Here is a 55,123-nt window from a genome sequence, read left to right on the forward strand (position 1 = left end):
TGGCCGGGTGGACAAAGGCCTTCAAGAGACGGCCCCCCGTGTCCGTCAGGATCTGCCGCTTTCGCTTTGGGGCCCCTACCCCAAATGAACTGCCCTTTGACCTTCTTCGCCCCGTCGTGTCCCCGGGGCCCCCCTTTTCCCCTGTCTTCACCGATTGGCTGTCCATCACCAAGGCGCTGGGGGAAGCATACCGCCCTTCCCGTTCCCGGTCACGGCGGACCAGGGCCTGGGCTACCCTCTCCCAAACCCCCTCCTTCTGCCACTTGCGGAAGGGGTGGTAGACCGTGGACCAATGGGGCAGGTCATGGGGCATGGCCCGCCACTTGATGCCGCCCTCCAGAACGTAGAGGATAGCGTTAACAATCTCCCTCCTGGGCACCTTAGCGGGTCGGCCGCCGGGCTTGGGGGCGGGGATCAACGGCTCCAGGATGGCCCACTCCTCGTCCGTAAGGTCGCTGGGGTAAAATCTGCGTGTAGGGTTCATGTGCAGAGTATAGCAGACTTTTACAACAGTCTCTTACACCAACACCCTCCCCCCAGGGGCCCTACAAACCAACCTCGGGGCCAATCAGGAAGCGGCCAGCGCCACCCTGGAAGTAATAGGGTATACCCTGTCCGGCTCCGTCTACCACGACGGGGAGCCGGATGGGCTGAAAGGGCCCAGCGAGGACTGGTCCACGGGAACCACGGTCTACGTCAACCTGGTGCAGGGGAACACCGTGGTGGCCTCGGCCACCGTGGCCCCCGGCACCGGGGCCTTCTCCTTCCCGGGCGTGCCCCCGGGCTCCTACTCCCTGGTGGTGGCCACCTCGCCCAGTAGCCCCACCCCGCAGGCTCCCCCGGGTTGGATCTTCATCAACCCCGGGAATGGAAAACGGGACATTGTGGTCACCGCCCACCTGCAGGGCCTGGACTTTGGCCTCTTCCATGGAGGGGTGATCCAGGGGCAAGTCTTCTACGACGACGGCCTCGGGGGAGGCACCGCCAACAACGCCCTGCGGGATGGCGGGGAAAGGGGCGCAGGAGGGGTAACGGTCACCGCCACCGACGGCACCCACACCCGCACCGCCCTCACCGACGGAAATGGGTTCTACCGCCTGTACATCCCCTACTCCTGGGGGAATGTAACCCTCTCCCACCCCCTTCGCCCGGCCACCGGCCATAACGATGGCCAAGGTGGGGTCTCCCTGGTGGGAAGCTGGGCAGATGCCATGGGCCCAGGCTCCTCAGGGGCTACGGTTTCTTTAGGCTCCGCCTCCAACTTGGCAGGCAACATCTGGGAGCGAAACTTCGGCGTGGTGCGGGATAGCCGCTTCTACCCCGATGGCTCCGGCCAGACCACCTCCCCAGGGGTGTACACCTTCTCCCACTGGTACCGCCCAGGCACCCTGGGAAGCGTGACCTTAAGCCTCCTCTCGCCCCCCAACCCCCGTTACGCCTACCAGGTACGGCTGGACCTGGACTGCGATGGCGCCTTTGGCCCCGGGGAAGACTGGGCCTCCTTCCCCTACACCTTCACCGTGACGGGCAACTGGCCCAGGGAGGCCGAGGGTAGCCTCAGGGCCTGCCTGGTGGAGGTCCGAACCCTGGTGCCCGCTGGGGAACCCGTGGGCGCCACGGACATCGCCCTCCTGGAAGCGAGGCTTACCTGGGCCAACAACGCCAACGTCCAGGAACCCGACACCCTCACCGACACCCTGCAGGTGACAGGTGGGGAGGTGCGCCTGGATAAGCAGGTGCGCAACGTCTCCCAAAACACCCCTTTCTCCACCACCGCCCAGGGCAAACCCCTTGAGGTCTTGGAGTACTGCATCGCCTACCGCAACCTGGGCACCCAACCGGTAACGGACTTTGTCCTTTCCGACCCCGTCCCCTTCTTCACCGAGGCCCTTACCTCCGTGGCTGACTACGGGGGCAAGGCCATCCGGTGGACCCACGGGGGGTCCACCCAGTACCTCACCGCCCAAACTGGGGACGATGCCGGAGAAATCGCCAGCGGCCTAGTAAGGGTGGCCGTGGGCACCGTGGGGCCAGGGGAGATGGGAGAGGTATGTTACCGGGTGAAAATCCGCTAGGCCCCTTCCCCGGGACTCTTCCCTTGGGGAAGAGAAACCCCAGGATGGCTCCGGGGAAGGAGCCTCCTCTCCCAGGCCACCTTTAGGAGCTCCTCCCGGAAATCGGGGTGGGCGATGTGGATGAGGGCCATGGCCCTTTCCCCTAGGGAGCGGCCAAAGAGCTCGGCGATGCCCCACTCGGTGACCACGTAGTGCACATCGGCCCGGGTGGTAACCACCCCTGCACCCGGTTTCAGGTAGGGGACGATGCGGCTATGCCCCTTGGCGGTGGAGGGGAGGGCGATGATGGGCTTGCCCCCCTCGCTTCTCGCCGCCCCCCGGATGAAATCCAGCTGGCCGCCAAAGCCCGAGTAGATGCGGGTACCGATGGAGTCCGCCACCACCTGGCCGGTGAGGTCCACCTCGATGGCGGAGTTGATGGCCACCATCTTGCGGTTTTGGGCCACCACGAAGGGGTCGTTCACGTAATCGGCGGGGTGGAGCTCAAAGAGGGGGTTGTCGTGGACGAAACGGTAAAGCCGTTCCGAGCCCAGGACAAAGGTGCCGATCACCTTGCCGGGGTGAAGGGTTTTCCGGGCCCCGGTGATAAGGCCCTTTTCAAAGGCCTCCAACACCCCATCCGAGATCATCTCCGTGTGGACCCCAAGGTCGCGCCGGCCCTCGAGGCTGGCCAAAACGGCATCGGGGATGGCCCCGATGCCCATCTGCAAGGTGGCCCCGTCCTCTATGAGGCTCGCCACGTGCTCCCCTATCCTCCGCTCCACCTCGCCAAACCCCTCCCGCCTAAGCTCGGGCAAGGGCCAGTCCAGCTCCACGATGGCGGTGAAGCGGGAAACGTGCACGAAGGTATCCCCCAGGGTTCTGGGCATCCTGGGGTTCACCATGGCGATAACCAGGGGGGCGGCCTCGAGGGCCGCCTTGGTGGCGATCACCTCCACCCCCAAGGAGCAAAACCCGTGCTCGTCGGGAGGGGATACCTGGACGATGGCGGCATCCAGGGGCAGGATGCGCCTCTTGAAAAGCCAAGGCACCTGGTGGAGCATGACGGGCACGTAGTCGGCCCGGCCCTGGTTCACCGCCTCCCGGTCGGCAGGGCCCACAAAGAGGGAGCGGCGGCGGAAATGGCCCTCCATCTCTGGCGGGGCGAAGGGATCCTCCCCCATCTGCAGAAGGTGAACAAGCTCCACATTCTCCAGCTCGTCCTTGCGGGCGGCCAGGGCCTCCAGGATGGGGGTGGGGGTAGCGGCGTTTCCGGAAACGAAGACCCGCATGCCGGATCGGATGAGGGTGACGGCGTCCTCGGGGGAAGTCAACTTCTTGCGGTAGCTCATTCCAGGTGGCCTCCTTTCTGGCCCAGGAGGAGGTAAGCCCCCTGCCGGAGCTCGGGAAGCGCCAAGGGGTCCTCCTCCACCTTTAGGAGAAAGGGCAAAAGGGTGGCGGTAAGGGCATGGCTGCTGGTACGGGGCACCAGGGCGGGAACGTTGGGGAGGCAGAAGTGGGTGATGCCCAGCTCCTGGTAAACCCCCACCCGGCTGGTCTCGGCGATCCCCCCTTGGTCAATGGCGAAGTCCAGGAGCACGGCCCCCGGGCGCATGCGGGAAAGCAGGGCCCGGCTCAGGAGGAGGGGGGCCCTTTCCCCCGGCACCGCCACCGCCCCCACTAGGACGTCGGCGAAGGCCACGTACCGCTCCAGGCGGGTCTGGGTGATGAGGGCGGTCACCGCCCCTTGGGCCTCCCTCGAGGCTTCCTCCAGAGCGGAAAGCTCCTTGTCCAGGAGGTAGACCGAGGCCCCCGTCCCCAAAAAGGAACGGGCCGCCGCCCTCCCCAAAACCCCCGCCCCCAGGATGACCACATCCGCAGGGGGAATCCCGGGCAGGCCCGAAAGGAGCACCCCGGGGCCGAAGGGGGCCTCCAAAAGCCTCCCCGCAATCTGGGGGGCCAGGCGGCCGGCGATCTCGCTCATGGCCTTGAGCACGGGGCGCCTTCCCTCCGCCCCGATGAGTTCGTACCCGATGGCGGTTAGGCCCTTTTCCGCCATGGCCTCCACCAAGGTGGACTCCGCCACCGCCAGGTGCAAAAAGGCCATCACCGTGGCCCCAGGGCGGAGGAGGGCGACCTCCTCGAGGGTGGGCCTTCCCACCTTCAAGACCACCTCCCCCCGGCCAAAGGCCTCCTCCCGGCTCACCAGCCGGGCTCCGGCCTCCTCATACAGGGCGTCGGGAAACCCGGCCCGCTCCCCTGCCCCCCGCTCCACATAGACCCGGTGGCCCCGGTTCACCAGCTCCCGCACCCCCTGGGGGGTGAGGGCCACCCGGCCCTCCCGCACCTCCCCAAAGGGGGGTTGGGTCTTGACCACGCCCTGTTCCTTGGGTAGGCCAAACTCCATACCCGCCTCCTCGCCTTGAGCTTAAAGGGGAAGGGGAGGGCGGATGTCCCTTTTCCTTCTCATGGAATCCCACCCTAGGCTTTTCCTGTGGATGCCTTCGCCGATTGGCTCTTCGTGGTCCTGTGGGGAGCGGGGGTGCTCTTAACCCTCGTGCCCTTTGTCCCCGCCACCCTTTTGATCCTGGCCGCCGCCCTCCTCCACGAGGCCCTGGTGGGCTTCCGGGAACTTTCCTTGGGCCTGTGGCTGGCCCTAGGGGTTCTGGCCCTCCTGGCCATGAGCCTGGACAACCTGGCCACCCTCTTGGGAGCCAGGAGGTACGGAGCCGGACGGGCAGGGCTTTGGGGAGCGTTTTTGGGAGGACTCCTGGGCCTCTTCCTGGGGGTGGTGGGGGTTTTGCTCCTCCCCTTTTTGCTGGCCTGGCTCTTTGAGTACCTTTCGGGGCGCAAACCCCAGGAGGCCCTTCGGGCGGCCTGGGGCACCCTGGTGGGCCTCATGGGGGGTGTGGTGGCCAAGGCGATCCTCCACGTGGCCATGGGGCTTCTAGTGATCCGGACCATCTTTCAGGGCTAGGGTATGCTTTTTCCCATGGACCTGGTCCTCGTCACCCGGGAAGGATGTGGCCTGTGCGAAAAGGCAGAAAGGGCCCTTTGGACTTTGGGAATACCCTATGTGCGCCGGGATGTGGACCAAGACCCCGAGCTCTTCCGCCTCTACACCTTCCGGGTACCCGTGCTCCTTCTGGGGGATAGGGTGCTTTTGGAGGGCATCTTTGACGAGAGGTCGCTGATGGAGCTGGTGTCAAAGCTCCAAGGAGGGGGTGAGGCATGAACCCCACCATGATCCAGATCGGCCCCTTGCGCATCCAGTGGTATGGCTTTCTCCTTACCCTGGCCATCTTCATCGGCTTTGAACTGGCCAAGCGCAGGCTTAGGGCCTGGGGGTTGGATGCGGAGCGGTTTGAGGCGGTGGCCTTCTGGGCGGTGGTTTTCGGGGTGGTGGGGGCCAGGCTGGGCTATGTCCTCACCTCCCCCGGCTACTTTCTGCAGAACCCGGTGGAGGTCTTATACATCTGGCACGGGGGGCTTTCCTTCCACGGGGCCATCCTGGGCGGGGCCCTGGTCTTCCTCTACTTTCATAAGCGCAAGGGCTACCCCCTCTGGCCCTACCTGGACGCCGCCACCCCGGGGGTGGCCTTGGGCATCATCGCCGGGAGGGTCGGGAACCTGATGAACGGCTCCGACACCGTGGGCCGCCTCACCTCCTTGCCCATCGGCTTCACCTGGCCGGAGTGGGCCAAGGGGTTTCCCGGAATCTGCCCCGGCATTGAGGATATCTCCCAGGTCTATCGGTGTGACGAGCTCCTCCGGGGACCCGTGCACCTCACCCAGATCTACGGGGCCCTGGTGGGCCTCATCCTCCTGCCCCTTTCCTACTACTGGCTTCGCAAGAAGCCCTTCTACGGGTATGCCTTTTGGAACTTTATCCTCTGGTACAGCGTGCTCCGCTCGGTTTTGGAGGAGCCCTTCCGGCTGAACCCTTTGTGGCTTCCCGTGTACCGCAATGACGAGCTGGGCATTGGCCTCTTCACCGCCACCCAGGTGGTGAGCCTGCCCCTCATCCTCCTTTCCTGGTACATGCTGCGGCGCCTGGGCCGGTAAGATAAGCCCATGGTGCTTCCCCCCCGCAAGGACTCCCTCAAGTGGGGCACCTACCCTGAGGACGTCCTGCCCCTTTGGGTAGCGGACATGGACTTCCCCGTGGCCGAGCCCATCCAGAGGGCCATACGGGAAAGGGCCGAGGGGTTTTTGGGCTACCCCCCCCGGGAGGGGGACCTGGAGCTTAGGGCCCTCATCCTGGAAAGGACGGGCCTAGAGGGCGAACTGGCCTTCATGCCCGGGGTGGTGGTGGGGCTCTACGGGGCGGTGGCCGCCTTCACCGCCCCTGGCCAGGGGGTCCTGACCCAGGTCCCCGTATACCCCCCGTTTCTGGCCGCCATCCGCCAGCAAAAACGCACGGTTCTGGCCAATCCTTTGCGGGAAACCGAGGAGGGGTACCGGCTGGACCTCGAGGGCCTGGAGCGCCTGGCCTACGCCAGCCGGCTCCTCCTCTTCTGCCACCCGCAAAACCCCACGGGCAGGGTCTTTGGGGAGGAGGAGCTTGCCGCTTTGGCCGCCATCGCCCGCAAGCACGACCTCATCGTGGTTTCCGACGAGCTCCATGCCCCTCTGACCTACGAAAAGACCCACATGCCCCTGGCCCGCTTCCTCCCCGAGCGCACCCTCACCCTGCTGGGACCGGGAAAGGCTTACAACCTGGCGGGGCTTCCCATTGGGGCGGCGGTGGGGCCTAAGCCCCTGGTGGAGGCCTTGAGGCGCCACCTGCCCCACACCTTCCCCAACGTGCTGGCCATGGCCGCCTGGAAGGCGGCCCTGAGGGAAGGGGAGGCCTGGCTTGGGGAAACCCTGGCCCGGCTTAGGGCCAACCGCCACCGGGTGGCGGCCTGGGCCAAGGAGGTGGGCCTCGGCCACGTTCCCCCGGAGGGCACCTACCTGGCCTGGTTCAAAACCCCCATTCCCCAGGCGGCCTCCTTTTTCCTCAAGGAGGCCCGGGTGGCCCTGAACCCTGGGGAAAACTTCGGGGAAGGGTACGATCGCTACGTGCGCCTCAACTTCGCCACCTACCCCGAGGTCCTGGACGAGGCCCTAAAGCGCCTTGCCGAAGCCCTAAGAAAAGCCTAATACCCTTTCCTCTTGTTTCCTTCGCTAAGCCCCAACGAGATGACGCCTACCGGAGGCCCTTTCCGGGGCCCCCACCCTGGCGCAAGCCAGGGTGGGGTGGTATAAGCTCCCCAGGGGTTCCCCGGGGGGCAAGGGCGCTCGGGCTTACTGGACCACCTCGATGGGGATCCGCTTGGCCCGGGCCTCGGCCACCTTGGGCAGGGTGAGATGCAGGATCCCGTGGCGGAACTCCGCCTTGGCCTGGGAGGCATCCACCTCCACGGGAAGGGTGAAGGTGCGCACGAAGGAGCCATGGGGGATTTCCTGCAGGTAGTAACGGCGCACCTTGGCCTCCTCCGCAGGCCTCACCTGGCCCCTGATGGTGAGCTTGCTGCCCTCGAGGCTCACCTCGAGGTCCTCAGGCGCCAGGCCCGGCACCGCCATCTCCAGGACCAAGGCCTCGTCGGTCTCGTAGAGGTCAGCAGGAGCCACATAGGTGGCCACGGGCCGGGCAAAGTCGCCCAAAACCTCCTCAAAGAGCCGGTTGGCCTCCTCCAGGAGGGAGAGAGGACCCCAAGTGCGGAAGGGGGTAATCTCCATGGGCCGCGCATCCCTGCGAACCAGGGCCATACCTATCACCTCCGGTTTCACTTATATCACTTGCGCCTTGTTTTGTCAAGTATCCTTATCCTCTAGCGCCTACCCATGCGCCCCCTATAATCAGGGGCATGGAGATCCCTCCCGAAGCCGTCCTGGTGGACACCCGTCCCCGGGCCGCCTACGAGGCAGGCCACCTGCCCGGCGCCCGGCACCTGGACCTTTCCGCCCCCCGGCTTCGCCTGCGGGAAGAGGCGGAGCTTAAGGCCCTGGAAGCCGGCCTCACCGAGCTTTTCCGGGAACTGGGGCTCAAAAGCCCCGTGATCCTTTACGACGAGGGCCTAACCAGCCGCCTCTGCCGTACCGCCTTCTTCCTGGGGCTTGGGGGGCTGGAGGTGGCGCTTTGGACCGAGGGCTGGGAAGCCCACGCCACCGAGCGGGAAGAGCCCAAACCCGAGCGCTCGGACACGATAGCCCGCCTCCGGCGGGACTGGCTCCTCACCGCAGACGAGGCGGCCAGGCACCCCCTTCTTTTGGACGTGCGGAGCCCCGAGGAATACCAGGGCAAGGTCCACCCCCCATGCTGCCCCAGAGGCGGGCGTATCCCGGGAAGCCAAAACGCCCCCCTGGAGATCTTTCTGGAGCCGGATAAGGTGCTAAAGGGGCTCGGCCTGGAGCCGGGGCAGGAGGTGGGGGTCTACTGCCACTCCGGGGCCCGGAGCGCCGTGGCCTTCTTCGTGCTGAGGAGCCTGGGGGTGAGGGCCAGGAACTACCTGGGCTCCATGCACGAGTGGCTGGCAGAAGGGCTTCCCACCGAGCCATGAGGGTCTACCGCCTGAGCGTGGGCCCCCTCCAGGAAAACACCTACCTGGTGGAGGGCGAAGAAGGGACGGTGCTCATCGACCCCGGGGACGAGGCGGAACGGATTCTGGCCCTCCTGGAGTCCACGGGGTTAACCCCCGAGGCCATCCTGCTCACCCACGCCCACTTTGACCACGTGGGGGCGGTGGCCCCCTTGGTGGAGGCCCTGTCCCTACCCGTCTTCCTCCATCCCCTGGACCTCCCCCTTTACCGGCATGCGGCGGAGGTGGCCCGCATTTGGGGCCTTGCCATCCCCGCTCCCCCCTTGCCGGTGGAACCCTTGGAGGAAGGGCAGGTCCTTTTCGGCCTCACCGTATGGCACCTTCCCGGCCATAGCCCCGGCCATGTGGCCTTCCTTCACCCCGGCGGGGACGAAGAACCCCCCCGCCTCCTTTCCGGGGACCTCCTTTTTAAGGGGAGCATCGGCCGCTACGACCTTCCGGGGGCAAGCCGGGAGGAGCTTTTCCGCTCCCTAAAGCGCCTCCTCACCCTGCCCCAAGGTACGGAGGTCTACCCGGGGCACGGGCCCCCCACCACCCTGGCCCTCGAGGCCCAGACCAACCCCTTCCTCCTGGGGTTAGAATGGGAAGCGTGAACGGGGCGGATGCTCCCCACAGGGGACAGCTTGAGGCGCTTAAGGCTCTTTATGACCTGCAGGAAAAGGACCTGGAGATAGACCGATTGCAAAAGGAGGCGGAAACCCTCCCCCAGGACCTGGTTTCGGTGAAGGCCCAGGTGGAGGCCCTGGAGGACCGGCTTTCTGACCTCCTGGAGCGCCAGGCGGAGCTCCGCAAGGAGTACAACCGCCACAGCCTGGACATCGAGGACCTCACCGCCAAGGAAAAGCAGGCGGAAGCCGAGCAGCGCCAAGCCCAAAGCGCCCGCGAGCAGACCCAGTACGAAAACCGCATCCAGCAGATCAAGGACCGCATCAAGGAACTCCTGGAGCTTTCCACCCCCATCATGGAGGCCATGGAGAACCTGGAAAACGAGATCCAGGAGGTGGAAGCCGAGCTCGCCGCCCTAAAGCCCCGCCTGGAAGAACTCCTGGAGGCCAACCGGGTAAGGGTGGAGGCCCTTAGGGCGGAGATCGCCCTCAGGCTTGAGGAACGCTCCCTCATGGCCCAGGCCATCCCTGCCCCTGTCCTGAAGGAGTACGAGGCCATCCGCCGGGCCCGCAAGGGCACCGGCATCGCCCGCATGCACCGCCAGGGCCAGGTCTTCCGCTGCGAAGGGTGCAACGTGGTCCTGCCCACCCACGTGGCCCAGAAGGTGGTGCAGGGGCAGCTGGTGCGCTGCCCCTCCTGTGGCCGGCTCCTGTGGAAAGGGGAGGGCTAGGCCAGGCGGGCCTCGAGGGTGATGGCCTTCACCGCCCCCAGGGCCCGGGAAACCGGGCAGCCCTCCTTGGCTGCCTGGGCGATTTCCTGGAACCTATCCGGGGTTATCCCCGGCACCTCCGCCTCGGTAACGAGGTCAATGCGGGTGATGGTGGCCTTTCCCTCCACCATCTCCAGGTGCACTCGGGCCTCCGTGGAAACCCGCTTGGGGGTGAATCCTTCCCGCTCCAAGGAGGCCGCCAAGGCCATGGAGAAGCACCCCGCATGGGCAGCGGCGATGAGCTCCTCGGGGTTGGTCCCCGGCCCCTCCTCAAACCGGGAGGGGAAGGAATAGGGCCCCTCAAAGGCCTGGCTTTGCAGCTTCATTAGACCCTGACCGTTACGCAAACCGCCTTCCCATATCGCACTGGCCCTTCTTACCGGCATAGCTTTACCTCCAGTTCCAGGATACCCATAACCCGCACAACCGCCTGGTGAGGCAAGGCACCTTCTACCCCTATCCCTTGCGGTTTGACGAAGGGGCTTAAGCGGAAGCACACTAAAGGCGTGCTCTTCCTCTTCGTGGACGGTCTAGGCCTGGGGGAGGCCTTGGGGGAGCTCTTTCCCCTTCTTTGGGAGCTTTCCCCCAGGGCCTTGGACGCCACCTTGGGGGTGGAGGGCCTGCCCCAGTCGGGCACAGGCCAGACCACCCTCCTTACCGGGGTCAATGCCGCAAGGCTATTGGGCCACCACCAGGGACCCTTCCCCAGCCCCCGGCTCAGGCCCCTTCTCCAGAAAAGCCTGTACGCCTGGGCGAAGGAAAGGGGCCTACGCATCCTCCACGCCAACGCTTACCGCCCGGAATACCTAAAGCGGGCCACGGGGGGAAGAAGGCTCCTCCTCTCCGCCTTCGCCCAGGCGGCCCTTTTGGCGGGCCTTCCCCTTTTGCCCCTAGGACATCCCAAGGCCCTTTCCCCTGGGTTTTGGGAGGACCCCTATGGCCTAGGCGCCCAGGCCGCGGCCCTGGCCCGGGGCTTTGACCTGGTGGTCCTGGAGTATTGGGCCCTGGACCTCTTCGCCCACCGCTTCCCAGAGGCGCTACCCGAACGCTTCCTGGAGCTTTCCCTTTTCCTGAAGGGCTTCTTGGAGGAGGGGGGCACCCTCCTCCTCACCTCCGACCACGGCAATGCCGAGGAGCCCTGGCACACACAGCACACCCGAAACCCTGTACCCTTGGTCTATACGGGAGAGAAAACCTCCTTCTGGCCGAAGGATCTCGCGGGCTTTTTCCCTTGGTTGCAAGTGATTATCACTTCTAAACTTACAAAATCCGACCGGAATACTTGACTTTAGCCCCCCCTTCCGGTAAAGTCCCCGGGTAGAGGGCGCCCTCGCCCCAAGGAACCCTGGGGAAGCATGAAGGAGGCGAGATGCAGCTTGGAAGGTTCCTTACCCTGATCGGCATTGTGGCTTTAGGATTGGCTTCCGCCCAGCAACAGACCCTAACCCTCTACTCCGGGCGGGGGCAGAGCCTGGTGGAACCCCTAGTAAAGCAGTTTCAGGCGGAAACGGGTATCCGGGTCCAGGTGCGCTACGGTACCGACGCCCAGATCCTGGCAGCCCTGCAGGAGGAGGGAAGCCGGTCGCCGGCCGATATCTTCTGGGCCAACACCGCCGGTGCCCTGGGCCAGGCGGCCAGCAAAGGGCTCCTACGGCCTTTGGGAGACACCCTCCTGAAGCAGCCCTTGGCCTTCGTGCCCGAGTCCAAAGCCTGGGTACCGGTGACCCTGCGCCTAAGGGCTTTAGCCTATAACCCCCAGAAGTTCAAGCCGGAAGAGCTTCCCGGAAGCATCCTGGACCTCCCCCGCTTCGCCCAGGAAAAGGGCCTGGCGGGCAGGATTGGCTGGACCCCCACCTACTCCAGCTTCCAGGACATGGTGGCAGGGATGATCGCCCTCTATGGGGAAAGCAGAACTCGGGAATGGCTTTCCGCCATGAAGGCCCTCAACCCCAAGAGCTACGCCTCCAACTCGGCCATGCTGGACGCCATCCGCGCCGGGGAGATCGAGCTCGGCTCCACCAACCACTACTACGTGGTGCGCTTCCGCCGGGCTGGGTACAACCTGGGCCTTCACTACTTCAAGGACGGGGATGTGGGCAACCTGGCCCTGGTCACCGGGGCAGGCATCCTGAAGACCTCCAAGAACCTGGTGGCCGCCAACCGCTTCCTCACCTACCTCCTCTCCCCCAAGGGGCAGCAGTATTTTACGGGGACTGTGGGGGAATACCCCTTGGTGAAGGGGGTGGTGGCCGACGCCCACCTCCTGCCCTTGGAAGAAGCGCTGAAGAAAAGCCCGAAGCTGGACTTTGAGAAGCTTCCCCTGGACCAGGCCCTGAGGCTCCTAAGGGAGCTGGGCATCCTCTAATACCACCCCACCCTGGTTTGGGCCAGGGTGGGGACCCCGGAAAGGGCCTTCGGCAGGCGTCATCTCGTTGGGGTCCAGAGAGCGAAACGAGAGGAAATGGTATAAGTAGGCGCAGGTTCTAAACCCAACCATGACCAGCGCAAGAAGGTTTCCCCAACTTCCCGGGCTCCTGCCCTTCCTGGTGCCCGCCCTCCTCACGGGGGGCGGGGTGGCCCTCCCCCTCCTTTACCTGGTCCTGAGGGCCCTGGAAGCCGACCCCCAAACCCTTTGGGATATCCTCCTCCGCCCCAAGAACCTGGAGCTGGTCAGGAACACCCTTTCCCTCCTCCTGGGGGTTCTCCTCCTCACCACCCTCCTCGCCCTGCCCCTGGCCTTTCTCACCACCCGCACCCGCCTAAAGGGAAAGCGTCTTTTCTCCGTCCTCCTCACCCTGCCCCTGGCCATCCCCGGCTACGTGGGCGCCTACGTGCTCCTTTCCGCCACCGGGCCTGGGGGAATCCTGCCCCTGCCCCGCCTCGAGGGGTACTGGGGGGCGCTTCTGGTCCTCTCCCTCATCACCTACCCCTACCTCTTCCTGGGCTTGCGGGCCGCCTTTTTGGGGCTGGACCCCAGCCAGGAGGAGGCCGCCCGGACCCTAGGCATGGGGCCTTTAAGGGCTTTTTTCCGGGTGGTCTTCCCCCAGCTCCTCCCCGCCCTCCTTGCGGGGTATCTGGTGGTGGGCCTTCACGTCCTGGGGGATTTCGGCACCGTGAGCCTTCTGCGCTATGAAACCTTTTCCTACGCCATCTACCTGCAGTACAGCGCCGCCTTTGACCGGGTCTATGCCGCTTGGCTGGCCCTCTTCCTCCTCCTCTTCACCGGGGGGCTCCTCCTCCTGGAAGGGCTCCTCCTCCGCCGCCTCAGCCTGGCCCGCACGGGTAAGGGAAGCGGGAAAGGGGCCAGGCCCCTAAGCCTGGGGCGGTTTACCCCTTGGGCTTACCTTTTGCTCCTTTTGCCCGTCCTCCTGGCCCTGGTCCTACCCCTCTATGCCCTTTTCCACCTGGCCAGCCGCTTTCCCCGGGAAAACCTGGAAGGCCTTTGGGAGGCCCTCCTCCACTCGGCCACGGCCGCCATGCCCGCTTCCCTCCTGGCCGTGGGCATGGCCCTGCCCATCGCCTACCTGGCGGTGCGCCACCCCTCCCCCACCTCCCGCTTCCTGGAAAGGCTGGCCTACATGGGTTACACCATCCCCCCCTTGGCCTTTGCCCTGGCCTGGATCTTCTTCAGCTTGAAAAGCCTTCCCCTCCTCTACGGCACCCTGCCCCTCCTCATCCTGGTCCTGGCCTTCCACTTCCTGGCCGAGGGCCTGGGGCCGGTGCGGGGGGCGCTTTACCAGGTTCCCAGGCGCCTCGAGGAGGCGGCCAGGACCCTGGGGGACACCCCTACCCGGGCCTTTTTCCGCGTCACCTTTCCCCTCCTTTGGCGAGGGGCCGTGGCCGGGGGAGCCTTGGCCTTTATCGGGGCGGTGAAGGAGCTGCCCATCACCCTCCTCCTCGCCCCCATGGGCTATAGCACCCTCTCCACCCGGGTTTTCAGCTACACTCAGGAAGCCATGTTTGCCGAGGCCGCCCCCTTTGCCCTGCTCATCGTCCTCCTTTCGGCGGCCTTCGTGGGGGTGTTGCTTTGGAGCGAGCGCCGCTTCTAAAACTGGAAGGCATCGGCAAGCGCTTCGGGGAGCACGAGGTGCTGAAGGGGATTGACCTCGAGGTCTTTCCCGGGGAGATCCTGGCCCTTCTGGGGCCGTCGGGATGCGGCAAGACCACCCTCCTAAGGGTGGTGGCCGGGTTGGAAAGCCCCGATAGGGGGCGGGTCCTCCTGGAGGGCAAGGACATCACCCTCCTGCCCCCGGAAAGGCGGGGCATCGGCTTCGTCTTCCAGGACTACGCCCTCTTCCCCCACCTCAGCGCCTTGGGCAACGTGGCCTTCGGCCTCAAGGGAAAGGATCGCCTGGAGAGGGCCAAAAGGGCCTTGGAGCGGGTGGGCATGACCCTCTTCCAGGACCGCAAGCCCGGGGAGCTTTCCGGAGGACAGCAACAGCGCATCGCCCTGGCCCGGGCCTTGGCCCCGGGGCCGAAGCTGGTTCTTCTGGACGAGCCCTTCTCCAGCCTGGACGCCAGCCTTCGGACCAGCACCCGGGAGGAGGTGCGCAAGATCCTTAAGGAAACGGGCACCACCGCCCTTTTGGTCACCCACGACCAGGAGGAGGCCCTTTCCTTCGCCGACCGGCTTGGGGTGATGCGGGGAGGGAGGCTAGAGCAGGTGGGCACCCCGGAGGAGGTCTACCTCAAGCCCAAGACCCCCTTCGTGGCCCAGTTTTTGGGCCGCACCAACCTTCTTTCCGGGGAAGGGTTTGGCCCCTATGCGGAAACCTGCCTAGGCCCGGTGCCCCTGGCCGAACCCGCCCACGGGCCCCTTCTCCTCTCCCTGCGCCCCGAGGCCTTAAGGCTTCTGCGGGCAGAAGCCCAGGAGGGCCCCCTGGGCCAGGTGGTGGCCCGGGAGTTTAAAGGGCACGACCTCACCTACCGGGTGCGCCTCTTCTCCCCGGAGAAGGAGATCCTGGTGCAGGAGGGGCCGGAAAGCCCTTTCCGGGAGGGGGACCGGGTGCGGCTTATGGTGGTGGGGAAAGGGGTGGCCCTCGAGGGGCATCCCGCCAAGGCCCCGGTGGGTGCGGACTAAGCTTAAAGCGTGCGCCGCATCCTGATCCTCACCGAATACGACGGCACCCACTTCGCCGGGCTTCAGCGCCAACGGCCTGGCCTGCGCACGGTGCAAGGCGAGCTGGAAAGGGTCTTGCCGGAGATCGGCGCCCTTCCCCAGGCGGTGGCCGCCGGCCGCACGGATGCCGGGGTGCACGCCCTGGCCATGCCCTTCCACTTTGACCTACCCGGTAAAATCCCCACGGAGAAGATCCCCGAGGCCTTGAACCGGCTTCTCCCTGAGGACCTCAAGGTGGTGGCCGCAAGGGAGGTGGCCCCGGGCTTCCACGCCCGCAAGGACGCCCTCTGGCGGGCGTACCGCTACCGCATCCTCCTAAGGCCCCACCCCTCCCCCCTCCTCCGCCACCGGGCCCTTTGGGTCCGCCATCCCCTGGACCAGGCGGCCATGCAGGAGGCCCTCTTCCTCCTTAGGGGGCGGCACAACTTCCTGGGCTTTGCCAAGGCGGAGGTGCGGGAAGGGGAAAGGGAGCTCTACGAGGCCAGGCTGGAGGAGGTGGAGGGGGAAGGGGGCAGGGAGCTTCGCTTGTACTTCCGGGGCCAGAGCTTCCTAAGGGGCCAGGTGCGGGGCATGGTGGGAACCCTTTTGGAGGTGGGTCTGGGCAAGCGCAACCCGGATAGCCTCCGGCTCATTCTGCAAACCCAGGACCGAAGCCAAGCAGGCCCCTCGGCGCCCCCTCAGGGGCTCTATTTCCTCGAGGCCGCCTACCCCCCGGAAAAGCTAACCCCCGGGTAAGCCCTAGTCACCAGAGGGGAGAGTTCCCGGGGTCCCCGTCGTGGCGTTAGCCACGACGGGGTGGGATTAGAGCCGGCTTCTTGGGTCTAAGGCATCCCGAAGCCCATCCCCCAGGTAGTTGAAGGCCAAAACGGTGATGAAGATCATGAACCCCGGGGGCAGGGCCAGCCAAGGCGCGGTGAAGATGTACTCCTGGGCATTGGTGAGCATGTTTCCCCAAGTGGCCACCGGGGGCTGGATGCCAAAGCCCAGGAAGGAAAGGGCCGCCTCCACCAAAATGGCCCCCCCGATCTGCAAGGTGGCCTGCACGATTAAGGGCGCCAAGGTGTTGGGCACCAGATGCCGGAACATGATGCGGGCATCGCTGGCCCCCAAAGCCTGGGCGGCGGTGGCGTAATCCTGCTCCCTCAAGGAGAGGATATTCCCCCGCACCAGCCGGGCCGTGCCCAGCCAGCCAAAGAGCACCAATATGGTGATGATGATGAAGACGCTGGCGGCATCGCCAAAGACCCCTTGGGCCCACTGGCCCACCTTCACCCCCGGGTCCCGCAGCAAAGCGGAAAGCACCAAGAGGAGGGGAAGGGTGGGGATGGTGAGCATAAAGTCAATGAGTCGGCTTATGGCCACGTCCAAGTCCAGGCGGATCTGGCCCTTAAGCCCGTACCACGCCGCCCAAAGCACCGGGGCCAGGACCAGGCCAAAACCCAGGTAGCTCCCTACCCTGCCAGCACGAATCCCATCCTCGGCCAGCGTCCAGGCGATGGAAAGCGCCAGGTACAAAACCCCGTAGTAGAGAAACCAGGAAAAGACCCGCCAAAGGGCAAAGCTAAAGGGATAAAACCCCTCCCGCTCCCGTCTTAGGGGCCCCAGGTAAAAGCGCAAGGGGCGGCCGGAAAAATACCCCGCCAGGGTGCCCATGATGGTACCCAGGATCACGCTGGAAAAGGCCACGGCAAAGCCCACCAAAAGGGAGATGCGGGAGCCGTAGATGATGCGGGAGAGCACATCCCGGCCCAGGTCATCGGTGCCCAAAAGGTGCTCCCGGGAAGGAGGGTTGAAGTAGTACTGGCCCACGTCCTCCCCTGTGGGCTGGGCGGTGGGATCGTATGGGGCAATCCAGGGGGCGAAGATGGCCATGAGGATCAGGAGGATGATGACCACCAACCCGGCCATGGCCATCTTGTGCCGCCTTAAGCGGCGCCAGAAAAGACCGAAGAAGGTACGGGGCTTGGCTTTTAACGCTTGCGTCGCCATGATCCACCTCTAGCTGTAGCGGATGCGGGGGTCCACCACCGCATAGGCCAGGTCCGCCAACAGGTTGAAAAGCGCTGTCATCAAGGCCAAGAAGGCCAAGGCCGCCATGGCCACGTTGTAGTCCTTCTCCACCAGGGCGTCAAAGATGGCCCGCCCCATGCCAGGGTAGCTGAAGATGGTCTCGGTGATGGTGGCCCCACCCAACACCCCCGGAATGGCCAGGCCCACCAGGGTCACGATGGGAATGAGGGCGTTCCTGAGGGCGTGCTTGTAGAGCACCACCCGCTCCGCCAAGCCCTTGGCCCGGGCGGTGCGGATGTAATCCTGGGAAAGCACCTCCAGCAAGGAAGCCCGCATGAACCGGGTCCATTCCGCCATTTGCAAGGAGGAAAGGGCGATGACCGGCAGGATCAGGTGCCAGGCCCACTGCCCCAGGAAATACCCGAAGCTCACGGCTCCCGAACGCACATCCTCCCAAAGCACCCCGGGCACCCCCCCGGTGGGGAAGCGGGGGAAACCCGGGATATGGTCGGGAAACCAGATGGCAAAGAGGTAAAGGAGCAGGATGCCCAGGAAAAAGACCGGCATGGAAAACCCCACGAAGGAGAAAAAGGTGATGACGTAATCCGCCAGGGAGTACTGGCGCACAGCGGAGAAGATGCCCACGGGGATGGCCACCACCAGGGCCAGGGTCAGGGCCAAGCCCGAGAGGATCAGGGTCTTGGGCAGGCGCTGCACGAAGATGTACTCCGCCGCAGGGATGCCGTAGGTGCGGCTGTAGCCAAGGTCCCCCTGTACCGCCCGGGAAAGCCACTTGAAGTAGCGGATATGAAGGGGCTGGTCCAGGCCATAGGCCCGCTTCAAGGCCTCAAACTGCTCCGCGGTCATCCGCGGGTTTTGCCGCTTGAGCTCCTCCAAGGGGTCCCCCGGCTGCAAGGCCAGCAGGGCATAGATGACCACACTGGCGGCGAGGAGCAAGGGGACCATCTGCAAAAGCCGGCGCACCGTGTACGCAAACACCTTTGTACCTCCTGTTTTTTAGCCTCCAAATAGCCTATCGGCTGACCAAAAAGCCCGCTGGGCTAGACGCCCAGCGGGCCCCACTATACCACGGCTACTTGATGGAAAGGGCGTACTTCGCCTGGTCCCACTTCTTCACGGCGCCGCGGCTTTCCCAACCGATCTCCCAGGCGTTCCAGCCGGGGTAGCCGAAGCCGCCCGCGTAGGCGCTGGCCACGTAGTTGACCAAGCCCTTGCGCACCACGTAGGGATTGGCGCGGAAGTAGAGGGGCAGGGCGGGAAGCTCCTCCGCCCAGATCTCCTGAGCCTTAGAGAAGAGCTGCTTCCGCTTGGCCTCGTCAAACTCCAAGACCCCCTGGCTGGTGAGGCGGTCAAACTCGTCGTTCCGCCAGCCGCCGATGTTCCGGCCCTGGTAGTTGTTCTCCTTGGTGGGCACCATGATGGCCCCGGTGTTCAGGTTCTTGTACTGGAAGAGGGAGCCATCCTCGGCCAGGCTGGAAATCCAGGCGAACTCGAACATTCCGGTCCACTTGCACTCGCTGGCCCGCTGGATGTAGTCGTCGGAGAAGACCACGGCGCTGGGGGCGTTATTGATCTTGACGGCGATGCCGATCTTCTTGAGGTCCTCAGCAAAGAACTGCTGGGTGCGCTCGCGGATGGCGTTGCCGGCAGTGGTCACGTACTCGATCTCAAAGCGCACGGTACGGCCACCCACGGTGCGCTGGAGGATGCCATCCGGACCCTTCTTCCAGCCCATCTGGGCCAGGAGGGCCTCGGCCTTCTTCAGGTCAAACTCGTACTTCTTGACGTTGGGGTTGAAGAGGGGGTTGACGGGGGCGATCCAGGTGTGGGCCACGGGCTGGAGGCCATCAAAGAAGGCCTTCACCAACCCTTCCCGGTTCAGGGCGTGGAGGAGGGCCTGACGGGTGCGGACGTCGTCCAGGCCCAGGTCCTTGACCTGCTGGCAGTTGCTGAACTTGTTGATGTCGATGTGCTCCCAGATGGCCCCGGGCACGAACCAGATGTCAAAGCGGCCGGGGGCGCGGGAGGTGAGCTGCCGGCTGCGGCCCTGGTCAAAGGTGAGGGAGACGCTGGAGGTGGCGTCAATGGAGCCCCCGATCACCGCCACCAGGAGGGAGTTGGTGTTTTGGATGAAGCGGTAGACCACCTTCTGCACGTACTTGCTCTCCCCGCCTTCCGGCTTGATGGGGAAGTTGGGGTTCCGCTCCATCTCAATGGAGTTCCCCGGCACCCAGCGCTTCAGCTTGAAGGCCCCCGAGTACACCATGGCCCCCCGGTTCAGGGCCTGAGGGGTAGAGAACTTGAGGAAGAAGTTGCGGTAGAGCTCGTTGAGCTTCTCCGCATCCTTATCGGGGTCCAGGTTGCGGGCCGCCGCCTTCACCTTCTCCCACTCCGCCCCCATGATGTGCTTGGGCGCATAGCCCATGGGGGAGCCGTAGGTGTCGTAGTAGTAGGCGGGTTCAAAGGTCACGGTGAAGTTGCGGGCATCCTTGACCTTCAGGCTCACCCGCTCCCAGTAGTCGGGGTTCAGGAGGGGCATGCCCTTGGCCTTGCCCACCTCAAAGTAGAACTGCACGTCCTCGGTGGTGATGGGCTTGCCGTCGGACCAGCGGGCATCGGGGCGGATGGTGAGGTCCATCTCCAGCCGCTTCTTGCCCCCACCGATGTCCGTCACCCGCAGGCGCCCGTTCTTCTCCGTGGGCACCTCGGTGGCCAGAACGGGGAAGTTCTGGCTATCGGCGTTGAAGCCAATGAAGGGGGCAAAGAGATAGCCTTCGATCTCGCTCTTGATGGCCTGGTTGGAGATGATGCTAAGGAAGTCCCCCGCCAGCACCCTAGGCTCCTGGGAAGCCCCTATGACCAGGCTGTTGTCCTGAGGCCCTGCCAGGGCCAGGCCCAGGGCGGTTAAACCGAGTACAGCCAGCTTGCCTACTTTTCTCATACGGCCTCCTTTCTCCATCGCGGCACTACCCTTAGTGGCCGAGGTTATTATACGGCTCCCTTTCTTAGGGTCAATGGGAGAAGGGTAAAGGGGGCCTGAAACCAGGCCCCCTTGCTCAAAAAGCCCTTAGTGGCCGCAGGTGCGGGCCTCTCCCTCCTGGTCCTTGGTGCGGAAGGAGTGGCCGCAACCGCAGGTGCTGGCGGCGTTGGGGTTATGCACGGTAAATCCCCCGCCCATGAGGCTTTCCACCCAGTCGATCTCCGAGCCCACCAGGTAGGGCAAGGACATGGGGTCCACCACCAGGCGCACCCCATGCATCTCCACGAAGGTGTCCCCTTCAAGCTCCCTTTCATCCACGGCCATGCCGTACTGGAAGCCCGAGCACCCACCAGACTTGATGTAGACCCGGATGGCGGCATGCTCCTTGCCATAACGGGCCAGGATCTCCTTGGCCTTCTCCGCCGCCAAGGGGGTGATGCGGATGACCGCCTCCTGCGTCTCGACCATCTCCCAAACCTCCCTACCCCCTAACGTAGCACGTCGGGGGTAAGGAAAGGTGAGGTGGGTTCCAAGGGGTAGCATGGGAACGTGGAGCTCACCCGCGTGCAGGACATCCTCAGGGAAGAGAGGCTGGACGCCTGGCTCCTCCTCTCCTTCGGCCGGAGCAACCCCTTGGCCCTCGAGGTCCTCGCCCTCACCCCCCTTCACCTCACCCGGCGCTTCGCCTACCTCATCCCCCGGGAAGGGGAACCCGTCCTCCTCTGCCACGCCATAGAGGAAAGCCTCTTCCCCCCCCTGCCTGGGCAAAGGCGCACCTACCACACCTGGCGGGGCTACCTGGAAACCCTTACAGGGCTTACGGAAGGGAAAAGGCGGATTGCCCTTGAATACGTGCCCGGGGGGCTGATCCCTTACCTCTCCCGGGTGGACGGGGGCAGCCTGGACCTCCTTAGGGGGATGGGCCTCGAGCTGGTGTCCTCCTGGCCCCTGCTCCTCCTCTTCCAAACCTGGGGAGAGGAAAGGCTAAAGAGCCACCGCCGGGCGGTGGAGGGCTTGGTGGCCGCCAGGGACCGGGCGCTGGCCTTCCTGCAGCAAAGCCTTAGGCCCACGGAAAAAGCCGTGCAGGCCGTTTTGGTCCAGGCCCTGGAGGAACGGGGGCTGGTCTTTGACCATCCCCCCATGGTGGCCTTTGGCCGAAACGCCGCCAACCCTCACCACGCCCCCACGGACAAGGTCCTGGAGGAGGGCGAGGTGGTGCTCTTAGACCTTTGGGCCAAGGAAAAAGGGGGGGTCTACGCCGACATCACCTGGATGGCGGGCCTAAGGCCTCCTGAAGGGGCCCACCGGGCCTTCCAAGCGGTGGCACGGGCCCGGGATGAGGCCATCCGCTTCCTGGCCGAGGCCTACGGAAAAGGGCACTACCCCAAGGGCTTTGAGGTGGACCGGGTGGCCCGGGGCCTTTTGGAAGGGGAGGGCTACGGCGACCACATCCGCCACCGCACGGGGCACAACCTGGGGGAGGAGGTCCACGGCTTTGGCCCCCACCTGGACGACCTGGAAACCCACGACTTCCGCCCCCTGGTGCCGGGGCTGGCCTTCACCGTGGAGCCCGGGGTTTACCTACCCGATTTTGGGGTGCGCACCGAGGTGAACGTCTACCTACACCCCACGGGTCCGGAGGTCACCACCCCCTTGCAGGAGGGCCTCACCCTCCTCTAGGTAGCCCCTTCGGGGCTGACCTAGGTAGCCCCCACACGCTAGCCCTTGGGGAGCGAAGCGGGAAGCATACCCCTGGGGCGTGGTATCTTGGGGAACGGCATGGACCGCCCCCTGCTGATCTTCTCTGGTCAGTCCAATAAGCCCCTAGCCCAAGCCATCGCTGAGGCCCTCGGCCTCCCCTTGGGCAAAAGCACCACCCAGCGCTTCGCCAACGACAACCTCTTCGTGCGCTTTGAGGAAAGCCTAAGGGAAGGGGATGTCTTCATCGTCCAGTCCCTAACCCCCCCCGTACAGGACCACCTCATGGAGCTCCTCATGATGATTGACGCCGCCAAGGGGGCCAGCGCCGCCCGGGTCACGGCGGTCATCCCCTACTTCTCCTATGCCCGTAGCGACAAGAAGGACGCCCCCCGCATCTCCATCGCCGCCCGGCTGGTGGCCGATCTTCTCCAGACCGCCGGGGCCGACCGGGTCCTCACCATGACCCTGCACTCCCCCCAGGTGCACGGGTTCTTCAAGGTGCCCGTGGACCACCTCTCCGCCGAGCCCGTCATCGCCAACCACTTCGCTACCCGGGTGGACCTGGAAAATGCCGTGGTGGTGGCCCCGGATGCCGGCGACCTCAAAAGGGCCAGCTCCCTGGCCCGGCGCCTCCGCCTCCCCCTGGCCTTCATTGACAAGGAACGGGTTTCCGACACCGAGGTACGGGTGCGGATGCTGGTGGGGGAGGTGAAGGGGAAGACCGCCCTGATCGTGGACGACGAGATCTCCACCGCAGGAAGCCTGGTGGAGGCGGTGGAGGCCCTGTTGCAGGCCGGGGCCAAGGAAGTCTACGCCGCCGCCACCCACGGGGTCTACGTGGGGCCGGCCCTGGAACGCATCGCCCAAAGCCCGGTGCAGGAGGTGGCCGCCACCGACACCTGCCTCCCCAAGGAGGGTCCCAAGCTCAAGACCCTCCCTGTGGCCCCCATCTTCGCCGAGGCCATATGGCGCATCCATCGGGGGGAGTCGGTGTCCAGCCTTTTCACCTGAGGGGAGCCGGATGCGGAAAGAGGCGTTTACCCTGGCGGGGCAGAGGGTGCTGGCCCATATCCCCGAACGCCCCAGGGCCCTCCTCCTCGCCCTCCACGGGCTTCAGGGGTCTAAGGAGCACATCCTTTCCCTGCTCCCGGGGTATGCGGAAGGGGGCCTTCTCCTCCTGGCCATAGATGCCCCAAGGCATGGAAACCGGGAAGGCCCACCCCCCTCCTCCAAAAGCCCTAGGTATGTGGAGGAGGTGTACCAGATAGCCCTGGCCTTCGCCGAGGAGGCCCAGGCGGTAGCCCAGGAGGCCAGGGAGCGCTTCCGCCTTCCCCTTTTTTTGGCGGGAGGAAGCATGGGGGCCTTTGTGGTCCATCTGCTCCTTTCCCAGGGGTTCCGGGCGGAAGGGGCCTTGGCCTTCATCGGCAGCGGTTTCCCCATGAAGCTCCCCCAAGGGCAGGAGGTGGCGGACGCCAAGGTTTTGGCCCTTTACGAAACCCCCCCCGCCCTGAGGGGAGAAGCCTATGGGGGTGTACCCCTTCTTCACCTCCACGGCACCAAGGACCTGATCGTGCCCCTTTCCCGCATGGAGAAAACCGTGGAGGCCTTGAGGCCCCATTACCCCGAGGGGCGGCTCGCCCGTTTCGTGGAGGAGGGAGCTGGGCACACCATCACCCCCTTGATGGCCCGGATGGGGCTGGCCTTTTTGGAGGCGTGGCTTGATCCTGGAAGGGCTTAAGGGGTATAGGGGCTACCCCGGGGGTTTTAAGGCCTACGCCAAGGCCTTCCCCACGGTGGAGCTTTCCTGGTGGCAGCGGGTTGGGGACAGGAGGACCATTAGCCGGTTAAGGGCCTTGGCCCCCGAAGGGTTTCGCTTCAGCGTCTATGGCCACAAGCACCTCACCTTTAGGCCCTCGGGGGAGGAAAGGCGTACCTTAAGGCGCTTTCTCAGGCGCTTCCGGCTTTTTGGCGACAAGCGGGGAGCGGTGCGGCTTTTGGTGCCCGCGGGCGTGGAGCCTGCCCAACTGGCCCGCTGGCTGGATCTTCTGGAGGAAGTCCAGAAGGAAGTGGGGCCTGTCCCCCTTGCCTTCCAGGCGGAGGAGGCCCCGCATCCCCTCTTGCAAATGAGGGGTTATGCCCTGGTAAACCGGCTGGAAGGTCCCTTTCTTTACCTGGTGGACCCGGATGCCTTCCAAAGGGCACGGCTTGGGGAAATCCCCCAAGAAGGCGAGGGTTACCTCTACGTAAGTCCAGCCTCTTCCCAAGCCGCCCCTTCCGTCCTACACTTGGGGGCGGAGGTTGACCAGGATGGGTCAGCCCCGGAGGGCTAGCTTGAAGACCGCCAGGCGCTTTTCCCCCAAAGAAGCGGAGGAGATCTACCTGGTGCCCTACTGGGGAGCGGGGTTTTTCCGGGTAGGGCGGGACGGAGAGTTGGAGGTAACCCCCTTGGGCCCGGAAGGCCCTTCCGCCTCCCTTTTGGAAATCGTGGAAGCCCTTAGGGACGAGGGGCGGCCTTTACCTTTGGCGCTTCGGTTTCCCCAGATCCTCGAGGCCCGGGTAAAGGAGCTCAACGAGGCCTTTCATAGGGCCATGGAAAAGTATGGCTACAAAGGGGGCTACCGCGGGGTCTATCCCGTGAAGGTGAACCAGCGCCGCTTGGTGCTGGAAACCGTGGCCAAGGCGGGAAGGCCCTACCACTATGGCCTCGAGGCGGGGAGCAAGGCCGAGCTGGCCCTAATCCTGGCCCAGGACCTCTCCCCGGAAGCCCTCATCACCACCAATGGCTTCAAGGACGACGACTTCATCCGCCTGGCCCTAACCGGGAGGAAGCTTTCCCGGAACGTGATCATCACCCTGGAGAAGTTCGCTGAGCTTCCCCGGGTGATCCGAATCTCCAAGGAACTTGGCGTACGCCCAAAGCTAGGCATCCGCTACAAACTAAAGGCCAAGGGGGCCGGGCAGTGGGAGGCCAGCGGGGGGGAAAACGCCAAGTTCGGCCTCACCACCCCGGAGATCATCCGGGCGGTGGAGATTCTGAAGGAGGAAGGGCTTCTGGATGCCCTGGTCATGGTCCACGCCCACATTGGCAGCCAGGTGACGGACATCCGCAAGATCAAGGCGGCGGTGCGGGAGGCGGCCCAGACCTATGTGCAGCTCAGGAAGCTGGGTGCCCCGCTCCAGTACCTCAACCTGGGCGGGGGCTTGGCCGTGGACTACGACGGCTCCAAGACCAACTTCTACGCCTCCGCCAACTACACGCTTCCCGAGTACGCCGAGGACCTGGTCTACGTGACCAAGGAGGTGGTGGAGGCCCAGGGGGAACCCCACCCCATCCTGGTCACGGAGTCGGGCCGGGCGGTGACCGCCTACCACGAGGTCTTGGTCCTCGAGGTCATCGACGTCATCACCCCCCCGGGGGAGATCCGGCCCAATCCCCCGCCCAAAGAGGCCCATCCCCTGGTCAAGGAGCTTTGGGAGAGCCTGGAAACCCTCTCCCCCAAAAACTTCCGCGAGGTCTACCACGACGCCTTCGCCGACAAGGAAACCCTGCAGACCCTTTACGACTTGGGGCTGGTGTCCCTAAGGGACCGCGCCCTGGCGGAGGAGATCTTTTACCATATCGCCCGGCGGGTGTACGCCATCGTGCGGGATCTGCCCTACGCTCCCGATGAGTTTGAGGACCTGGAAAAGCTCCTGGCCGACAAGCTAGTTTGTAACTTTTCCATCTTTCAAAGCCTTCCCGACGCCTGGGCCATCCACCAACTCTTCCCCATCGTCCCCCTAAGCCGCCTCCACGAGCCTCCCACCCGCCAGGCCACCCTGGTGGATATCTCCTGCGACTCCGACGGCAAGATCGACCGCTTCATCGACCTGCACGATGTGCGCCAGAGCCTGCCCGTCCACCCCATCCGCCCGGGGGAGGACTACTACCTGGGGGTCTTCCTGGTGGGAGGCTACCAGGACGTGTTGGGCAGCAACCACAACCTCTTCGGCCAGGTGGGGGAGGCCCACGTGGTGGTGGACGAGGAAGGGTTTGCCATCGAGCGCTTTGTCCCCGGGGAGACCGCGGAGAAGGTGATCGAGAAGATGGGCTTCACCGCCCGGGAGCTTTTCCTGGGCGTGGAGCGGCTGGTGCGGCAAAGCCGCCTCTCCCCCGTGGAAAAAGGGGCCTTCCTGGAACGGTATATGCGGGAGCTCCAGGGCTACACCTACCTGGAGGACTAAAGACCCGTTAAGGCTCCGTTAAGGGGGTATGGGCCACCCTATAGGCATGGCCTGGGTGAAACCCTCCTATACTGAAGGCAACTTGCGCCCCACCCTCGAGCTCCTAGACCCCCTCAATCCCCTAAGGCGCAGGATGGCCCTTGGGCTCTTGCCCATGGGGACCCTGTTGGCCCTGGTGGCCCTGGCCGCCTCCTGGCGCGGCGGGGTGGACCCCGTGGACCGGGTCTTCCTCCCCCTTCTCGCCCTGGGTTTTTCCCTCTTGGCCCTCATCCTCTGGCGCTTCCCCCGTACGGCACCCTGGGTCCTAACCTCGGCCCATGTCCTGGTGGCCTCCTACCTCCTGGCCACCCTGGCCTACCAACTCCTTATTAGGCCCAACCCCATGGGCCTATCCCCCGCCGCTTACTGGGTGCCCTTTGTGTACTTCAGCAGCTTTCTCTTTTTTCAGACGCAGCAGGCGGTGCGCCTAGCCCTCCTCTACCTCCTGACCCTCTTCTTTCTTTCCCTCCTGGGAGGCATCCGCGGCCACTTCCGTGCGGAACATCTCAACGCCCTGGCCCAGTTCTTCGGGGCCAACCTGGCCTATGTGGGCCTTCTCTACATGCTGGTGCGGGTTAAGGAAGGGTACCTGGAGGCCCAAGTGGAAGCCTATACCGACCCCCTAACTGGGCTTAGGAACCGGCGTTATCTGGATCTGGTGCTTGAGCGGGAGCTCTTCCGCGTCCAGCGGTATAACCGACCCCTTTCCCTTATGATCTTGGACCTGGACGACTTCAAGAGGGTGAACGATACCTACGGCCACCCCGTGGGCGACCGGGTGCTAAGGGCCCTCGCCCGCTGCTTGGAAGAGCACCTCCGGCAAAGCGACCGGCCCGTACGCCTGGGGGGAGAGGAGTTCGCCATCCTCCTGGCGGAAACCCCCCTGGCCCAGGCCGTGCGCCTGGCGGGACGCCTGCGCCAGGCGGTGGCTGCCCTAAAGGTTCCCCCGGTGGCGGGGATGACCGCCAGCATCGGCGTGGCCGAGGCCCGCCCTGAAGACTCCCCCCTTTCCCTCCTCAAGCGGGCCGACGAGGCCCTTTACCAAGCCAAACGCCGGGGGAAAAACCGGGTGGAGGTGGGCTAGTCCTTTTGCGGGACCACCACCCTGGCTACGCCAGGGTGGAGTGGTATCCGGGGCCCCCAGTCTGACGAAGTCAGACTGGGGTAGTATTAAAGGCCGGCTTCCCGCCTTAGGGCCTCCACCCGGTCCGTCTCCTCCCAGGGGAAGCCTGCACGGCCAAAGTGGCCGTAGGCGCTGGTGGGGGTGTAGATGGGACGGAGGAGGTCCAGCTCCTCGATGATGGCCAAAGGCCGGGGATCAAAAACCCGCTTGGCCACCTCCGTGAGCTTCTCATCCGGTAAGACCCCGGTGCCGAAGGTTTCCACCCTTAGGGAAACGGGCCTGGCCTTGCCGATGGCGTAGGCCAACTCCACCAAGGCCCGCCGGGCCAGGCCTGCCGCCACCAGGTTCTTGGCCATGTAGCGGGCGTAGTAGCTGGCGGAGCGGTCCACCTTGGTGGGGTCCTTGCCGCTGAAGGCCCCGCCCCCATGGGGCACGGCACCCCCATACGTGTCCACGATGATCTTGCGCCCGGTAAGCCCGGTATCCGCATGGGGCCCCCCCAGGATGAAGCGGCCCGAGGGGTTGATGAGGTACTCCGTCTCCCCTTCCTTGAGGTACTCGGGGGGGATAGCTTGGCGCACCACCTCGCGGATCAGGTCTTCCCGGAGCTGGTCCTGCTCCACCTCGGGAGAGTGCTGGGCGGAAACCACCACCGTCTTCACATAGAGGGGCCGGTCCCCCTCGTAAACCACGGTGACCTGGGCCTTGCCGTCGGGGCGCAGGTAGGGAAGAAGCCCCGTCTTGCGCACCTCCGCCAGGCGCATGGTGAGGCGGTGGGCTAAGGTGATGGGAAGAGGCATGAGCTCCGGGGTTTCGTCGGTGGCGTAGCCGAACATGAGGCCCTGATCCCCTGCGCCCGTCCGGTCCAGAGGATCCGTGGACTTGAGCACCCGCCACTCGTAGGAGAGGTTAACCCCGCCGGCAATATCCGGGGACTGCTCGTCGATGGCGGTGAGGACGGCGCAGGTGTCGGCGTCAAAGCCGTACTTGGCCCGGGTGTAGCCCACCTCCCGGACCGTCTTGCGCACCAAGCCGGGGATATCCACGTACCCTTCGGTGGTGATCTCTCCCGCCACAAACACCAGCCCGGTGGTGACCAGGGTTTCCGCCGCCACCCGGGCCTTCCTATCCTGGGCGATCAGGGCGTCCAGAATGGCATCGGAGATCCGGTCCGCCAGCTTATCCGGGTGCCCTTCCGTGACCGACTCGGACGTGACCAGCCGCAACTTCGTCCCTCCTTCGCCCCCCACCGGGGCAACCCTGATAGTATAGCACCCCCCCTTTCCCGTCCAGGGTATGATGGCGGCTTATGAAGGACCCTAGGCGGCCCATCGGCGTCTTTGACTCGGGGGTGGGGGGGCTTACGGTGCTTTCCGCCTTGCGCCGGGCCTTGCCCCAGGAGGATTTCCTGTACTTTGGGGACACCGCCCGGGTGCCCTACGGGAGCAAACCCCTCCCCATGGTGCGGCGCTTCGCCTGGGAGATCGCTGGGTTTTTGCTCCGACAAGGGGTTAAGGCCATCGTGGTGGCCTGCAACACAGCGAGCTCCGCTGCCCTTCCGGATCTGGCCGAGGATCTTTCCGTACCGGTCTTTGGGGTTCTGGAACCCGTGGCCAAAGCCGCCCAAGGCTACGGCAAGGTGGGCCTCATCGGCACCCAGGCCACGGTGGAAAGCCGGGCCTACGAGCGCTACGTGGAAGTTTCCTGGGCTAAGGCCTGCCCCCTCTTCGTGCCCCTGGTGGAGGAAGGGCTTTGGGACGACCCCGTGGCCCTTTTGATAGCCCAGCACTACCTGGAGGAAGCACCCAAGGACCTCGAGGCCCTGATCCTGGGTTGCACCCACTATCCCTTTCTGAAGAACACCCTGGCCAAGGTCCTGCCGGGGGTGAGGCTCCTTGACTCCGCCGAGGCCACGGCGGAGGCGGTGGCCCAGGCCCTGAGGCAGGAAGGCCTCCTCAATCCCCTGGGCCAAGGCCGGGTGGTCCACTTGGTCACCGGGGACCCGGAAAGCTACCGGAACCTGGCGGAGCGCCTAGGGGTGAGGGTGGAGGAGCTTAAGCGGGTCAGCCTGGAGGAGCTTTAATGGCCAAGAAGCCCCTGATCGACCAGCTTCACCACGAGGACGCCTGGCGGCTTTTCCGCATCCTGGCGGAGTTCGTGGAGGGGTTTGAAACCCTTTCGGAGATAGAGGTTCCCCTGGTTTCCGTCTTCGGCTCCGCCCGCTTCGGGGAGGGCCACCCCGCCTACGCCCTGGGGTACCAGCTGGGGAAGGTCCTGGCCGAGGCGGGCTTCGGGGTGGTGACGGGCGGTGGGGGTGGGGTTATGGAGGCCGTCAACCGAGGGGCCTTTGAGGCAGGCGGGGTCAGCGTGGGCCTGAACATCGAGCTACCCCACGAGCAAAAGCCCAACCCCTACCAGACCCACGCCCTTTCCTTGCGCTACTTTTTCGTGCGCAAGGTGCTCTTCGTGCGCTACGCCCACGCCTTTGTCTTCCTGCCCGGGGGCTTTGGCACCCTGGACGAGCTTTCCGAGGTCCTGGTTCTCATCCAGACGGAAAAGGTCCACCCTTTCCCCGTCTTCGCCCTGGACCGGGCGTACTGGCAGGGGCTTCTCGGCTGGCTGCGGTTCCTCCAGGAACAAGGGGCCATAGACCCCAAGGACCTCGCCCTCATCACCCCCCTGGACTCCCCACAGGACGTGGTGCGGGCCCTAAAGGGTGTATCCTAGAAGCGATGCGGGTAGTTTTGGCCACGGGCAACCCCGGCAAGGTGCGGGAGCTGAAGGAGGGCCTGGCCCCCCTGGGCTGGACCCTTCTCTCCCTGGCCGATTTTCCCCTGCGCATGCCCAAGGAGGAGGGCACCACCTTCCTGGAAAATGCCCTCCTCAAGGCCGCTTACGTGGCCAAGGCCACGGGGCTTCCCGCCCTGGCGGACGATTCGGGCCTCGAGGTGCCCGCCTTAGGGGGGGAACCCGGGGTCTACTCCGCCCGCTACGGGGGAAGGGAGACCGACCGGGAGCGGAACGTCTACCTCCTGGAGAGGATGCGCCACCTGAGGGGAGAGGAGCGCAAAGCCCGCTTCGTGGCCGTCTTGGTCCTGGCCTACCCCGACGGGCACGTGGAGGCCTACGAGGGCCAGGTGGAGGGGTACATCCTCGAGGCTCCTCGAGGGGAAGGGGGCTTCGGGTATGACCCCCTCTTCTACGTGCCGGAGGCGGGCAAGACCTTCGCGGAGATGACCCTGGAGGAAAAGGCCCAGTACTCCCACCGAGGAAAGGCCATAAAGGCCCTCCTCAAAGCCTACGAACAGGGCCCCCCACCCCGGGAGGTTTCCAGGCTGGAATGATCAGGGCCTTCCCATGAACCTCCTCTCGCCCCACATCGCCCTGTACCGCCTTTACGACCTGGCGGATGAGATCGACCTTTCCCGCCTGAGTACCCCCCGGCTGCGCCTCTCCCGGCCCAGGCTGGGGGCGGTGCGCTTTGAAAACCCCCCGGCCCAGATAGAGCTCGGGGTAAGGAGCGTGGAGGGCATCTCGGGCCTGCTCACCGCCCGGCTTTACGAGTTCGGGGTGGCCTCCCTTTCCTTCCGGGTGCACCTGGGGGAGAAGGTGCCCTGGGAAGCCTTTCTGGAAAAGGCCCTGTCGCTTCCTGAGCTTCCTTTTTGGGAAGGATTTTTTCTGGCGGAGCTTTTGGCCCTGGAGCCCTACCTGCAAGGCGCCCTCCTGCGCCCTGAGGAAAAGCGCTTGAGCGAGGAGTTCACCGTCTACCACGCCCTGGGGATAGAGGGAGAGAAGGCCCATGCCCCCCCTGTGGACCTCACCCTCCTTTGGATGGGGGCCAAGGAGGACTTCGCCCCCGAGGTCAGGCGGGAGATGGAGCGCTACCGCTACAGCTACTCCACCGAGGACCTGGCCCTTTTGGGCTTTGACCGGGTCTTCATCCTGGATTCGGAGGGGATATGGGACGTGGCCGACCTGGTGGAGTTCGTGCACGCCCAGCTTCTGGAGCTTTCCTACTACGACGGGGTCCTCACCCAGGAGCTGGAGGCCGTGCCCCAGGTGCTGAGGCACCAGGGTCTTTGGAGCTATGGCAGACTCCAACGCCTAAGGCGGCGCCTTATGGCCCGGCACGCGGAGATCGCCGACGTGCGCGCCCGCATGGAGGGGGCCTTGCGCATCACCGAGGACCTCTTCTACGCCAAGATCTACCGGGCCGCCCTCGAGCTTTACGGGGCCCATGAGCTAGAAAGGAGCCTGGAGGAGAAGCTTAGGGTGTTAGAGGCCACCTACGAGATGGTCACCGAGGAGGTGGTGCACCTAAGAAGCCAGGCGGTGGAGGTGGGGATCCTGGCCCTCATCGCCTTTGAGGTGGTCAGGGCCTTTTGGCATTAGGGGACTTGCGTCCCGGGGAAGTTAGAGTATACTGCAACCTGCAGGGCGCGGAGAAAAGCTAAGCGGAAGCGTTACCACGCGCCCGGAGGTGGGATATGAAACGAGCACTGGCAACACTGGCCCTCGGGCTCTCCTTGGCCCTTGCCCAGGGAAAGATCACGGTGTGGACTCACTTCGGCGGTCCCGAGCTGGAGTGGCTCAAGGCCCAAGCCCAAGCCTATGAGAAGACCTCCGGCACCAAGGTGGAGGTGGTGGAGGTCCCCTTCGGGGACATCAAGCAGAAGTTCATCCTGGGGGCCCCCCAGGGACAGGCGGCGGACCTGGTGGTCTCCATCCCCCACGACTGGCTGGGGGAGATGGCCCAGGCTGGGGTGCTGGAGCCCATGGGCAAGTACGTGACGCAAAGCTACCTCTCCGACCTGCAGGGCGTGGCGGTGGAGGCCTTCACCTTCGGGGGCAAGCTTATGGGCCTTCCCGCCTTCGCCGAGAGCGTGGCCCTCATCTACAACAAGAAGTACGTGAAGGAACCCCCCAAGACCTGGGAGGAGTTCCTGGCCCTGGCCCAGAAGCTCACCACCGGCTCCACCTTTGGCTTCCTCTACAACATCGGCGACCCCTACTTTAACTTCGGCTTCTTCCGCGCCTTTGGGGCGGAAAACGTTTTCGCCAAGGACGCCAAGGGCAACCTAGACCCCTCCAAACTCCTCCTGGGCGGCGAGGTGGGGGAAAAGGCCCTTTCCTTCATCAAGGACCTCCGCTACCGCTACAACCTGGTGCCCGAGGGGGTGGATTACGGGGTGGCGGACGGCGCCTTTAAGGACGGGGCCTTAGCCATGATCATCAACGGCCCCTGGGCCCTAGGGGACTACAAGAAGGCCAAGATCGACTTCGGCATCGCCCCCTTCCCCACCCCGCCCGGGGCCAAGAACCCCTGGGGTCCCTTCCTGGGGGTCCAGGGGGTGGTGGTGAACGCCTACTCCAAGAACAAGACCGCCGCGGTTAACTTCGCCAAGACCCTGGTCACCGGCAAGAACCTGGTTTCCTTCAACCAGGCGGGTGGCCGCATCCCCGTGTCCAAGAGCGCCGCCAAGACCCTGGAGAAGGATCCGGTGGTGGCGGGCTTCTCCCGGGTGTTCGCCCTGGGCACCCCCATGCCCAACATCCCCGAGATGGGCAAGGTCTGGGGCCCCTGGGCTAACGCCATCAGCCTGGCCATCCAGCGGCCCGACTCCAACGTGAAGAAGATCGTGGAGGACATGGTGGCCGAGATCAAAAAGGCCATCGGCAGGTAACACCACCCCACCCGGGCTTTGCCCGGGTGGGGACCTTTGAACACACCTCGCCACGAAAACATGCGCACCCATTCGGCCCCCCGCGGGAACCCCTTTCCCCGTGGGGGGCGTATCGTTAAGCCATGAAACATCCTCCTGGCCTTAAGGGTTTTCTCCTGGCCCTATCCTTGCTTTTGGGCCTTTTGATCCTCTCCACCGGGGTGGGCATCCTGGGATACCTAGCCTTGGAAACCTACCTGGCCCCCCCAGGCTGGACCATCCTGGTCTTGGCCCTTCTGGTGCTGGTGCCGGGGGCCATGCTGGTGGGACGCCTTTTTCCTTGGCTTACCGACTGGTACTACTTCCTCCCCGCCCTCTCCTTCCTTTTGGTCTTCACCCTGTATCCCATCGCCCTCACCGTCTACTTGGCCTTCACCGACTACTCGGGGCGGAAGAACGGTTTCCCCGACCGCTCCACGGAAACCCAGGTGCTGAAGGGAGAAGGCCCCAGGCTCACCCTGGAAGAACCCGCTAAGGAAGCCCTCCGTTGCGACCCCTGCCGAGGGGAGCCCGTGGAGGTCTACAGCGAGGGGCACCGGGCCCGGGCCCGGATCCTGGAGGCCGAAGGCCCTACCCTTCTCCTGGACCGCACCCCCCCTTTCCCGGTGGAGTACGTGGCCAAGGTGAACGCCTTCGGGTTCGTGGGCCTCCGAAACTTCAGCTTTATCCTTTCCCAAGCCAGCAAGGCCCTCTTCCCCGTCTTCGCCTGGAACGTGGCCTTCGCCCTTAGCACCGTGCTTCTGAACGCCTTTTTGGGCTTGGTGCTGGGCCTCATCCTCAACAACAAAGCCTTGAAGCTACGGAACTTTTACCGCACCGTCCTCATCGTTTCCTGGGCGCTGCCGGGCGTGATCACCGTGCAGGTCTTCGTGGCCCTTCTCAACTATAACTTCGGGGCCATCAACCGCCTCCTGGGGGTCCTGGGCATCTACCCCATCCCCTGGCTCAACGACCCTGACTGGGCCAAGGTGGCCATCCTATTGGTGAACCTGTGGCTCGGCTTCCCCTACATGATGACCGCCACCTTGGGCGCCCTTTCCACCATTCCCGACGAGCTCTACGAGGCCGCCAAGGTGGACGGGGCCACCCCCTGGCAGGCCCTTTGGGGCATCACCCTTCCCCTTTTGGAAAAGCCCATGGTGCCCATCCTGCTCTCCTCCTTCGCCTTTAACTTCAATAACTTCTACATCATCTACCTGCTCACCGGCGGGGGGCCCGCCCAGGAAGGCCGCCTGGCCACGGCCCAGGCCACGGACATCCTCATCTCCTGGGCCTACAAGACCGCCTTCAGCGCCGAGGGGCAGTCGGCCTATGGCCTGGGGGCGGCCATCAGCCTCCTCATCTTCGCCATCACCGTGGCCATCAGCCTGGTGAACTTCCGCGTCACCGGGGCCTTAAGGGAGGTGAGGTAGATGCGGCGGCTTTTCGCCTTCCTCCTTTTGGGGTTCGGCCTCTATGGGGTCTACTGGTTCGCCCTAAACCGGCTCTTTGACGAAGGTTCCTACCGCAAGCAGGTAGCCTTCAGCAGCGTCTTCGTGCCCTATGGCTGGGCGTACGCCCTGGCCATCCTCCTGGGCCTGGTCCTCCTGGTCCTCCTCTATAGCCTGGTCTACACCCTGCTGGCGAACCGCCTCCAGGGGCGCAAGCGAAGCCCCTGGCCCCTTTTCTGGCAAGGGGTGACCCACCTCTTCCTCTGGGTGCTGATCCTCCTCGTCTACTACCCCGTGGTGCAGGTGGTGGCCGCCAGCTTTGATCCCACCAACAACCTCTTCAGCTTCCGCAGGCCGGACACGGGGTTTCTCCTCCTGGACGCCAAGGTGATCCCTTACGTACCCGAGCCCTCCCTGGAAAACTACGCCAAGCTGGTGGAGGGGGTGGTGCTATACCCCTACCAGGTGGGCCTTCTCCTCCTTGGGGGGCTGGCTCTTTTGGGTGTGGCCTTCATCGGCCTCCTGAGGCGGCTTTTAACCCCGGAGGACTGGATGGACCTCTGGCAAGGAAGGGCTCTGCTCCTCCTGGCCTTAAGCGTATTCGCCCTGGCCCTTTCCCTTTCCCCCAAGCAGTTCACCGGCCAGGGCACAGAGACCAAGTTTCTTCTCTGGGTGCGGAATACCTTCCTCATCTCGGGGCTTACGGGCCTCCTTGCCGTCTTGCTCACCGCCACCGCCGGCTACGCTTTCGCCCGCTTCCGCCACCTGCCGGGGCGGTATCCCCTCCTCCTTTTCTTCATCTTCGTGCAGATGTTCCCCGGGTTTTTGGCCTTGGTGGCCATCTACTACCTGCTTTCCCGCCTGGACCTTTTGAACACCTTCACCGGCCTCGTGCTGGCCTACTCGGGGGGCATCATCAGCTTTGGCACCTGGGTGTACAAGGGGTATCTGGAAAGCATCAGCCCGAGCCTCGAGGAGGCGGCCATGGTGGACGGGGCCACCAAGTGGCAGGTTTTCACCCAAATCCTCCTCCCCCTTTCCGCCCCCATGTTCGTCTTCATCTTCCTCCTCCAGTTCGTGGGCACCTACTCGGAGTTCGTCCTGGCCAACCTGGTCCTCACGGGGGTGGAGAGCTGGAACGTGGGCGTGGGGCTGAGGAGCTTCACCACCGGCCAGTTCCAGACCAAGTGGGGGATCTTTGCCGCCGCCAGCGTCTTAGGCTCCTTGCCCATCCTCTTCCTCTTCTACGGCTTCCAGCAGTACTTCGTCTCCGGATACACCGCAGGGGCGGTCAAAGAGTAACGCCATGGCCCACCACCATGACCTCGAGCACCTCCATCCCCCCTTGCCGGAGCTGGGGGAGGAGGTGAGCGTTTTCCTGGAAACCGAAGCCAAAGAGGGGCTCTTCCTTTACGAGAAGGATGGGGAGATCCACAAGAAACCCATGGAGCGGGCCAATGGGGGCCTAAGGACCCGCGTTCCCGTGCACACCAGCCCTTTTCGCTACTGCTTCCTCCTGCCCGAGGGATTCTTGGGAAGCCACGGCCTGGAAAAGACCCTTCCCCGCTACGACCGCTTCTTCCACCTCCTGGCGGGGCCCCTTCCCCCCAGGTGGGCCCTGGGCACGGTCTACTACCAGATCTTCCCCGACCGCTTCCGCCAGGGGCGCCCAGAGCTTGCCCCCCAGGATGGGGAATGGCTCCTTATGGGCAAACCCATCCGCAAAAAGGCCTGGAACGAGCCCCCGGGGCCGGAAGGGGCCTGGGAGTTCTACGGGGGGGACCTTTGGGGCGTCCTCGAGGCCCTTCCCTACCTGGAGAACCTGGGGGTGGAAGCCCTCTACCTCACCCCCATCTTCCAAAGCCCAAGCAGCCACCGCTACGACACGGAAGACTACCTGAAGGTGGACCCCCACCTGGGAGGGGAGGAGGCCTTGGAAGCCCTTTATAGGGCTTTGGAGGAAAAGGGCATGCGCCTTCTGCTGGATGGGGTCTTCAACCACGTGGGGGCCACCCACCCCTGGTTCCAAAAGGCCTTACAGGACCCCGAAACCCCCGAAAGGAGCATGTTCACCTTCTACCCCGATGGCTCCTACGCCGCCTTCTGGGGGTTAACATCCATGCCCAAGCTGGACTACGCCTCTCCCCTCACCCAGGAGCGCTTGGTCTTTGGGCCCAAGGCCCCCATCCGCCACTGGATGCGCCTGGCCCACGGTTTCCGGCTGGACGTGGCCCACTCCATCGGGGAAGGGGGAACAAACCGCAAAAACGCCCGCTGGCTTCGCGCCCTGGCCCGGGCGGCCAAGGAGGAAAGGCTCGAGGCCCTGGTCATCGGCGAGCTTTCCTACGACGCCACCCCCACCCTACGGGCCCATACCCTGGATGGGGCCATGCACTATGCGGGCTTTGCCCATCCGGTGATGGAGTGGCTTTCCGGTCGGGACGTGTACGGGCGGGAAGTAACCCTAAGCGCCCAGGAGGCCTGGGCGGTCCTCTGGGACCACTACCAGGCCCTACCCCTGCAGCTTCGCCACAGCATGTACACCCTTCTCTCCTCCCACGACATCCCCCGGGCCCTTTGGCGGCTTAAGGGGGATGTGGAACGCTTTAAGCTGGCCTACGCCCTCCTCTTCGCCTTCCCGGGAAGCCCCGCCATCTACTACGGGGACGAGGTGGGCCTTTCCCAGCCCAACCCCTACACCAGGTGGCAGGGGGACCCCTACTGCCGGGCCCCCTTCCCCTGGGACGAAAGGAGGTGGAACCGGGAGCTCTTAGCCTTCCTGCGCAGGCTGGTCCACCTCAAGCGCACCCACCCGGTCCTGCGTCTGGGGGGGCTTTTGCCCTTGAGGGCCGGGAAAGGGGTCCTGGCCTTCAAAAGGCGCCACCAGGGCCAGGAGGTCTGGGCCTTTTTCGCCCCCAAGGGGGCAAGGCTTGTCCTACCCCGGGGGATGGATCTCTTGGCCGAAGAGGAGGTGGAAGGGGAGGTGGAGGCCTCGTACCTTCTCTTCCAGCCGCTATAATGGGAAGCCATGCGGCTTAAGAGGTTTGGCCCCAAGGCTAGGCGGGTGGGCAAACCCTCCACCCACCCCCAAGCGGCTCCTCCGCTTGGGGGGAACCTCTTGGAGGCCCTAAAGGGCGCCGATCCCAAGGCCCCGGGTTTCCGCAGGCGGCTTACCGCCTTGCTCCAGGAGGCCATAGCCCGCTGGGAAAACCTCACCCCAAGAGAGCGCCAGCAGATGGTTACCCTTCTTGCCGGTCTTCTTTCCCTCTTGCCCCTGGGGCGGCTTGGCCGGGCTGGCCTTCTCCTGCAAAGGGCCCTAGGCCCTGAGGGCAAGGTGGCCCTCTCCCTCCTGCGCCTCCTAAGGCGCTAGGGCTTCCCGGTATACTGGGCTTTTGTGCGGGATGTCCTCGAGGTCCTGGAGTTCCCCAAAGTCCGCGCCCTCCTAGCGGAAAGGGCCAAGACCCCCTTGGGGGAGGAGCTGGCCTTAGCCCTCGCTCCCCTGCCCCAGGAGGAGGCGGAAAGGAGGCTTGCCCTCACCCAGGAGGCCTTGGCCTACCCCTACACCCTCCCCGAGGCCGGGGCCTTGAGGGAGGCTTACCGCAAGGCTCAAGAAGGGGCCAGGCTCTCCGGCCTCGAGCTTCTCCAGGCCGCAAAGGCCCTCCAGGAAGCCCTGGCCCTCAAGGAGGAACTCCTGGCCTTGGAAAACCACCTGAGCCAGGTGGCGGCGGGCATTGGGGAGCACGGGGCTTTTCTCCTTCGGGTGAGAAAGACCCTGGACGAGGAAGGGGCGGTGCGGGACGAGGCCAGCCCCAAACTCCTGGCCATCCGCCGGGAGCTTAAGCCCTTGCGCCAGCAAATCCTAGACAGGCTCTACGCCCTCTTAGACCGCCACCCCGAGGCCGTCCAGGACCGGTTCGTCACCGTGCGCCGCGAGCGCTACTGCATCCCCGTGCGGGCAGGGATGGCCCAGAAAGTACCCGGCATCCTCCTGGACGAATCCGAGTCCGGGGCCACCCTCTTCATAGAGCCCCTTTCCGTGGTGAAGTTGAATAACCGCCTCCAGGCCCTCCGCTTCCAGGAGGAGGAGGAGGTAAACCGCATCCTGAGGGAGCTTTCGCAAGCCCTGGCCCAGGATGAAGCCCTTCCCGGCACCCTAAGGGCCCTGGCCCTATTGGACCTCATCCAGGCCCAGGCGGCCCTGGCCCGGGACCTGGGGCTCAAAAAGCCCCGGTTTGGCCAAGGGTATGAGCTTTGGGAAGCCTTCCACCCCCTGATCCCGAACCCCGTCCCCAACTCCTTTAGCCTGGACGAGGAGAAGCGCCTCATCCTCATCTCCGGCCCCAACATGGGGGGGAAGACCGCCCTCCTAAAAACCCTGGGCCTGGCGGTGCTCATGGCCCAGTCGGGGCTTTTCGTGGCGGCCAAGGGGGCCACCCTGGCCTGGCCCGACAGGGTCTTCGCCGACATCGGCGACGAGCAATCCCTCCAGGAAAACCTCTCCACCTTCGCCGGGCACCTGCAAAGGCTTAAGGAAATGCTGGAAACCGCCACGGCCCGGAGCCTGGTCCTCATCGACGAGCTGGGAAGCGGCACCGACCCCGAGGAGGGGGCGGCCCTCTCCCAGGCCATCCTCGAGGCCCTCCTGGAGAAAGGGGTTAAGGGCCTGGTTACCACCCACCTTTCCCCCCTGAAGGCCTTCGCCCAGGGGCGAAGGGGCATCCAAAACGCCTCCATGCGCTTTGACCTGGAGGGCCTGCGCCCCACCTACGAGCTGGTCCTGGGGGTGCCAGGGCGGAGCTACGCCTTGGCCATCGCCAGGAGGCTTTCCCTGCCCGAGGCGGTGCTGAAGCGGGCGGAAAGCCTTCTGCCCCAAGGAGGCAGGCTGGAGGCCCTCCTGGAGGAGCTGGAGGCGGAAAGGTTGCACCTTGAGGAGGAACGAAGCCGGCTCCTTTCCCAGATGGCCCAGGTGGAGGCCCTAAGGAAACGCCTGGAGGAGCGGGAAGCCCGCTTTGCGGAGGAGCGGGCGCAAAGGCTCAAGGCCCTGGAGGAGGAGGTCCGCCAGAAGCTCCTCAAGGTGGAGGCCGAGCTCAAGGCCCTCAAGGAAAAGGCCAAAACCCAGGGGAAAAAGGATGCCCTGAGGGAGCTTCTGGCCCTGAGGGAACGGTACGCCAGGAGCACCCCCACGGGTGCCTTGGAGGTACCTAGGGGCCTCGAGGCGGGGCAGATGGTGGAGATCCCCTCCCTGAAGCGCCAGGGAAGGCTTCTGGAGCTGAGGGGAGAGGAGGCGTTGGTCCAGGTGGGCCCGGTGAAGATGACGGTGAAGGCCAAGGAGCTCACCCCCCTCAAGGCCCAGGAAACCCCCAAGGCCCTCGGCCTAAAGCCGCGAAGGGAGGTAAAGGAGGTGGACCTCAGGGGGCTTACCGTGGAGGAAGCCCTCTTGGAGGTGGACCACGCCCTGGAGGAGGCCCGCGCCTTGGGCCTTTCCACCCTGCGCCTCCTCCACGGCAAGGGCACCGGGGCCCTCAGGCAAGCCATCCGCGAGGCCCTAAGGCGGGATAAGCGGGTGGAAACCTTCGCCGACGCCCCTCCCCACGAGGGGGGGCACGGGGTCACGGTGGTGGTGCTAAAAGGAGCGGCCCTCTAAGGCCTCTATGCGCTTGCGGATAGCCGGGGGCAAGGGGGCAGGCCTGCCCCCTTCCAGCCAGACCTGGACGGTTTTTCCCCGGGCGGCCTCCTCCCCTCTTGCCAGGAGGAGGTACTCCATGTCAAAGCTGCTCCGCCCGAGGCGCACCACCCGCACCCCCACCTCCACGGGGTCCTCCAGGAGGATGGGCCTTAGGAAATCCACCTCCGCCCGGGCCAGGATGAAGTGCCCCTTTTCCAGCCAGTCCTCCTTGAGCCTTCGGAAGTAGGCGGCGCGGGCCACCTCAAAGTAGGTGAGGAAGACGGCGTTGTTCACGTGGCCTAAGGCGTCCAGGTCGCGGAAGCGCACCTGTATGGGCACGGATACGGGAAACCCCTCCATAGACCAAGAGCCTAACACAACTGACCCACGGGTCAGGTATAGTGGGGCCATGGAAACCACGTGGGACCTAACCCCCCTTTTCCCCGGTCTGGAAAGCCCCGAGTTCCAGGCGGCCTGGGATGGGGTGAGGAAGCGGATCGGCCAGCTGAAGGAGCAGGTAGACCAAAAGGCGCCTCTTGAGGAGGTCCTGGCCTCCCTGGACGCCCTTTCGGAGGCATCCACCCCCCTTTGGGCCTACCTCTACGCCCGCTTCACCGCCGACACCGCCGACGAGGCCGCCTCGGCCAAGCTCTCGGAGCTGGAGATGCTCTTCCTGGATTTCGCCCGTATAAGGCCCCGCCTAACCCGCTACCTGGCCCTACAGGACCCGGAGGAGGCCGGCCCTTACCGCATCCTGGTGGAGGAGGCCAAGGAGGAGGCCCTGCACATGATGGCCGAAGGGGAGGAGGTGCTGGCGGCGGAGCTTTCCCTTTCCGGGCGCCAGGCATGGGCCAAACTCCACGAGAACCTCACCAGCCAGATCACCGCCGTGGTGGACGGGGAGGAGATGCCCATCACCAAGGTGCGCAACCTCTACTTCCGCCCCGAGGAGGAGGTGCGAAGGAAGGCCTACCAGGCGGAGCTTAAGGCCTGGGAAGCCCACGAGGTGCCCCTGGCCTACGCCCTAAACGGGGTCAAGGGGGAGGCCTCGGTGCTCCTCAGGAGGCGGGGGTACCGGGAGGACCTCGAGCCCAGCCTGCACAAAAACCGCATCACCAAGAAGGCCCTTCTGGCCCTTCTGCAGGCGGTTAGGGAAAGCCTTCCCCTCTTCCACCGCTACTATCTCCTAAAGGCCAAGGCCTTGGGCAAGGAGCGCCTGGACTGGTGGGACCTCTTCGCTCCCATAGGGAAGGGCCGGCGCTGGACCCTCGAGGAGGCCCAAGACTTCCTCCGGGAAAAGCTGGCCACGCTGGTGCCCAAGGCCGCCAAGGTGGCAGAAGCCGCCTTTAGGGAGCGCTGGATGGACCTTCTGCCCCGCAAGGGAAAGGTAGGCGGGGCCTACTGCATGCCGAGGGGTGGGGGCAAAAGCCTCATCCTGGCCAACTATGAGGAGAGCTTTGAATCCGTCTCCACCCTGGCCCACGAGCTGGGCCACGCCTACCACAACCTCGCCTTGGCCCAGGTTCCCCCCTCCTTAAGGGAGGTGCCCATGACCCTGGCGGAAACCGCCAGCATCATGAACGAGACCCTGGTGGTGGAGGCGGCCCTCAAGGAGGCCTCTGCCGAGGAGGGGCTTTTGATCCTGGACGCCTACCTGCAAGGGGCGGCCCAGGTGGTGGTGGACATCTATAGCCGCTTCCTCTTTGAGTCCTGGGTGTTTACCAGGCGAAAGGCCCGGGAGCTTTCCCCAAGGGAGTTTAAGGAGCTCATGCTGAAGGCCCAGCAGGAGGCTTACGGAGAGGCCCTGGCCAGCCATCATCCCTACATGTGGGCGGTGAAGGGGCACTATTATGGCGCCGACTTTTACAACTACCCCTACACCTTTGGCCTTCTCTTCGGCTTGGCGCTTTACCAGGAGGCCAAGGAGGACCCGGGCTTCGCCGAGCGGTACGAGGGGCTCCTGGCCTCCTCGGGCATGTACCCGGCCAAGGAGCTGGCGGCCCGCTATGGCTTTGACCTGGAAAGCCCCGCCTTCTGGCAAAAGGGCCTAAGGGTCCTGGCGGAGAAGGTGGCGGAGCTGGAAAGGAGGCTTTCCTAAAACCCAGGGCCAGGCCTCCTTAACCTTCCCCTGACCGAGAAGGGATAGGCTTTTAGGAATGCGCCTTCTCGTCCTTTGCACCCACAACTCCGCCCGCAGCCAGATGGCAGAGGCTTGGCTTCGCCACTGGGCCAAGGAACTGGGGGTGGACCTCGAGGTCCACTCCGCCGGCACCGAGAAGACCTTCGTCAAGGAGGAGGCCAAAAGGGTGATGGCCGAGGTGGGGGTTGACCTAAAGGGGCACGCCTCCAAGACCCTTCTGGAGGTGCCCGACCCGTGGGGGTTTGACCTGGTCCTCACCGTCTGCGACGCCGCACGGGAAGCCTGCCCCGCCTACCCCGCCAAGACGCAAAAGCGCCACGTCTCCTTCCCCGACCCTTCGGGAAAACCCCTGGAGGAGTGGCGCCGGGTGCGGGACGCCTTGGGGCGCATGGCCCGGTACCTGGTGGAAAACCTCAAGGCAGGGCGCATCCCCACGGATGCGGAGCTAGAGGAAGCCGCAAGGTAGCCCCATCGGGCTCACCCGGCCTCCAGGTCCCCCACGTGGATGGCCGCCACCCCAAAGGTGAGGAGCTCGTAGCGCACCCTAAAGCCCGCCTCCTCCATCAGGGCCTTTAGGGCCTCCGGTGGAGGAAAGGCCCCCACGCTTTCCGGCAGGTAGCGATAGGCCCCAAAGCTTCCCGAAACCAGCCCCCCCAGGAAGGGCAAGACCCTTTGGAAATAGACCCGGTAGACCAGGCCAAAGGCCCCCTTTGGAGGTGGGGGAAACTCCAGGATGACGAGCCGCCCCCCAGGGGCCAGGACCCGGCGTAGCTCCAATAGGGCCATCCGGTAGTCGGCGAAGTTGCGGAAACCAAAGGCGATGGTAACGGCATCAAAGCTCCCTCCAGGGAAGGGAAGGGCCAGGGCATCCGCCTCCAGGAACTCCACCCCTAACCCCTGGGCCTGCGCCTTCTTGCGGGCGATCCCCAGCATGGGCGGGGCAAAGTCCGCCCCCACCACCTGGGCATGGGGAGCCTTCCTTTTCAGCATCAAGGCCAGGTCCCCGGTGCCCGTGGCCAGGTCCAGAATCCGCCTGGGGTTTTTCTCCAGGGCCAAGGCCACCGCCCGCCTGCGCCAGCGAAGATCGGCCCCAAAGGAAAGAAGCCGGTTCAAAAGGTCGTAGCGGGGGGCGATCTCCGAAAACATGCGCCGCACCCGCTTGGCCTTTTCCTCCGGCGAAACCGCCACGGAAGGAGTCTAACACCTTCCAGGACTTTAGACCCACGGGGCTAGGGTACAATCTTGGGCGTGTTGACGGACGAGAGGCGCCTAGGAGTCCTGGTGGCCTTGGGAGGAGGGGTTCTTTTCCTCCTTTGGTACCTGGCCCCCTGGGCGGTACCCCATCGCCTTTTTGGCGGCGAAGGCGTGCTCCTAAGCCCCTTCGGCCACCACCTGCCCCAAGGAAGCCTGCCCCAGGGTTACCGGGATGGCTGGCTCCTTTGGACCTTCTACCCCTCCCTGGCCTGGCTGGGCCTTACCCTGGCCCTGGCCTGGACCCCCAAGCCCGCCCGGAAGCTCTACCTCATGGGGGTCCTGGGCCTAGGCCTCTTCCTCCTCGCCTACCTCCTCTTCCAAGCCAGCGTGGCCCAGGTGAACGCCGGGGCAGAACGGCCCATCCTCAGGCGCTACAGCCTGGGGCTTGGGAGCTACGCCACCTTGGCCTTTAGCCTGTACCTTCTCCTTTTGGCCCGGCTTTTTTCCCCGGGTGGCCTGGCCTTTTTGGTGCGCCGGCGCGGGGTGGTGGTGCCCCTTTTCTCCCTCCTTCTGGCCTCCTTGCTGGGCGGGGTCATCGTGGCGGTGATGAAGAGGGCCCCGGGGGAGGCCCAGAGCCTGAGGGAAGCCTGGATGCTGAAGCTGGACCTCATCACCTACACCTACCAGCTCCTCTATAGCCCCCTGGTCAACCCCTCGGGCTTCCTGCAAAGCCTCCTTCTCGCCACCCCCTTGATCTTCACCGGGCTGGCCGTGGCCTTGGGCTTCCGCGGGGGACTTTTCAACATCGGGGCCCCGGGGCAGCTCATCCTGGGGGCCATCGCCGCCATGCTGGTGGGGGTGTACCTGCCCGGTCCCAGGTGGCTGGTGCTCCCCCTGGCCATCCTGGCCGCCGCCCTGGCCGGGGGGCTTTGGGGCGCCCTTCCGGGATGGCTTAAGGCCCGCTTCGGGGCCCACGAGGTGATCAACACCATCATGCTGAACTACATCGCCGCAAGCCTCTTCCTCTTCCTTATCTCCGCCAACGAGTACAAGTTCTTCGGGCGCACCCTGTATCTGCCCTTCAAGTACCCGGGCTACGAGGCCCGGAGCCACGAGATCCGCCCCGAGGCCCGCATCCCCCACTGGACCGAGCTGGTGGCCCCGGGCGGGGAGCTTTCCTTCGCCCTACCCTTGGCCCTCCTCTTGGGCCTCCTGGGCTACTTCCTTACCCGGAAGAGCCTAGGCCATCGGGTGCTCATGGGCCTCCTTGGGGGTGTGGTGGGCTACGTGATGGGGGGCCTTTTGCCTGGACCCGGGGTGAGCTTTGGCCCCGACCTCACCTCGGTGCGGCTTAACGGGGCCTTCCTTTTGGCCCTTTTGGCCCTTTTCTTCTTCCACTTCTACGTCTTCCGCACCGTGGGGGGATATGAGCTCAGGGCCATGGGCTTGGCCCCCAAGGCCGCGGAGTACGGGGGGGTGATGGCCGGGCGGAAGGTGGTGCTCATCATGTTCCTGGCCGGGGCTTTGGCGGGCCTGGCCGCCACCCACTACGTGCTGGGCGGAGGGATCGACGAGTACCGCCTGAAGCAAGCCCTTCCCTACTCTGTGGGTTTTGACGGCATCGCCGTGGCCCTCATGGGCCAGAACACCCCCTTGGGGGTGGGCCTAGCCGCTTGGCTTTTCGGCATCCTCCTCACGGGGGGCTTGCAGGTGAACCTGCAGCTGGGCATCAGCCGGGAGTTGGTGGCGGTGCTTCAGGCCTTGATCGTGCTCTTCATCGCCGCCGGGGGCTTCCTGCCCCGCTACTTCACCGATCCCTTAAGGGCAGCGGAGGTGGAGGTTAGGGAAGAGGCCCGCAAACGGGAGGAAAGGGGGGAGGCCCGATGAACCTGGACACGGCCTTTTGGATCGCCCTCTTCTTCTCCACCCTGCGCCAGACCACACCCCTTTTGCTCACCGCCCTGGGGGGGATGTTCTCCGAAAGGAGCGGGGTGGTGAACATCGCCCTCGAGGGCATCATCCTCTTCGGGGCCCTCACCGCAGCGGTGGTGGTGGAAAGGCTGGAATACGCCCTAGGCCCCGGACCCCATCCTTGGCTTCCCTGGGTGGGGGTCTTGAGCGCCATGGCCGTGGGTGGGCTGGTGGCCTGGGTGCACGCCGTGGTTTCCATCAAGTACCGGGCAGACCAGATCATCAGCGCCACCGCCATCAACCTCCTCGCCCTGGGAGCCCCTAGCCTGGTGCTCACCTACTTCTACGGCAACGCCACCAACTCCAAGGAGGTGGTGAACCGCCTCCCCCTTTGGGGCCCCGAAGGCTTTGCCCTTTCCCCCCTGGTCTACCTGGCCTTTCTCCTGGTGCCCCTAAGCTGGTGGATCCTCTTCAAGACCCCCTTTGGCCTGCGGCTTAGAGCCGTGGGCGAGCACCCCGAGGCCGCCGACACCTTGGGGGTGAACGTGTACCGTATGCGCTACATCGGGGTGGTTCTCTCCGGGATCCTGGCGGGCCTCGCCGGGGCCTATCTGGCCATCGGCTTCCTCAACCAGTTTGTGCGGGGCATGTCGGCGGGCATGGGCTTCATCTCCCTGGCGGCCATGATCTTCGGCAAATGGCACCCCTTGGGCATCCTCTTCTCCACCCTGCTTTTCGGCTTCGCCAGCGCCCTGGCCATCCAGCTTCAGGGTACGGAGATCCTGCCCGCCGTCTTGGTGCAAGCCTTCCCCTACGTGGTCACCGTCTTGGTGTTGGCAGGCTTCATGGGCAAAAGCCGTCCTCCGGCCGCGGTGGGCAAGCCCTACGAGAAGTAGGGTCAAGGGGTCCAGGTTTTGGCCAGCTGCCCAAAGCGGCGGCTTAGGGTGAGGGTACTACCGTCTTGGAAGCGAAGGATCACCTGCCCCCTGCCCAGGGTGAAGTCCACCACCTCCTCCCCGGCTAGGCCCTGGACAAAGTGGGCGAAGCCATCCGAGCGCAGGTAAAGAAAACCCTCCCCCAAAGGGGTTTGCAGAAAGACCTGGGCCTCGGTGCCCTGGCGGTTCAAGGCCATCCGCCTCACCCAAAGGGCAAAAACCTGGGCTCGGCTCATCCCCGCTAGGCCAGTTCCTCCTTGGCCACCTCCACCGTCTTCCCCTCCTCCAGGAAGAGCTCCACCGTCCCCTTCAAGGGGTTCACCTTTTGCACCTTGCCACACACCCCTTCCTTGGTGCAGACTCGGGCGTTTTTGCGGGGGAGCTCCGCAAGAAGCTCCTGGTATACAGGGTGCTCATAGGCCAGGCAGCAAAGGAGCCGGCCGCAGGGGCCGGAGATCTTTTCGGGGTTTAAGGGAAGCCCCTGGTCGCGGGCCAGTTTGATGGACACCTGGGCGAAACCCTGGAGCCAGGTGGAGCAGCAAGACTCCATCCCACAAGCCCCCAAGGTTCCCAGATAGGCGGCCTCCTCCCGGGGGCCCTCCGCCAGGAACTCCACCCGGGCCCCAAAGCGTTCGGCAAGCTCCCGGGTAAAGCGCCGGAGGTTGACCCGCTCCTCCGCAGCGTAGTGCACGGAAAGGTGGCGGCCATCCAGGGTGAAGTCGCACCCCAGCACCTTAGCCCTCACCCCCTCTTCCTGAAGGCGGGCCCTGAGGTAAAAGGCCGCCTCCTCCGCCTTGGCCCGGAGCCTTAAGGCCAGGTCCAGATCCTCCTTGGTGGCCAGGCGCACCACCTCCCCCGCCTCCTTCTCCTTGCGGGGAGGGGTGCGCACCTTTCCCACCTCCAAGCCCCGGCCCGTGCGCACCACCACATACGCCTCCAGGGGAGGGGGCTCCCCTTGGAAGCGAAAGTAGCGTAGGACAGGGGTGCGGGCTTTGCGCAGATCGGCGTGCAAGCGAACGCCCACGGTCATGTTTCCAAGTCTAAGGCCAAGCGGGCCAGGACCAGGTCCGGGCTCACATACCGCTCCAAGGCCTCCCGGGCTGCCTCCAGGGCCAGTAGAGCCCGGGGGGAGTGGCGAAAGGCGGCGTAAAGGGCGAAAACCCCCTCCTCATCGGAAAGGAGCTCCTTAAGGAGGGCCAGCCGCCGCCAGGAGGAGGCAACCCTCACCTCCCTGGCCTTCTCCATGCGGGCCCGAAGGGCGCCAGGATCCGCCAGGGCCCTTAGGAGCCGGCCTGGAGCCCCAGCGGCGTAGGCCAGAAGTTCCGGGTCCCGGGTCAAGGGATAAAGCCGCTCCTCGGGCACCGGGGCAAAGGCCACCTCCAGGGCCCGGCTGGCCAGGGTGGGAAGGAGGGTGGCGCGGCCTGGAGCGATGAGGACAATGCGCCCGTAGGAAGGGGGTTCTTCCAGAAGCTTCAAGAGGGCGTTGGCCGCAGCCTCGGTGAGGAGGTGGGCGGAGTCCAAGATGGCCACCTTGACCCGCTCCCGGGGATGGGTGGCAAACCAGGCAAAAAGGGGTTCCACCTCCTCGAGGCGGATCTCCCCCTGCCCCTTCAGGCCCCGCTCCTTGGGGCCGATCTCCAGGAGGTCGGGGTGCTCCCCCAGGGCAGGGGGGGGAAACCCCCGGTTGAGCCCCCAGGCATACCAACGGGCCACAAGGCGCCTCCCCACCCCTTCTGGACCCGAGAAGAGCAAGGTGGAGGCGCCAAGCCGGGGCAGGAGCTCCAAGACGGCCTCGTGGCCGATTATTCCCCCAGGGTCAGGCGCTGGTAGAGCCATATAGGGAACCCCTCCTCCGCCAAGCGGTGGGCCACCCGTTCCAGGTCGTAATCCACCCGGAAAAAGGTGATCCCATCCCCTTCCCAAAGGGCAAAGGCCGCCCCCGGCACATGGTCGCGGGGCTGGCCCACCGAACCCGGGTTGGCCAGGGCCCGCACCGTGGGGGGCAGGAGGAGCTCGCCCCCCTCGGCAAAGCGCTGGTAGCGCACCCAGGGGCGGGGCCCGGAAAGCTCCAAGAAAGCCCCGGCCAGGTGGGTGTGCCCGTGAAAGGTGAGGCGGTGCTCTGTACAGGCAAAGGCCTGGCGGGCCAGCTCCAGCCCGTCCAAGTACTCCAGGGGGTCACAGGGGCTGCCGTGCACCAACAGCGCCCCATCCACCTCCTTCTGCCAGGGCCAGGAGGCGAGGAAATCCAGGTGCCTTTGGGAAAGTCTCCTCCGCTGCCAGGCTAAGATCTCCAGGACCACCCCCTCCTGGGGCAGGCGGTCCAGGGCCAAAAGCCAGGCGTCGTGGTTGCCCAAAACGCACTGGGCCTCCACCTCCATGAGCCAGTCCAACACCCGGTCCCCATCCGGATAGTAGCCCACGGCATCCCCCAGGAAAAGCACCCGGTCAAAAGGGGGTGCGGCCTTTAGCACCGCCTCCAGGGCAGGCCAGTTGCCGTGGATGTCGGAGAGGACCAGGTAACGCACGGCCTTTAGAATACCATGAGGGCTATGGCTACCTTACGGCGTTCCCTAGGGGAACCGACCCTGCTGGAACAGCTTTGGGCGGACCTCGAGGTCCTCTCGGAGCACCTTCGGGCAGGACTGGACGAGTTCGGCACCCTGTACAGCTACCTGGAGGGAGGACGGGGAGGAAGGACCTACCTCCTCCACGCCCCCTATGGGGAGGCCCTGGCCGTGCTCCAGGCCCTAAACGGCCTCTCTTTTCGGGGGCGCATACTCCTGGCCCTGGATCCTTCCCCCCTTTCCTCCACCCTGGAAGGCCTTCCCCTTACCGGCCCCACCCGGGCCCCCCTGGCCCACCTTCTGGAAAGAACCCGCCCCGACCGCCTCCTCTTGGCCTTTCCCGGAGAGGGTCTGGGCCAGAGCTTCCCGGGAGCCAAGGAAACCGCCGAGGGCTGGCTACCCCTGGACGCCGAAGGGGAACCCCTGGCCCTCCACGTGGAAGCCCCCACCGGCCTCCTCTACCGGGAGGTACGGGCCTACGGCCCCTGGGAAAGCCCTCCCCTCAGCCTGGACCTACCCATAAGCCCAGGGCCCTACTGGGGAAGCGTGGGTTTAGCCTTGGGGATTCCCACCTACGGGGTGGGTCTGGTAAACTTACGGGCAAACCTGGAGGCGGTTCTTAGCCTCTGGTGAAGGGAGGAAGGTATGGTGTACGTTGCTTTGTTCGCCATCGGAGCGGCCGTGGTTACCTTGCTCTTCTACCTGATCCTTAACCCTAGGGTCCTCACCACCGAGGGGGAGACCTTTGACCTGCGCTTTATCCTCTTCATGCTGATGCTCATCATCCTGGCCGCCAGCACCGTGGCGGTGATGCTGGTTCTGGGCAAGATGCACCACCTACTTTAAGCCCCCACCTGGGCCCAGGCCGCCTCGCTGAGGCGGTAGGGGGTTTTGAAAAACCCCTGGCCCCAAGCCCCTGAACCTCCCTCCTCCGGAGGCCTCGGCTTAAGGGGTGTTTTGCGCCCTTTCCTGTAAAGCCTTCTCCAGGTAGGCGAGGTCCTTTTCCAGCACCTTGCGGGTGGCCTCGAGGACCGGGGCAAACTCGGGAGGGAACTCCTGGGCCAGGTGGTTCATGCACACCAGAAGCCCTTCCACCATGGTCTTCTCCTGCTCCCGCCGGCGCTTACCCCCCCTTAGGGCGCTATAGGCCAGGTGCTCCAGCCGCCGCACCACGCACACCCTGGGCTCTCCCCCTACCCCGGCGCAGGGAAGGCCCTCCGCACCCCCACAGGCCGTATAGGCCTTGGCGTAGAGGGGTGCTAGCTCCGGATGCCCTAAAAGCGCGGGCCCCAAGGGCCCCGCATGGGCCGCAGCTAGGCGGAGGTAGGCGGCGTGGCGGGTGCGGCGAATCTCCACCTCCATAGTTCCATCTTAGTTAAGGGGCCCCGGGACAAATGCCCCAAAGGGCTAGGGAAGCCGGAATGGACTCCTCAACCCAGCCAAGGCGATGGCTCTAGCTTCCTCCGGGGCCCAGGAAAGGGCCAGAACCCCCCGGTAGGCCCTCAGGGCCCTCTCCCGCTCCCCCGCCAGGTCAAGAAGCTGACCGAAGCGGGCCAGGACGTAGCCCGGAAGATACCCGGGGTGCTGGAAGTCCATGCGGAAGACCTCCTCCATGAGGCTTAAGGCCTCCTGCCACTCCCCGGCCGCCAGGTAGATCTGAGCCGCCAGGTACAGGGCCTCGGGATCCCCTATCTGGAAAAGCCCCTCCAAGAGCCCCGCCCAGTTGTCCTCCTCCTTAAGCTGCCAGGCCCGGTCCAAAAGGGCCCTCTGGCGTTCCCTCTCCGTGGGCTCATGGGCCTTGGGCAAGGCCTCAGGGAAATACTCGGCCAGAAGGGAATAGTCCAGAAGCTCCGCCACCACCGCCCCTTCCCGGCCCTTAAGGACCTTTGCCACCCTCGCCATGCGCCGGGCCCTAAAGCCCGTGGCTGGCCCTTCCCCAAAAGCCTGGACGAAACCCCCATACACCTGGCGTAAGCGGGAGAGGAAGCCCTCTGAGCCCAGGTCCTCTGGGGTAAGGGGGGTCTTGAGAAGCTGCAAAAGCTCCTGGTCAAAGCCCTGCATCCTCTCCAGATGGGGTTTGCCCAAGGGATGCTGGGCCAAGGCCTGGCGGAAAGCCTCGGCCTCCCCTTTGAGGTGCGCCTCCTCGTCCAGGGCCACCACCGGGATTCCCCCTTCCTCCGCCCAAGGGAGGAGATGGAAAAGAAGCGGGTCTTCCTCCCGCCAAAGGCCCCCTTCCAGTTCCGCCTCCGAGTGGGAGGCCAGGTACATAACCTTGGGGTGGGCCTCCTGCAAAAGGGCCAAAACGGTGGCGGCGTTGTAGCGTGGATGCAGGATGTGGAAGGGCCCAAGGGAAGGAAGCAGCAACATCCTCACCATCTTAGACCTTCGGGAGCGCAACTACCGCCTGGCGGTGCTCAACGGCTGGCTGGTGTGGCTGGGGGATACCTTTTTGAACCCCAACATCGTTCTCACCAGCTTCGCCGCCAAGCTGGGGGCCCCGGGGGCCTTGATCGGCCTCCTGCCCGCCTTGCTCCAGGCGGGGGGCATGATCCCCCAGGCCTTCCTGGCCTCCTATGTGGCCCGGTTCCCGAAGAAGATCGTCCTTTACCGTCGGGTGGCCACCTTAAGGCTTTCTGGGGTCCTCCTCATGGCCCTTTCTGCCCTTTTCCTGGGGAGTTGGCCGGAGCTCCTCCTGGTGGGCTTCCTAGCTGGCCTTCTCCTCAACGCCCTTTTCACCGGCGTAAGCAGCCTCCCCTTCTGGGAGGTGGTGGCCAAGACCACGCCCTGGGAGCGCCGGACCCACCTCTTTTCCGCTCGGAACCTGGTGGGAGGGCTTCTGGCCTTCCTGGCAGGCTTCTTGGTGCGGGAGGTTTTGGCCCTTCCCCTTACCTTTCCCCTGCCCTATGCCCTCCTCTTTGCCCTGGGAGCCCTGGCCTTTGGTCTGGGTTGGTACCTCTTCGGCCTCACGGAGGAGCCGGAGGAGCCCCCCAGGTTTCACCGCCTGGACCTCCGCCTCCCCCTTAGGCGGGTAGACTTCCGCCGCTACCTGAGGGTGCGGGTCCTATTGGGCCTGGCGGCCATGGCCGAGCCCTTCTATGCCGTCTATGCGGTGCGGGTTTTGGGCCAAGGGAAGGAGCTTGGGCTTTACCTCTCCCTTTACGCCCTCTCCTTCACCCTTTCCAACCTGCTTTGGGCCAAGTTGGGAGAGCGCAGCTCCAAGGGGGTGCTTCAGGCTGGGTCCTTCCTAGCCCTTTTCCCTCCCCTTCTGGCCCTTCTCCTGCCTCCCCCCTTTTTTGGCCTGGTCTTTCTGCTGCAAGGAGCCTACTTGGCCGCCTTGGGGCTTGCCACCACCACCTACCTTCTCAACCTGGCCCCACCGGAGGAACGCAGCGCCCACATCGGCCTCGCCAACACCGTGGCCGGGCTCTTCGCCTTTTCTACCGTGCTGGGAGGATGGCTAGCGGACCGGTTGGGCTTTCCCACCCTCTTCCTCCTGGCGGCCTTCTTCTACGCCTGGGCCCTTTATGCCGGCAGGAAGTTGCCGCAAGAGGGATGAGGCCTCACCCCGATGACCACCCCCCAGGGGCTTCCCCTAGCGCAAGGGAAAGGTTTTCGCCTGCCTACCCCATGGCCTCAAAGGAGGTCCGGGCCCAAGCTGGGCCGGTCCCAACCGGCCACCGGGCTGTGTATAGTAGGGTCCATGGTGGTCTACCTACCGGATGGAAAGGCCCTCGAGGTGGAGGAGGGCGCCACCGCCTGGGACGTGGCCCGGGCCATAGGCCCGGGGCTAGCCAAGGCCGCCGTGGGCGCCTTGGTGAACGGGGAGCTTTACGACCTCCTCAAGCCCCTTCCCCCGGGGGCCCAGGTCAAGATCCTCACCGAGAAGGACCCCGAGTACCAGCTCCTCTTCCGCCACACCCTGGCCCACGTGCTGGCCCAGGCGGTGAAGGAGTTCTTTGCCGAAAAGGGCTACGATCCGGAAAGCGTGAAGCTTGGGGTGGGGCCGGTGATTGAAAAGGGCTTCTACTACGACATAGACGCCCCCGAGCCCATCTCCGACGAAGACCTCCCCGCCATAGAGGAAAGGATGCGGGCCATCCTCGCCAAAGACCTCCCCTTACGCCGCTACGTGTTGCCCCGGGAGGTGGCCCTTTCCCGCTACCAGGGCAAGGACCCCTACAAGACCGAGCTCATCCAGGACCTGCCCGAGGAGGAGGAGATCAGCTTCTACCAGCAGGGGGACGAAACCTACGGCTTCACCGACCTCTGCCGCGGGCCCCATGTGCCCTCCACAGGCCGCATCCCTCCCCATTTCAAGCTCACCCACGTGGCCGGGGCCTACTGGCGGGGGGACGAAACCAGGCCCATGCTGCAACGGGTCTACGGGGTGGCCTTCCGCACTGCGGAGGAGCTCAAGGAATACCTCTGGCAACTGGAGGAGGCCAAGAAGCGGGACCACCGCCGTTTGGGACGGGAGCTGGAGCTATTCCTGATCGATCCCATGGTGGGCAAGGGCCTGGTGCTTTGGCTTCCCAAGGGCAACGTGATCCGCGAGGAACTGGTGGCCTTCATGCGGGAGGAGCAGATAAGGCGGGGCTACCAGCTGGTCACCACCCCCCATATCGGGAGCCTCGAGCTCTACCGGACCAGCGGCCACTACCCCTACTATGCGGAAAGCCAGTTCCCCCCCATCAGCTTCCAGGAGCGGGGTGAGGAGGAGGAGTACCTCCTAAAGCCCATGAACTGCCCCCACCATATCCGCATCTATGCCTTTAAGAAGCGCTCCTACCGGGAGCTTCCCCTAAGGCTTGCCGAGTTCGGCACCGTCTACCGCTACGAAAAGGCGGGGGAGCTTTTGGGCCTCACGCGGGTACGGGGTTTCACCCAGGACGACGCCCATCTCTTCTGCACCCCCGAGCAGGTGAAGGAGGAGTTCTTAGGGGTCTTGGATCTGGTGCTGAAGGTGCTTTCCACCCTGGGCCTAAAGGACTACAGAGCCCGTATCGGCACCCGGGACCCCAAAAGCGAAAAGTACGTGGGCGACGAGGCCAAATGGTCCTTGGCGGAAAGGCAGATTGAGGAAGCCGCCCTGGAAGCCGGCCTCCACTACACGGTGGAGGAAGGGGATGCCGCCTTCTATGGCCCCAAGCTGGACTTCGTGGTCAAAGACGCCTTGGGCAGGGAGTGGCAACTGGGTACCATCCAGGTGGACTACAACCTGCCCGAGCGCTTCGGCCTCACGTATGTGGGGCCGGATGGGGCCGAGCACCGCCCCGTCATGATCCACCGCGCCCCCTTCGGCTCCTTGGAGCGCTTCATCGGCATCCTGATAGAGCACTTTGCCGGGAACTTTCCCCTGTGGCTTTCCCCGGTGCAAATGGTGGTGGTCCCGGTTTCGGAAAAGCAGGAGGACTACGCCAAGGAAGTGGTCTCTAAGCTCAAAGAGGCGGGCCTCAGGGCCGAGGCCGACCTGCGCCCTGAGCGCATGCAGGCCCGCATCCGCGACGCCGAGGTGGGGAAGGTGCCCTACATCCTGGTGGTGGGGGACAAGGAAAGGGCCGAGGGCACGGTGAGCGTCCGCAGGCGGCTTCGGGGGAACCTGGGAACCATGCCCTTGGCGGCTTTCCTGGAGGGCGCCCTCAAGGAGTACAGGGAACGCCTTTTGGAGCCAGCCTTCTGATGCGGGCGAGATCCACCCTTTTCACCATATTTTTGGAATATGTCTACCCGGAAAGGCGTGCCCCGGTGCGGGACCTTATTGCCATGATGGAGGTCCTGGGCTTCTCCGAGGCGGCGGTGCGGGCGGCCCTTTCCCGGAGCGCCAAAAGGGGCTGGGTGGAGCCCCGGCGGCTGGGAAGGCTGGCCTACTACGCCCTTTCCGACCGGGTCTACTGGCAGGTGCGCCAGGTGCGGAAACGCCTCTACGACCCCCCCATCCCCTGGGACGGGCGTTTCCTCCTGGTCCTACCGGAAGGCCTAAGGGAACGGGGGGAAAGGGAGCGCTTCCGGCGGGAGATGGCCCTTTTGGGCTACGGTAGCCTGCAAAGCGGGGTCTACCTGGGGGCAGGGGTGGACCCCACCGCCACCCGGGAGCTTCTCGCCTTTTACGGGATTTCCGCCACCCTCTTCCAGGCGGAGCACCTGGGGCCGAAGGAGGTGGTGCTCCGCGCTTTCCCCCTTCAGGAGGCCTCGGCCCATTACCAAACCCTTTTCGCCAGCCTCCCCCCGGCACCCGAGGACCCCCTTCTGGCCTTCCGCACCCTGACCCGCCTGGTGCACGAGATGCGCAAGCTACTTTTCCTAGACCCCCTCCTGCCCGCCGAGCTGCTTC

General features: G+C 64.9%; 56 protein-coding genes (1 of these 56 cut by a window edge). 38 read left to right on the forward strand and 18 right to left on the reverse strand.

Going from position 1 to position 55,123, the window contains the following annotated elements:
• A partial coding sequence (locus DK874_RS08655) for an IS5 family transposase (RefSeq protein WP_114313629.1) occupies nt 1–484 on the reverse strand: 484 nt, incomplete at its 3' end.
• 220 nt (nt 485–704) lie between these two features.
• Here DK874_RS08655 and DK874_RS11745 point away from each other — a divergent pair.
• Nucleotides 705–2,075 (forward strand): hypothetical protein, encoded by a 1,371-nt coding sequence (locus DK874_RS11745; protein ID WP_205387571.1) that lies wholly within the window; start codon nt 705–707, stop codon nt 2,073–2,075.
• Here the strand turns inward: DK874_RS11745 and DK874_RS08665 are convergent.
• Entirely contained in the window at nt 2,072–3,406 is a 1,335-nt protein-coding gene (locus DK874_RS08665) for an acetyl-CoA hydrolase/transferase family protein (protein ID WP_114313630.1), read from the reverse strand. The two genes, DK874_RS11745 and DK874_RS08665, sit on opposite strands and share 4 nt — an antisense overlap.
• Nucleotides 3,403–4,461: an alanine dehydrogenase gene (locus tag DK874_RS08670; protein ID WP_114313631.1), complete on the reverse strand. Its 1,059-nt coding sequence runs from the start codon at nt 4,459–4,461 to the stop codon at nt 3,403–3,405. Before DK874_RS08670 ends, DK874_RS08665 begins: the two co-directional genes overlap by 4 nt.
• A gap of 87 nt (nt 4,462–4,548) precedes the next feature.
• On the opposite strand from DK874_RS08670, the gene DK874_RS08675 reads away from it, so the two are divergent.
• The 4 genes from DK874_RS08675 to DK874_RS08690 are packed head-to-tail and all read left to right on the forward strand — an operon-like array spanning nt 4,549 to nt 7,199.
• Nucleotides 4,549–5,031 (forward strand): DUF456 family protein, encoded by a 483-nt coding sequence (locus DK874_RS08675; protein WP_114313632.1) that lies wholly within the window; start codon nt 4,549–4,551, stop codon nt 5,029–5,031.
• Between the two features lie 3 nt (nt 5,032–5,034).
• A complete protein-coding gene (locus tag DK874_RS08680; protein WP_205387572.1) occupies nt 5,035–5,289 on the forward strand; it encodes a glutaredoxin family protein in 255 nt (84 codons plus the stop codon).
• 8 nt (nt 5,290–5,297) lie between these two features.
• Entirely contained in the window at nt 5,298–6,119 is an 822-nt protein-coding gene (lgt, locus tag DK874_RS08685) for a prolipoprotein diacylglyceryl transferase (RefSeq protein ID WP_114313684.1), read from the forward strand.
• A gap of 9 nt (nt 6,120–6,128) precedes the next feature.
• Nucleotides 6,129–7,199 carry a cystathionine beta-lyase gene (locus DK874_RS08690; protein WP_114313633.1) on the forward strand — a complete coding sequence of 357 codons (1,071 nt, stop codon included), beginning with the start codon at nt 6,129–6,131 and terminating at the stop codon, nt 7,197–7,199.
• Nucleotides 7,200–7,343: 144 nt separating this feature from the next.
• Here DK874_RS08690 and DK874_RS08695 read toward each other — a convergent pair whose 3' ends face one another.
• A complete protein-coding gene (locus tag DK874_RS08695) occupies nt 7,344–7,808 on the reverse strand; it encodes an Hsp20/alpha crystallin family protein (RefSeq protein WP_114313685.1) in 465 nt (154 codons plus the stop codon).
• A 98-nt stretch (nt 7,809–7,906) separates the two neighbouring features.
• On the opposite strand from DK874_RS08695, the gene DK874_RS08700 reads away from it, so the two are divergent.
• Genes DK874_RS08700 through DK874_RS08710 form a run of 3 tightly spaced genes read left to right on the forward strand, consistent with a single transcriptional unit; the run spans nt 7,907 to nt 9,974 of the window.
• Nucleotides 7,907–8,599, forward strand: a complete 693-nt coding sequence (locus DK874_RS08700; RefSeq protein ID WP_114313634.1) for a sulfurtransferase — start codon at nt 7,907–7,909, stop codon at nt 8,597–8,599.
• Nucleotides 8,596–9,231, forward strand: a complete 636-nt coding sequence (locus DK874_RS08705; RefSeq protein ID WP_114313635.1) for an MBL fold metallo-hydrolase — start codon at nt 8,596–8,598, stop codon at nt 9,229–9,231. Before DK874_RS08700 ends, DK874_RS08705 begins: the two co-directional genes overlap by 4 nt.
• Entirely contained in the window at nt 9,219–9,974 is a 756-nt protein-coding gene (locus tag DK874_RS08710; RefSeq protein ID WP_114313636.1) for a zinc ribbon domain-containing protein, read from the forward strand. Before DK874_RS08705 ends, DK874_RS08710 begins: the two co-directional genes overlap by 13 nt.
• On the opposite strand, the gene DK874_RS08715 is transcribed toward DK874_RS08710, so the two are convergent.
• Entirely contained in the window at nt 9,971–10,399 is a 429-nt protein-coding gene (locus DK874_RS08715; RefSeq protein ID WP_114313637.1) for an OsmC family protein, read from the reverse strand. The two genes, DK874_RS08710 and DK874_RS08715, sit on opposite strands and share 4 nt — an antisense overlap.
• 120 nt (nt 10,400–10,519) lie before the next feature.
• On the opposite strand from DK874_RS08715, the gene DK874_RS08720 reads away from it, so the two are divergent.
• From DK874_RS08720 to truA, 5 genes are all read left to right on the forward strand, one after another.
• Nucleotides 10,520–11,299, forward strand: coding sequence for a metalloenzyme (locus DK874_RS08720; protein WP_114313638.1), 780 nt, complete (start codon nt 10,520–10,522; stop codon nt 11,297–11,299).
• 83 nt (nt 11,300–11,382) lie between these two features.
• Nucleotides 11,383–12,378 (forward strand): iron ABC transporter substrate-binding protein, encoded by a 996-nt coding sequence (locus tag DK874_RS08725; RefSeq protein ID WP_114313639.1) that lies wholly within the window; start codon nt 11,383–11,385, stop codon nt 12,376–12,378.
• Nucleotides 12,379–12,508: 130 nt separating this feature from the next.
• On the forward strand, nt 12,509–14,062 hold the full coding sequence (locus DK874_RS08730) for an ABC transporter permease (protein ID WP_114313640.1): 1,554 nt from the start codon (nt 12,509–12,511) through the stop codon (nt 14,060–14,062).
• On the forward strand, nt 14,041–15,093 hold the full coding sequence (locus tag DK874_RS08735) for an ABC transporter ATP-binding protein (RefSeq protein ID WP_114313641.1): 1,053 nt from the start codon (nt 14,041–14,043) through the stop codon (nt 15,091–15,093). Before DK874_RS08730 ends, DK874_RS08735 begins: the two co-directional genes overlap by 22 nt.
• 9 nt (nt 15,094–15,102) lie before the next feature.
• Nucleotides 15,103–15,867 (forward strand): tRNA pseudouridine(38-40) synthase TruA, encoded by a 765-nt coding sequence (truA, locus tag DK874_RS08740; protein ID WP_114313642.1) that lies wholly within the window; start codon nt 15,103–15,105, stop codon nt 15,865–15,867.
• A gap of 66 nt (nt 15,868–15,933) precedes the next feature.
• On the opposite strand, the gene DK874_RS08745 is transcribed toward truA, so the two are convergent.
• The 4 genes from DK874_RS08745 to erpA all read right to left on the reverse strand — a co-directional run bounded on the left by DK874_RS08745 (nt 15,934) and on the right by erpA (nt 20,611).
• The gene (locus tag DK874_RS08745) at nt 15,934–17,121 is read right to left on the reverse strand and encodes an ABC transporter permease (RefSeq protein ID WP_114313643.1); all 1,188 of its coding nucleotides are present in this window, start codon (nt 17,119–17,121) and stop codon (nt 15,934–15,936) included.
• Between the two features lie 9 nt (nt 17,122–17,130).
• Nucleotides 17,131–18,141 carry an ABC transporter permease gene (locus tag DK874_RS08750; RefSeq protein ID WP_114313644.1) on the reverse strand — a complete coding sequence of 337 codons (1,011 nt, stop codon included), beginning with the start codon at nt 18,139–18,141 and terminating at the stop codon, nt 17,131–17,133.
• A gap of 94 nt (nt 18,142–18,235) precedes the next feature.
• On the reverse strand, nt 18,236–20,104 hold the full coding sequence (locus tag DK874_RS08755; protein ID WP_114313645.1) for a peptide ABC transporter substrate-binding protein: 1,869 nt from the start codon (nt 20,102–20,104) through the stop codon (nt 18,236–18,238).
• A 126-nt stretch (nt 20,105–20,230) separates the two neighbouring features.
• A complete protein-coding gene (gene erpA, locus DK874_RS08760) occupies nt 20,231–20,611 on the reverse strand; it encodes an iron-sulfur cluster insertion protein ErpA (protein ID WP_018111546.1) in 381 nt (126 codons plus the stop codon).
• 81 nt (nt 20,612–20,692) lie between these two features.
• Between erpA and DK874_RS08765 the strand changes: the two genes are divergently transcribed.
• The 6 genes from DK874_RS08765 to DK874_RS08790 all read left to right on the forward strand — a co-directional run bounded on the left by DK874_RS08765 (nt 20,693) and on the right by DK874_RS08790 (nt 27,191).
• On the forward strand, nt 20,693–21,823 hold the full coding sequence (locus DK874_RS08765; protein WP_114313646.1) for a M24 family metallopeptidase: 1,131 nt from the start codon (nt 20,693–20,695) through the stop codon (nt 21,821–21,823).
• Between the two features lie 99 nt (nt 21,824–21,922).
• On the forward strand, nt 21,923–22,855 hold the full coding sequence (locus tag DK874_RS08770; RefSeq protein WP_114313647.1) for a ribose-phosphate diphosphokinase: 933 nt from the start codon (nt 21,923–21,925) through the stop codon (nt 22,853–22,855).
• A 10-nt stretch (nt 22,856–22,865) separates the two neighbouring features.
• Entirely contained in the window at nt 22,866–23,582 is a 717-nt protein-coding gene (locus DK874_RS08775) for an alpha/beta hydrolase (protein ID WP_114313648.1), read from the forward strand.
• The gene (locus DK874_RS08780; protein ID WP_114313649.1) at nt 23,563–24,174 is read left to right on the forward strand and encodes a DUF72 domain-containing protein; all 612 of its coding nucleotides are present in this window, start codon (nt 23,563–23,565) and stop codon (nt 24,172–24,174) included. Before DK874_RS08775 ends, DK874_RS08780 begins: the two co-directional genes overlap by 20 nt.
• Before the next feature lies 1 nt (nt 24,175).
• Nucleotides 24,176–26,068: a biosynthetic arginine decarboxylase gene (gene speA, locus DK874_RS08785; protein WP_114313686.1), complete on the forward strand. Its 1,893-nt coding sequence runs from the start codon at nt 24,176–24,178 to the stop codon at nt 26,066–26,068.
• Between the two features lie 46 nt (nt 26,069–26,114).
• Nucleotides 26,115–27,191 carry a GGDEF domain-containing protein gene (locus DK874_RS08790; protein ID WP_205387573.1) on the forward strand — a complete coding sequence of 359 codons (1,077 nt, stop codon included), beginning with the start codon at nt 26,115–26,117 and terminating at the stop codon, nt 27,189–27,191.
• A gap of 86 nt (nt 27,192–27,277) precedes the next feature.
• Here the strand turns inward: DK874_RS08790 and metK are convergent, their stop codons facing one another.
• Complete coding sequence (metK, locus tag DK874_RS08795; protein WP_114313650.1) at nt 27,278–28,456, reverse strand: methionine adenosyltransferase; 1,179 nt, start codon at nt 28,454–28,456, stop codon at nt 27,278–27,280.
• Between the two features lie 83 nt (nt 28,457–28,539).
• On the opposite strand from metK, the gene murI reads away from it, so the two are divergent.
• The 10 genes from murI (at nt 28,540) to DK874_RS08845 (ending at nt 40,027) form a co-directional block, all read left to right on the forward strand.
• Nucleotides 28,540–29,313 (forward strand): glutamate racemase, encoded by a 774-nt coding sequence (gene murI, locus DK874_RS08800; protein WP_114313651.1) that lies wholly within the window; start codon nt 28,540–28,542, stop codon nt 29,311–29,313.
• Nucleotides 29,313–29,957 carry an LOG family protein gene (locus tag DK874_RS08805; RefSeq protein ID WP_114313652.1) on the forward strand — a complete coding sequence of 215 codons (645 nt, stop codon included), beginning with the start codon at nt 29,313–29,315 and terminating at the stop codon, nt 29,955–29,957. Before murI ends, DK874_RS08805 begins: the two co-directional genes overlap by 1 nt.
• A gap of 5 nt (nt 29,958–29,962) precedes the next feature.
• The gene (locus DK874_RS08810; protein WP_162798765.1) at nt 29,963–30,574 is read left to right on the forward strand and encodes an XTP/dITP diphosphatase; all 612 of its coding nucleotides are present in this window, start codon (nt 29,963–29,965) and stop codon (nt 30,572–30,574) included.
• A 13-nt stretch (nt 30,575–30,587) separates the two neighbouring features.
• Entirely contained in the window at nt 30,588–31,622 is a 1,035-nt protein-coding gene (locus tag DK874_RS08815) for an RMD1 family protein (protein ID WP_114313654.1), read from the forward strand.
• 95 nt (nt 31,623–31,717) lie between these two features.
• The gene (locus tag DK874_RS08820) at nt 31,718–32,914 is read left to right on the forward strand and encodes a sugar ABC transporter substrate-binding protein (protein WP_114313655.1); all 1,197 of its coding nucleotides are present in this window, start codon (nt 31,718–31,720) and stop codon (nt 32,912–32,914) included.
• Nucleotides 32,915–33,036: 122 nt separating this feature from the next.
• The gene (locus DK874_RS08825) at nt 33,037–34,365 is read left to right on the forward strand and encodes an ABC transporter permease subunit (RefSeq protein ID WP_114313656.1); all 1,329 of its coding nucleotides are present in this window, start codon (nt 33,037–33,039) and stop codon (nt 34,363–34,365) included.
• On the forward strand, nt 34,366–35,685 hold the full coding sequence (locus DK874_RS08830; protein WP_114313657.1) for a sugar ABC transporter permease: 1,320 nt from the start codon (nt 34,366–34,368) through the stop codon (nt 35,683–35,685).
• Between the two features lie 4 nt (nt 35,686–35,689).
• The gene (locus tag DK874_RS08835) at nt 35,690–37,402 is read left to right on the forward strand and encodes a glycoside hydrolase family 13 protein (RefSeq protein ID WP_162798766.1); all 1,713 of its coding nucleotides are present in this window, start codon (nt 35,690–35,692) and stop codon (nt 37,400–37,402) included.
• Nucleotides 37,403–37,411: 9 nt separating this feature from the next.
• Nucleotides 37,412–37,753, forward strand: a complete 342-nt coding sequence (locus DK874_RS08840; RefSeq protein WP_240307650.1) for a hypothetical protein — start codon at nt 37,412–37,414, stop codon at nt 37,751–37,753.
• Between the two features lie 24 nt (nt 37,754–37,777).
• Nucleotides 37,778–40,027: an endonuclease MutS2 gene (locus DK874_RS08845; protein ID WP_114313658.1), complete on the forward strand. Its 2,250-nt coding sequence runs from the start codon at nt 37,778–37,780 to the stop codon at nt 40,025–40,027.
• Here DK874_RS08845 and DK874_RS08850 read toward each other — a convergent pair.
• Nucleotides 40,007–40,408 carry an acyl-CoA thioesterase gene (locus DK874_RS08850; RefSeq protein WP_114313659.1) on the reverse strand — a complete coding sequence of 134 codons (402 nt, stop codon included), beginning with the start codon at nt 40,406–40,408 and terminating at the stop codon, nt 40,007–40,009. The genes DK874_RS08845 and DK874_RS08850 overlap by 21 nt on opposite strands.
• 49 nt (nt 40,409–40,457) lie before the next feature.
• Between DK874_RS08850 and DK874_RS08855 the strand changes: the two genes are divergently transcribed.
• Nucleotides 40,458–42,146, forward strand: coding sequence for a M3 family oligoendopeptidase (locus DK874_RS08855; RefSeq protein WP_114313660.1), 1,689 nt, complete (start codon nt 40,458–40,460; stop codon nt 42,144–42,146).
• Between the two features lie 58 nt (nt 42,147–42,204).
• Nucleotides 42,205–42,654 (forward strand): arsenate reductase ArsC, encoded by a 450-nt coding sequence (locus DK874_RS08860; RefSeq protein ID WP_114313661.1) that lies wholly within the window; start codon nt 42,205–42,207, stop codon nt 42,652–42,654.
• Between the two features lie 11 nt (nt 42,655–42,665).
• On the opposite strand, the gene ubiE is transcribed toward DK874_RS08860, so the two are convergent.
• Entirely contained in the window at nt 42,666–43,376 is a 711-nt protein-coding gene (gene ubiE / locus DK874_RS08865) for a bifunctional demethylmenaquinone methyltransferase/2-methoxy-6-polyprenyl-1,4-benzoquinol methylase UbiE (RefSeq protein ID WP_114313662.1), read from the reverse strand.
• Between the two features lie 60 nt (nt 43,377–43,436).
• Here ubiE and DK874_RS08870 point away from each other — a divergent pair, with 60 nt between their 5' ends.
• Together DK874_RS08870 and DK874_RS08875 are read left to right on the forward strand one after the other, a co-directional pair.
• Nucleotides 43,437–45,269 (forward strand): ABC transporter permease, encoded by a 1,833-nt coding sequence (locus DK874_RS08870; RefSeq protein WP_114313663.1) that lies wholly within the window; start codon nt 43,437–43,439, stop codon nt 45,267–45,269.
• Entirely contained in the window at nt 45,266–46,189 is a 924-nt protein-coding gene (locus tag DK874_RS08875) for an ABC transporter permease (RefSeq protein ID WP_114313664.1), read from the forward strand. Before DK874_RS08870 ends, DK874_RS08875 begins: the two co-directional genes overlap by 4 nt.
• A gap of 2 nt (nt 46,190–46,191) precedes the next feature.
• Here DK874_RS08875 and DK874_RS08880 read toward each other — a convergent pair whose 3' ends face one another.
• From DK874_RS08880 to DK874_RS08895, 4 genes are read right to left on the reverse strand one after another with little or no spacing between them, the layout of a single operon-like run.
• Nucleotides 46,192–46,464, reverse strand: coding sequence for a hypothetical protein (locus DK874_RS08880; protein ID WP_114313665.1), 273 nt, complete (start codon nt 46,462–46,464; stop codon nt 46,192–46,194).
• Nucleotides 46,465–46,469: 5 nt separating this feature from the next.
• On the reverse strand, nt 46,470–47,258 hold the full coding sequence (locus tag DK874_RS08885) for a PSP1 domain-containing protein (protein ID WP_114313666.1): 789 nt from the start codon (nt 47,256–47,258) through the stop codon (nt 46,470–46,472).
• The gene (locus tag DK874_RS08890; protein WP_114313667.1) at nt 47,255–48,064 is read right to left on the reverse strand and encodes a DNA polymerase III delta subunit-related protein; all 810 of its coding nucleotides are present in this window, start codon (nt 48,062–48,064) and stop codon (nt 47,255–47,257) included. Before DK874_RS08890 ends, DK874_RS08885 begins: the two co-directional genes overlap by 4 nt.
• The gene (locus DK874_RS08895) at nt 48,031–48,753 is read right to left on the reverse strand and encodes a metallophosphoesterase family protein (RefSeq protein ID WP_114313668.1); all 723 of its coding nucleotides are present in this window, start codon (nt 48,751–48,753) and stop codon (nt 48,031–48,033) included. Before DK874_RS08895 ends, DK874_RS08890 begins: the two co-directional genes overlap by 34 nt.
• A gap of 24 nt (nt 48,754–48,777) precedes the next feature.
• Between DK874_RS08895 and DK874_RS08900 the strand changes: the two genes are divergently transcribed.
• Nucleotides 48,778–49,425: a hypothetical protein gene (locus DK874_RS08900; RefSeq protein WP_114313669.1), complete on the forward strand. Its 648-nt coding sequence runs from the start codon at nt 48,778–48,780 to the stop codon at nt 49,423–49,425.
• A gap of 12 nt (nt 49,426–49,437) precedes the next feature.
• Nucleotides 49,438–49,638: a hypothetical protein gene (locus DK874_RS08905; RefSeq protein WP_114313670.1), complete on the forward strand. Its 201-nt coding sequence runs from the start codon at nt 49,438–49,440 to the stop codon at nt 49,636–49,638.
• Nucleotides 49,639–49,737: 99 nt separating this feature from the next.
• On the opposite strand, the gene DK874_RS08910 is transcribed toward DK874_RS08905, so the two are convergent.
• Both DK874_RS08910 and DK874_RS08915 read right to left on the reverse strand, forming a co-directional pair.
• Entirely contained in the window at nt 49,738–50,154 is a 417-nt protein-coding gene (locus DK874_RS08910; RefSeq protein ID WP_114313671.1) for a hypothetical protein, read from the reverse strand.
• Between the two features lie 45 nt (nt 50,155–50,199).
• Entirely contained in the window at nt 50,200–51,168 is a 969-nt protein-coding gene (locus tag DK874_RS08915; RefSeq protein WP_205387574.1) for a tetratricopeptide repeat protein, read from the reverse strand.
• Here DK874_RS08915 and DK874_RS08920 point away from each other — a divergent pair.
• The 3 genes from DK874_RS08920 to DK874_RS08930 all read left to right on the forward strand — a co-directional run.
• Nucleotides 51,125–52,348 (forward strand): MFS transporter, encoded by a 1,224-nt coding sequence (locus DK874_RS08920; protein WP_114313672.1) that lies wholly within the window; start codon nt 51,125–51,127, stop codon nt 52,346–52,348. The two genes, DK874_RS08915 and DK874_RS08920, sit on opposite strands and share 44 nt — an antisense overlap.
• Nucleotides 52,349–52,492: 144 nt before the next feature.
• The gene (gene thrS, locus DK874_RS08925) at nt 52,493–54,472 is read left to right on the forward strand and encodes a threonine--tRNA ligase (protein WP_114313673.1); all 1,980 of its coding nucleotides are present in this window, start codon (nt 52,493–52,495) and stop codon (nt 54,470–54,472) included.
• Nucleotides 54,472–55,123: the 5' portion of a PaaX family transcriptional regulator gene (locus DK874_RS08930; RefSeq protein ID WP_114313674.1), read on the forward strand. It continues 131 nt past the right edge of the window; the window shows 652 of its 783 coding nt (coding positions 1–652); it begins with the start codon at nt 54,472–54,474; its stop codon lies off the right edge, out of view. The genes thrS and DK874_RS08930 overlap by 1 nt, the downstream gene beginning before the upstream one ends.

Source organism: Thermus caldifontis (assembly GCF_003336745.1).
In the GTDB taxonomy this organism is placed as follows: domain Bacteria; phylum Deinococcota; class Deinococci; order Deinococcales; family Thermaceae; genus Thermus; species Thermus caldifontis.

Excerpts from the sequence above, each read along its gene's own strand:
- DK874_RS08665 (WP_114313630.1), bottom strand. The coding sequence starts at position 3,406 with ATGAGCTACCGCAAGAAGTTGACTTCCCCCGAGGACGCCGTCACCCTC.
- DK874_RS08670 (WP_114313631.1), bottom strand. The coding sequence starts at position 4,461 with ATGGAGTTTGGCCTACCCAAGGAACAGGGCGTGGTCAAGACCCAACCC.
- DK874_RS08680 (WP_205387572.1), top strand. The coding sequence starts at position 5,035 with ATGCTTTTTCCCATGGACCTGGTCCTCGTCACCCGGGAAGGATGTGGC.
- lgt (WP_114313684.1), top strand. The coding sequence starts at position 5,298 with ATGATCCAGATCGGCCCCTTGCGCATCCAGTGGTATGGCTTTCTCCTT.
- DK874_RS08690 (WP_114313633.1), top strand. The coding sequence starts at position 6,129 with ATGGTGCTTCCCCCCCGCAAGGACTCCCTCAAGTGGGGCACCTACCCT.
- DK874_RS08695 (WP_114313685.1), bottom strand. The coding sequence starts at position 7,808 with ATGGCCCTGGTTCGCAGGGATGCGCGGCCCATGGAGATTACCCCCTTC.
- DK874_RS08700 (WP_114313634.1), top strand. The coding sequence starts at position 7,907 with ATGGAGATCCCTCCCGAAGCCGTCCTGGTGGACACCCGTCCCCGGGCC.
- DK874_RS08705 (WP_114313635.1), top strand. The coding sequence starts at position 8,596 with ATGAGGGTCTACCGCCTGAGCGTGGGCCCCCTCCAGGAAAACACCTAC.
- DK874_RS08710 (WP_114313636.1), top strand. The coding sequence starts at position 9,219 with ATGGGAAGCGTGAACGGGGCGGATGCTCCCCACAGGGGACAGCTTGAG.
- DK874_RS08715 (WP_114313637.1), bottom strand. The coding sequence starts at position 10,399 with ATGCCGGTAAGAAGGGCCAGTGCGATATGGGAAGGCGGTTTGCGTAAC.
- DK874_RS08725 (WP_114313639.1), top strand. The coding sequence starts at position 11,383 with ATGCAGCTTGGAAGGTTCCTTACCCTGATCGGCATTGTGGCTTTAGGA.
- DK874_RS08730 (WP_114313640.1), top strand. The coding sequence starts at position 12,509 with ATGACCAGCGCAAGAAGGTTTCCCCAACTTCCCGGGCTCCTGCCCTTC.
- DK874_RS08745 (WP_114313643.1), bottom strand. The coding sequence starts at position 17,121 with ATGGCGACGCAAGCGTTAAAAGCCAAGCCCCGTACCTTCTTCGGTCTT.
- DK874_RS08755 (WP_114313645.1), bottom strand. The coding sequence starts at position 20,104 with ATGAGAAAAGTAGGCAAGCTGGCTGTACTCGGTTTAACCGCCCTGGGC.
- erpA (WP_018111546.1), bottom strand. The coding sequence starts at position 20,611 with ATGGTCGAGACGCAGGAGGCGGTCATCCGCATCACCCCCTTGGCGGCG.
- DK874_RS08770 (WP_114313647.1), top strand. The coding sequence starts at position 21,923 with ATGGACCGCCCCCTGCTGATCTTCTCTGGTCAGTCCAATAAGCCCCTA.
- DK874_RS08775 (WP_114313648.1), top strand. The coding sequence starts at position 22,866 with ATGCGGAAAGAGGCGTTTACCCTGGCGGGGCAGAGGGTGCTGGCCCAT.
- DK874_RS08790 (WP_205387573.1), top strand. The coding sequence starts at position 26,115 with ATGGCCTGGGTGAAACCCTCCTATACTGAAGGCAACTTGCGCCCCACC.
- murI (WP_114313651.1), top strand. The coding sequence starts at position 28,540 with ATGAAGGACCCTAGGCGGCCCATCGGCGTCTTTGACTCGGGGGTGGGG.
- DK874_RS08805 (WP_114313652.1), top strand. The coding sequence starts at position 29,313 with ATGGCCAAGAAGCCCCTGATCGACCAGCTTCACCACGAGGACGCCTGG.
- DK874_RS08810 (WP_162798765.1), top strand. The coding sequence starts at position 29,963 with ATGCGGGTAGTTTTGGCCACGGGCAACCCCGGCAAGGTGCGGGAGCTG.
- DK874_RS08815 (WP_114313654.1), top strand. The coding sequence starts at position 30,588 with ATGAACCTCCTCTCGCCCCACATCGCCCTGTACCGCCTTTACGACCTG.
- DK874_RS08820 (WP_114313655.1), top strand. The coding sequence starts at position 31,718 with ATGAAACGAGCACTGGCAACACTGGCCCTCGGGCTCTCCTTGGCCCTT.
- DK874_RS08825 (WP_114313656.1), top strand. The coding sequence starts at position 33,037 with ATGAAACATCCTCCTGGCCTTAAGGGTTTTCTCCTGGCCCTATCCTTG.
- DK874_RS08830 (WP_114313657.1), top strand. The coding sequence starts at position 34,366 with ATGCGGCGGCTTTTCGCCTTCCTCCTTTTGGGGTTCGGCCTCTATGGG.
- DK874_RS08835 (WP_162798766.1), top strand. The coding sequence starts at position 35,690 with ATGGCCCACCACCATGACCTCGAGCACCTCCATCCCCCCTTGCCGGAG.
- DK874_RS08840 (WP_240307650.1), top strand. The coding sequence starts at position 37,412 with ATGCGGCTTAAGAGGTTTGGCCCCAAGGCTAGGCGGGTGGGCAAACCC.
- DK874_RS08850 (WP_114313659.1), bottom strand. The coding sequence starts at position 40,408 with ATGGAGGGGTTTCCCGTATCCGTGCCCATACAGGTGCGCTTCCGCGAC.
- DK874_RS08855 (WP_114313660.1), top strand. The coding sequence starts at position 40,458 with ATGGAAACCACGTGGGACCTAACCCCCCTTTTCCCCGGTCTGGAAAGC.
- DK874_RS08860 (WP_114313661.1), top strand. The coding sequence starts at position 42,205 with ATGCGCCTTCTCGTCCTTTGCACCCACAACTCCGCCCGCAGCCAGATG.
- DK874_RS08875 (WP_114313664.1), top strand. The coding sequence starts at position 45,266 with ATGAACCTGGACACGGCCTTTTGGATCGCCCTCTTCTTCTCCACCCTG.
- DK874_RS08880 (WP_114313665.1), bottom strand. The coding sequence starts at position 46,464 with ATGAGCCGAGCCCAGGTTTTTGCCCTTTGGGTGAGGCGGATGGCCTTG.
- DK874_RS08885 (WP_114313666.1), bottom strand. The coding sequence starts at position 47,258 with ATGACCGTGGGCGTTCGCTTGCACGCCGATCTGCGCAAAGCCCGCACC.
- DK874_RS08890 (WP_114313667.1), bottom strand. The coding sequence starts at position 48,064 with ATGGCTCTACCAGCGCCTGACCCTGGGGGAATAATCGGCCACGAGGCC.
- DK874_RS08900 (WP_114313669.1), top strand. The coding sequence starts at position 48,778 with ATGGCTACCTTACGGCGTTCCCTAGGGGAACCGACCCTGCTGGAACAG.
- DK874_RS08905 (WP_114313670.1), top strand. The coding sequence starts at position 49,438 with ATGGTGTACGTTGCTTTGTTCGCCATCGGAGCGGCCGTGGTTACCTTG.
- DK874_RS08910 (WP_114313671.1), bottom strand. The coding sequence starts at position 50,154 with ATGGAGGTGGAGATTCGCCGCACCCGCCACGCCGCCTACCTCCGCCTA.
- DK874_RS08920 (WP_114313672.1), top strand. The coding sequence starts at position 51,125 with ATGTGGAAGGGCCCAAGGGAAGGAAGCAGCAACATCCTCACCATCTTA.
- DK874_RS08915 (WP_205387574.1), bottom strand. The coding sequence starts at position 51,168 with ATGGTGAGGATGTTGCTGCTTCCTTCCCTTGGGCCCTTCCACATCCTG.
- thrS (WP_114313673.1), top strand. The coding sequence starts at position 52,493 with ATGGTGGTCTACCTACCGGATGGAAAGGCCCTCGAGGTGGAGGAGGGC.